Raw genomic sequence first — 57,671 nt, 5'->3', positions numbered from 1 at the left:
GTTCCTCATCTTTGGTATCTCATTTTTGGGAGCATTTGAAATTGCGCTCCCCTCTTCATGGGGTACCAGGGCCGATAGCAGGGCCAACACCCAAAGCCTTTTGGGGATCTTCTTTATGGCGCTTACATTGGTAGTGGTATCATTTTCCTGCACCGGCCCGATCATCGGCAATTTGCTGGTGCTGGCCTCTAAGGGCAGCCGGATGGGCCCGCTGGTAGGAATGTTTGGCTTTTCGCTGGCCCTGGCGCTTCCCTTTGCATTGTTTGCCTTTTTCCCGAGTAAGCTGAATATGCTGGGTAAGGCGGGCGGCTGGTTAAACGCGGTAAAAGTGACCCTTGGGTTCCTGGAACTGGCGCTGGCGCTCAAATTTTTGTCTAATGCAGACCTGACGCAGAACTGGCGCATTCTCGACCGGGAAATTTTCATCGTACTTTGGGTCGTAATATTCTTCCTGCTGGGCTTGTATCTTTTAGGGAAATTGAAGTTCCGGCATGATGACGAGCTGCCCAGGAATGATTTTGGATTACCACATTTATCGGTAACCCGGTTGTTTTTCGCTATTGCCTCTTTCAGCATGGTCATGTACCTGGTTCCGGGATTATGGGGGGCTCCGTTAAAAGGCCTATCTGCCTTCCTGCCACCTATGGGTACCCAGGATTTCAACGCAGATGACCTGCCATCGGGTTTTGACCCGAAATCGATGAGCAGCAGGAGCGGGAGTGAAAAAGATACCGTACATTTCCGGGAAGGATTGCCGGCGCCGGTGAAGTATGTGGCGGTGATGAAAAAACATGAGCCGGATGTGGTCGTTAATAACGGTCTTGTGACTTATTTTGATTACCAGGAAGCCCTCGATGTGGCCCGGAAGGTTAAAAAGCCATTGATGCTGGATTTTACGGGTGTGAATTGTATCAACTGCCGTTTGATGGAAGGACAGGTTTGGAGCGACCCCGCAGTCATGCAGCGGCTGAAAAACGATTTTGTGATCGCTTCTTTATTTACGGATGTACACAATGGTGTTGATATACCGGTGGGAGAGCAATACTATTCTAAAAGTTTGGGCAAGCAGGTTGAAACACTGGGCGAGAAGAACAGCGATCTGCAGGTGAGCCGTTACGGATCGCTCGTTCAACCCTTATATTTCTTTCTTGATGAGGACGAGCAGCTCCTGGCTGCGGAAGGGTACCCCTATATACCCTCCGTGTCTAAATTTGTGGCACACCTGGATCGGGTAATTGCCGAGTACAGGAAGCGGAATCCTTAACAGCTGTTTTAATAAATACGGAGATTCATTATGGATAACAAGGTATTTGATGAAAAGGAGATGCGGTTTCATACCCGTAAATGGGTAAAGCCGGAAGATCTGAACCCCAACCAGTCGCTGTTTGGCGGGCGCCTGCTGCAATGGATCGATGAAGAAGCCGCACTGTACGCTATCATCCAGCTGGAGAATACGCATGTCGTTACCAAATTTATTTCCGAAATTAATTTTATCGCTTCCCCCCGGCAGGGCGATATCATTGAGATCGGCATCGTTGCCACCCGGTTTGGCAATACTTCCTTAACGCTGCGCTGCGAGGTAAGGAATAAAATAACCCATGAACCCATACTGACCATCGACCGTATGGTATTTGTAAACCTGGATAAAGAAGGAAAACCCACGCCCCATGGTAAAACAGCCATTACCTTTGTGGCAGAACGATTGTTGAAATCATCCTAAATAGTCCGGCGCCGGCAACGGGGCCGGTCGGTTTAAAAACAGGAAGTGTATGCAAAAAAAAACATGGCTGCTGGGCCTGATCCTGGTGGCGCTGATTGCGAACGGACAGCAAAAATTTTCAGGAAACCCGTTATTCCCGGGCTGGTATGCAGACCCGGAAGCGGTGATCTTTAATAAAACCTACTGGATCTATCCCACTTATTCCGCTCCCTATCATAAGCAGGTCTTTATGGATGCTTTTTCTTCCCGCGACCTGGTGCATTGGAAAAAGCATGAAAAGATACTGGATACGGCTTCTGTAAAATGGGCAAAGCGTGCACTTTGGGCGCCGGCCATCGTAAAAAAGAAAAACAGGTACTTCTTATTTTTCGGCGCCAATGATATCCAGAACGATCAGCAAACGGGGGGTATCGGCGTAGCTGTGGCATCAAAACCCCAGGGACCTTTTAAGGATTACCTGGGGAGGCCGCTGGTAGACCGGTTCCATAACGGGGCACAACCCATCGATCAGTTTGTGTTTAAGGACAAAGATGGCGCCTGGTACCTCATTTACGGAGGATGGAGGCATTGTAATATTGCCCGGTTAAAAGATGATTTTACCGGCTTTATACCCTTTAAGGATGGCAGCCTGTTCAAAGAGATCACACCGGAAAAATATGTGGAAGGACCGGTAATGTTCATGCGCGGGGGAAAATATTATTTTATGTGGTCTGAGGGAGGATGGACCGGGCCGGACTACAGCGTGTCCTATGCCATAGCCGATAGCCCGCTGGGGCCTTTCAGACGTATCGGAAAGATATTGCAGCAGGATCCGGCGATCGCCACAGGGGCCGGGCACCATTCTGTGGTGCAGGTGCCGGGGCGTGATGAATGGTATATTATTTATCATCGCCGCCCGCTTACCGAAAAAGACGGCAATGCGCGTGAAACCTGCATTGAACATCTTTATTTTAATGAGGATGGTACCATAAAACCGGTAGTGCTCACCAATGCCGGTGTTGCGGCCAGACCGCTGAAATGATCCCGCAGCTTTCTGCCCCTGCTTAAATTGCCCGGGCTAAATTAAGCAGCAGCAATTTTCTATTTCTCTGTATCTTACCCGCTATTATTTTGCGCAATGAGATACAAGGCATTTATCTTCGATTTAAACGGAACCATCATAGATGATATGGCCTTTCATTCAGAAGCCTGGTTCAGGATCCTGAATGAAGAGCTGAACGCCGGGCTGAGCCGGGAGGAGGTAGACCGGCAGATGTATGGCAAGAATGGTGAAGTACTGGACCGGATCTTTGGCAGCGGGAAATTTTCCGGGGAGGAAAAGGAGGCGCTTTCCATCCGGAAGGAGCAGATCTACCAGGAAGCATACCTGCCGCATCTGCAGCTGATACCGGGGCTGGAGCGCTTCCTGGAGCGGGCTGCCGCCCGGCGGATCCCTATGGCCATTGGTACAGCTGCCATTCCGTTTAATGTTGATTTTGTGGTAGACCGGTTACATATCCGGCATTTTTTCCAGGCGATCATAACCGCCAGTGACGTATCCAGGAGCAAGCCGGACCCGGAAACCTTTCTCACCTGTGCCCGCGCGCTCGGCGTGACGCCTTCAGACTGCCTGGTTTTTGAAGATGTGCCAAAGGGGGCCGAGGCTGCTCAAAATGCAGGCATGGACACTGTTATTATTACAACCGGGCACCAGCCGGAAGCATTTCATGCACTGCAGCAGATCCTGTTTTATATACCGGATTTTACCGGTAAGGCACTGGACCTGCTGTTCTGAGGGCTCTTTTGTGAAAAGATAATTGTAATTTTTACAATTATTACAAATAAATTGTATTTTTAACCTTTAAACGATTTTAGTCAATGAAAGAAGCATACGTTATCGGGGTGGATTTTGGTACGGATTCCGTTCGCTCTGTTATTGTAAATGCATACAGCGGAGCCGAAGTGGCCGCTTCCGTATTTCAATACCCCAGGTGGAAACAGGGGTTGTATTGTGTGCCTTCAAAGAACCAGTTCCGGCAGCATCCGTTAGACTATATAGAGGGGCTGGAGGCAACGATTAAAGATTGTATAAAACAATCAGGAGCCTCTGTTGCCGCGCAGATCCGGGGGATCTCTATAGACACTACGGGATCCACCCCGGCAGCCGTTGACCGGCAGGGCAGGCCGCTGGCACTGTCTGCAGCATTTGCCGATAATCCCAATGCCATGTTTGTTTTATGGAAAGATCATACGGCTACGGCCGAAGCGGCGGCGATCAATCAACATGCAACACAGTTTGAAACCAATTATCTCCGGTATGTAGGCGGCATTTATTCCAGTGAATGGTACTGGGCAAAATTGCTGCGCATTTTCAGGACAGATGCTGCCGTTCGGGAGCATGCGGCAAGCTGGGTGGAACATGCAGACTGGCTGCCTTTTTTGCTTACCGGCGGCAACGATATACAGCAGCTCAAGCGGGGTGTTTGTACCGCCGGTCATAAAGCCCTTTGGTCCGAAGCTTTTGGAGGATTTCCTCCCAATACCTTTTTTGCTACGCTGGACCCGCTGCTGGATGGTTTTGTAGCGCATTTGCCCTCCAAGACCTATGCGGCAGATGAAGCGGCCGGAATGCTTTGCCCGGAATGGGCCGAAAGACTGGGGTTAACAACCAGTGTGGTAGTGGGTATCGGTGCCATGGATGCGCATATGGGCGCAGTAGGCGGACAAATAGAACCCTATCATTTGAGCAAGGTAATGGGTACTTCTACCTGCGATATGCTGGTTGTGCCGCAGGAAGACCTGGCCGGCGACAAAACCGTAAAGGGTATTTGCGGACAGGTTACAGGCTCAGTGATCCCCGGAATGTCGGGCCTGGAGGCCGGGCAGAGCGCCTTCGGTGATGTATATGCCTGGTTTAAGCAGGTATTGTCCTGGCCACTGCAACTGGTGAAAGCATCCAATGTATTAACCGCAGCGCAGGCAAAAGCGCTGGTGGAGGAAACGGCAGCGCAGGTAATCCCCGAGCTGGCCAAAGCGGCAGCAGCGCTGCCCCTGGAGGAAGACGACGTGCATGCGATTGACTGGCTGAACGGGCGCAGAACACCGGATGCCAACCAGCTGCTGCATGGCGCACTAACCGGTTTGAGCCTGGGAAGCGATGCCCCCCGTATCTTCAAAGCCCTGGTAGAAGCCACCTGTTTTGGCGCCAAAGCCATTGTGGACCGTTTTGAAGAAGAAGGCGTTCCTATTAAAGGGCTGATCGGTGTGGGAGGTGTGGCAAGAAAATCGGCGTATATCATGCAGGTGATGGCCGATGTAATGAATATGCCGATCCGCATCCACCGGTCAGAGCAGACCTGCGCTATAGGGGCAGCTATGTTTGCAGCAACCGTTGCCGGGATCTATCCGAAAGTAGAGGATGCAATGAGGGCCATGGGGCAGGGATTTGATAAAGAATATTTTCCCGATCCGGAAAGACATGCCTACTATAAAAAGCGCATGGAACAATATAAAAGGATCGGCGCATTTCTGGAACATAATAATCTGTAACAATGAGATACGAAACGATCCGCCAGAAAGCTTATGCGGCAAACATGCAGCTTCCGGAACTGGGGCTGGTGCTTTTTACGTTTGGTAATGCCAGCGAGGCAGACAGGCAGGAAGGTGTTTTTGCCATTAAACCCAGCGGGGTGGCGTATGCAGACCTTTCACCGGAGAAAATGGTGATCGTTGATTTTGATGGTAAAACAGTAGACGGATCGCTGAACCCCAGTTCCGATACGCAAACACATGCCGTGCTGTACAGGCACTGGGAAGGAATCGGCGGCATTGTACATACCCATTCTACCTATGCAACGGCCTGGGCACAATCGCTGAGGGCGATCCCCATCTATGGCACCACCCATGCGGATTACAATATTGTAGACATACCCTGTGCGCTTCCTATGGATGATGCCATGATACAGGGCGACTATGAGATCCAAACGGGTTACCAGGTGCTGGATCATTTTAAGGAGAATGGTTTTGACTACAGGGAAGTAGAAATGATCCTGCTGGGCAATCATGCCCCCTTTACCTGGGGAAAGAACGCAGCCAAAGCCGTGCACAACAGCGCGGTGCTGGAGCAGGTGGCAAAAATGGCGTATCTCACCGAGCAGATCAACCCGCAGGTGCCACTGCTCAAAAAAGCGCTGATGGATAAGCATTACCAGCGCAAGCACGGCCCCAACAGCTATTACGGACAGTAATCAATGATACCGAAAATATAAAATATGATCAATCTGGAGCAATTAGAATTGTGGTTTGTTACCGGCAGTCAGCATCTCTACGGCGCAGATACGTTAAGAGAAGTGGCGGAACATTCCCGGGAAATCGTTCGCTATATCAATGCTACATCAAAAGTACCGGTGAAGCTTGTTTGGAAAGATACCGTAAAAACACCGGAAGAGATCCGGCAGGTTTTTGCAGAGGCTAATTTCAACGCATCCTGTATCGGCGTGATCGCCTGGATGCATACTTTTTCCCCAGCAAAAATGTGGATCAACGGATTAAAGATCTTTCATAAACCCTTGCTGCAGTTCCATACCCAGTTCAACAGGGATATCCCCTGGAATACGATCGACATGGATTTCATGAACACGAACCAATCGGCTCATGGCGACCGGGAGTTTGGTTTTATGCTGAGCCGGATGAACAAGCACCGTAAAGTAGTGGTCGGGCATTGGAAGGATGACCAGGTGCTGGACCGTATTGCAAGCTGGAGCCGGGCGGCGATGGGTTGGCACGACTGGCAGGGTGCACGGTTTGTACGGTTTGGCGATAACATGCGCTATGTGGCCGTAACGGATGGCGATAAAGTAGAAGCCGAAATGAAATTCGGGTATAGTGTAAATACACATGGTATCGGGGACCTTGTAGCAGTGATTGACCAGGTGGGCGAAAGGGAAGCGACAGCGCTGGTACAGGAATATATGGACACATACCAGGTAGCCTCCTCATTAAAGAACGATGGTGCCCAATACCAGTCGCTGCTGGATGCGGCGCGCATTGAACTGGGGTTAAAAGGGTTCCTGGAACAGGGCAATTTCAAAGGGTTCACCGATACATTTGAAGACCTCCACGGAATGATCCAGCTGCCGGGCATTGCGGTGCAGCGGCTGATGGCGCAGGGTTACGGATTTGCGGGAGAGGGAGACTGGAAAACGGCAGCATTGGTGCGGGCCATGAAGACCATGGCCATCGGGCTTGAGGGCGGTAACTCCTTTATGGAAGACTATACCTATCATTTTGATGCGGGTGAGCCAATGGTATTGGGCTCGCATATGCTGGAGATCTGCTCTAGTATTGCAATGGGAAAACCTTCCTGCGAGATCCATCCGCTGGGGATCGGCGGAAAAGCCGACCCGGTGCGCCTGGTATTTAATGTAAAGGGCGGCCCCGCGCTGAATGCTTCCATGATGGACATGGGCAACCGGTTCCGGCTGCTGGTGAACGAGGTGGAAGCGGTGGAACCGCTGCACGATCTGCCCAAACTTCCGGTGGCCCGCGTGCTCTGGAAACCCTATCCCGATATGAATACCGGCTGTGCTGCCTGGATCCTGGCAGGAGGGGCGCATCATACCTGCTATTCGCAAAACCTTACGGCAGCGCATCTCGAAGATTTTGCGGGCATGGCGGGTATTGAGTTTGTATGGATCAACAAAGACACCGACCTGTATCATTTTAAAAACGAGCTACGCTGGAGCGATGTTTATTACCGGTTGAATAAAATTTAAGGATCGATGTGATAAATTAGAGCAGGTTTAGTTATTTTAGCGGACTGTTAAATATCATATTAATATTGCATGCATATGAATAATGAACTAAGCATATCGGACTATATTGTCTTTTTAGTCTACTTTCTGATTGTGGCCTCCTACGGCTATTGGGTATACCGGAAAAAGAAACAGGCTACGGTTTCTGCATCACATGACTATTTCCTGGCGGAAGGTTCGCTTACCTGGTGGGCTATCGGCGCTTCGCTGATCGCTTCCAATATTTCTGCAGAACAGTTTATCGGTATGAGCGGCAGCGGCTTTAAGATCGGGCTGGCTATTTCTACCTACGAGTGGATGGCGGCTGCCACGCTGATCATTGTGGCGGTCTTTTTTATGCCGGTGTACCTGAAAAACAAAATATACACCATGCCGCAATTCCTGAACCAGCGGTATAACGGTACGGTGGCCATGATCATGGCCGTGTTCTGGCTGCTGCTCTATGTGGTGGTGAACCTGACCTCCATTTTGTTCCTGGGGGCGCTTGCGGTAAGCACCATCTCCGGCATCAACTTCTGGGTCTGTATGTCCATGCTGGCGCTTTTTGCACTGATCATTGCGCTGGGCGGTATGAAAGTAATCGGCTATACGGATGTGATCCAGGTGTTCTTCCTGATACTGGGCGGCCTGGCCACTACCTACCTGGCGCTGTCGCTGGTTGCAGACCATTTTAAACTGGATGGCGTGATGAGTGCGCTGGGAACATTGAAAACAAAAGCAGACGATCATTTTCACATGATCCTGAAGAAGGATAATCCCAATTACCTGGACCTGCCGGGGCTCACGGTGCTTTTAGGAGGTATGTGGATCGTGAACCTGAATTACTGGGGATGTAACCAGTATATTACCCAAAGGGCGTTGGGCGCTGATTTAAAAACGGCCCGTTCTGGGTTGTTATTTGCAGGGTTCTTAAAATTATTAATGCCCATCATCGTGGTGATACCCGGTATTGCGGCTTATATCCTGCACCAGGAAGGCGTGGTAGGCGGGGTAGATTTCCAGGCCCAGATGATCGAACATGGGGAGATGAACCCGGACAGGGCCTATCCTGTATTGCTGAACCTGTTGCCGGCCGGTTTAAAAGGATTGGCGTTTGCAGCGCTTACGGCGGCCATTGTGGCTTCCCTGGCGGGCAAGATCAACAGTATCTCCACCATCTTTACACTGGATATTTATAAAAAGCGGCTGAATACTGCGGCAACCGAAACCCAGCAGGTAAATGTGGGCCGGATCGCCATCGTAGTAGCGATGATCCTGGCTATTATCATCTCTCCGTTCCTCGGTATCGACAAAAAAGGCGGTTTCCAGTTCATACAGGAATATACGGGCTTTGTGTCGCCGGGTATCTTTGCCATGTTCCTGTTAGGATTCTTCTGGAAGAAGACGACTTCTTCCGCGGCATTATTTGCCACCATCGGAGGTTTTGCTTTTTCGGTGGCGCTTAAATTCTTACCCGGTGTTATGGATCTGCAATTCCTTTCTTCGATAGGCTTTTCGGTTCCCAACGCCAGCGGTGTTTACGAAATCCCGTTCCTCGACCGGATGGGGATCGTATTTGCAGTATGTATCATCGGCATGTATATTATCTCCAAAATAGAGGTAGCAAGAGGCGTACAGCCCAATGGACTGGAAGTGGATGCAAAAATGTTTAAAGTCAACTCCGGCTTCCTGGTGGGGGCGCTTATTATTTGCGGCATCCTGGCTGCATTGTACACCTTATTCTACTAAACAGGGCACAATACTGGCAAGGCCGGTTGCAGTAAAACTGTGACCGGCTTTTTCTTTTACGGGACAGTAGCCCTGCATACCGTTTTAGAGCCTGTTTAAATTTTATTGTGGAATTTATTATGAAGCTATTTTGGAGCGAAACAAGGAAAATTTTGCAGGCATAGTAGGCCACTATGGCGAAAAATTTAACGCAGTTGCAGCCCAAAACAGCCATAATAAAGCCATTGAATGAATTTTAAACAGGCTCTAAATAGCGGAACCTTTTTAATTTTGGGTTATGAACCATTATGAACAGATCGCTTTTTCGGAGATGCGGCGCTGGCAATTCAATATGCAGCGTCCTCCCGGTATTTTGAACCGGTTCTCAAAAAAGACGCAGGATAAGCTCAATGCGCTGATCCCTGAAAAGGTGCATAAGGGGATCACGGTCGTGATCAAACAGATGATCCATGCCGTTCTGTTCGGAGCCAAACATACCACCGCAAAGCCTTTAACGAATGCTGCATTCATATTGCGGGAGCAGACCGTAAAAGAAAAAATAAAGTTTTACAGGAGCGCTGCAGCCGTGGAGGGCGGTATAACAGGAGCGGGGGGGATTTTAATGGGGTTGGCAGACTTTCCCTTATTGCTGGCGTTGAAGCTGAAGCTGCTCTATGAAATAGCAGCTGCATATGGCTTTGACCTGGATGACTACCGGGAGCGTGTGTACCTGCTGCATATTTTTGAACTGGCGTTCTCGAGCGCAGCACACCGTAACAGGGTATATGAGAAAATGGATCGTTGGGATCTTAAAGTGAAGGAAATGCCTGCCGATGTATCGGCGTTTGACTGGCGCCGCTTCCAGCAGGAGTACCGGGATTACATCGATCTGGCGAAAATGGCACAGCTCTTGCCGGTAATAGGTGCACCGGTTGGTTTTATAGCCAACTATAACCTGGTAAAAAAACTGGGGGTTACAGCCATGAACGCCTACCGGATGCGGATCCTGCCTGCCGGAGCAGGGCTTTGACTATTTCTTAAGATATGTTTGTGATATTTTAACAGCAGGCATACCGGTCGCTGCCGTTTTTGAGACCTATCTTTATCATCTAAGTGAGTGTACTATGACAAAGCGTTTACAAGCGGTTCACATATTGCTGATCTGTTTTTCATTAATGGCGTGCACGGCCTCTGACTCCCAGGAGAAGGCGCCTTCGGTAGCTTCCGGTCCGGCCAAAGCCGCCGCGCCGGACACCAGCGATACAAAAAAGGGGAGTAGGCCTGGTGCTGTTCTCGATACTGCCGGGTACGACAAACGGATGAAGGCAATCGCAAACGGGGATTCCTCCGGCCGTTGGCCGGTAAAAGCGCCCTATCCCTTGCCAGGTGCCATCTTTCCCTTTAACCGGGTGATCGCATATTATGGCAACCTTTTTTCAAAAGGGATGGGCATCCTTGGCGAGCTGCCCAAAAAAGAAATGCTGCGGAAATTAAAAGGGGAAGTGACCAAATGGGAGAAGGCCGATCCTGCTACTCCGGTACGGCCGGCGCTGCACTATATTGCGGTTACCGCACAGGGTACTCCCGGCAGGGATGGCAAATACCGGCTTCGCATGCCGTTTCACCAGATCGATACGATCCTGAAATGGTCAAAGGAGATCGGGGCATTGACCTTTATTGATGTGCAGGTAGGACAAAGCACCCTGCAGGAAGAATTGCCGCGTTTTGAAAAATATTTTAAGCTGCCAGGATTTCACCTGGGGATCGACCCGGAATTTTCAATGAAAAACGGCGAAACGCCGGGCAGCAGGATCGGGACCTTCAGTGCCGGGGATATCAATTACACGATCGATTATCTCGCAAAGATCGTGCGGGAAAATGATCTTCCTCCCAAGATCCTGGTCGTGCATCGCTTTACCAATGATATGGTAACGGGGTATAAGAAGATCAGGAAAGTTCCGGAAGTGCAGGTCGTGATCGATATGGACGGCTGGGGCAGCAAGGCGTTAAAGACGGGGACCTATAATACCTTCGTTTACCGGCAGCCGGTACAGTTCACCGGTTTTAAACTGTTTTACAAAAACGACCTGAAACGTGGCAGCACCGGGCTGTTTGAGCCGAAAGAGCTGCTGCGGTTTACACCCAAACCGGTCTATATACAATACCAGTAAGGAGCCGGGAATGATTCCTGATTTGAAAATTTGAAAATGAGGAAATGTGGATCCCGGCGACGTCTGTCGGGAGTGGGAATGAACCCCGATCCCGTTCCGGCTGCTGCCCTGATAAACCCGTAAGGGTTTTCTTTGATGAACCACGCGTGAAACGCGGGGTTCATGATCCGGATCCTGGTTGAACCCCGGCCGGGGTTCAATACAAATGAATCGCCCATAAACCGACGGCTATCCGGGCATAACCCCATTCAGGGTTTTACCGCTTACCTTCACGCATATGCGACAGATCCGGGAAGGCAATAATCAACAGCCCTTTGGATATAAAACGAAATCTAACGTTGAACTTTGAGCCCGTCTGTGACCTGTGAGAAGTAGAAGGCGCCAACTGAAACTTTAAACCTTCTCTTAAGGAAACGGCATTAAGTCGTCAACAGCCCACCCTCCAGGAACGCGGATCAACTAAAACAAAAGCAGCTATTTCAATTCAAAGGCAACAACACTGTAACTATTGAATGTAGGAACGTACAGGATCTTTGTAGCCGCATCATATCCGAGATCTGCGGTATTCATCCTGCCCTGGACATCCAGCATTTTATGAAAATTGCCGCTGGCAGAAACATAGTAAATGATGCCCGGCCAGCAGGTAACAATAAAATCACCATTCCCTGCAGGCTCAATACCATCACCGCCCTGTTCAAAACCGGAAGCAATGATGGTCTTTTTTTTGTTCCGGTCCAGCTTCCACAATTCTTTACCCGCAAGAACGTAAAGATCGGTGCCGATGGATTTCAGACCGTTGGCGCCGGTAGCGCCTTCCAGGTATACTTCCGGCTGGTCTTTTACGATCTTATAGATCTTATTTAAACGGGTGTCGGATACATAGACGGCCCCGTTTTTGTCGACGGTTATGTCATTCAGGAAAACTGCATCCGGGATAGGAATCGTTTTGATCACCTTTGCCGTTTTCACATCGATCACTACCACATCGGTCAGATCTGCAACATATAAATGCTTTTTATAGAGGCCCAGTCCCTTGGGGGCATTAAGACCTGTAACCCAGTTCAGGTTCTTGACCGTTCCGTTTTTGTTCAGTATACCAACGCCGCCCCGGCCATCCTTTTCATTGCCTTTACCATCGATAAGGGAAACGTACAGTTCGCTTTTTCCCGGTACCGGTAAAACGGATTCCGGAACGGGGATAGAATCATTGGTTTTCCAGAGCTGAACAATGGTATGCTGGCTATGACCGGTTATGAAGCAACCGACGGCCAGCAGGAACAAAAAGAAATGTACCGATTTCATGGCTGATATTGTTCAGGTGAAGATAGACAAAAAAGCCGGTATGGCTTGCATCCCGGGGGCAATGAGCTGTCTTTATCCCTTCCTGTCGCGGGTAAAGATGCGCCCGATGTCTTTTCCCAGGCTTTCCAGGTCTACCGTGGGATTCAGAAAATGCTGATCGCTGATGTAAAAGTCGTCGGTTTCAGCGGGTTTTACCTGTATCGGGTAGATCAGCAGAAAATTGCTGGATCGGAAATACCGGTCGAGGTAGGTAAAGATCCGGTCCATATGCTGATTATACGAGGGATACTGGGGGCGGCTTAATACAAAGATGATCAGGTCATTTTTATCAGCCTCCCTCGACAGGATCAGGATGTCTTCCCAGTTGGTAAATTCAGAAAAACGGTATTGAATGGGATTCTTCTCGTTCAGGCTGCTCAACAGCGGCTCGATATTCTTTGCAGCAAAGAATTTAACACCGCCGCCGCAATGTTTGGCCAGCGTCCAGATGTTCGACAGCCAGTAAAAGAACCCGGTTTCCCGTTCTGCATTCCGGGGGATCACAATAATGTTGTTCTTAATGGTAGAGAGGGGTTGCACCGGGTTGTAAACATAAGTGGTGAGCCTGTCGTTTTCGAGGATCCCGTTGATCAGTGCAAAGCTCTTGACCGAATTGTAGGGCCGGGTGCTGTAACCCAGGATCAGGTCCGTGATCTTATTGGCTTTTACTTCGCCGGTGATCCCGTTGATGATATTATCGTCGTAACGGATGATATCGTGGACTTTGACATCGGCGGCGGCCCCGGTTTGCACGGCCAGCTCCAGCATTTTTTTGCCGGCCCGGTCCGATTCATCGGGGGCATCATGTTTATTAATGATGTTCAGCGCATAAACCTGGTCGGTATTACGGGGCGTTTTGATGGAAAGCGCCAGTTGTACCAGGTGCTCTGTTTTTTCAAGTGCATTGGTTGCGATCAGTATTTTTTCGCCTTCGTCTGTTCCTTCAGCCGTATTACCGGTTTCGGCGCCGGTTTCGCGGGCCAGCGCCTGTCCGCCCTTTTGCGCGGTAACGGAGGCAATGGTGCAGGTAATAAGGATCACCAGGATGGAGCCGTTGAGCACCGCTTCATTTAATAAACGGATAGGTTCCCCGTCTGGTGTTTCAGATATGATAATATTATAGCCTACCATTACAGCGGCCAGTGTTGCGGCGGCCTGGGCCAGGCTCAGCCCAAAGATCACCTGCAGCTGGTGTTTATTCATCCGGAAGGTTTTGGTAGTAGCCCAGGCTGCCAGGTATTTGGCGGTAATAACGCCGATCGTAAGCACAGCAGCTACCTTTATGGTTTCGGTATCCTTTATAAAGGCTTTAAAGTCGATCAGCATGCCCACGCTGATCAGGAAGAACGGGATGAAGAGCGCATTGCCGACAAACTCTACCCGGTTCATTAAGGGGGATGTGGCGGGGATGAGCCGGTTCAATGCCAGTCCCGAAAGGAAGGCCCCGATAATGCCCTCCACACCGGCCAGTTCGGCCAGCACTGCTCCCAGGTAAACCATTACCAGCACAAAAATGAATTGTGAGATCCTGTCGGGCACCTTTTTAAAGAACCATCGGCCAATGACGGGGAAAAGAAATAAAACGATGAGCCCAAACGCGAGGATGGACAGGGTCAAACGCAGCCAGAAGGCGGCATCTACCTGGCCCTTGGTCATTCCTACAATTACGGCCAGCACCAGCAGGGCCAGGGTGTCCGTGATCATGGTACCGCCTACCGCAATATTAACGGACTTATCTTTTGCAATGCCGAGTTTGCTGACAATGGGGTAGGCCAGGAGCGTATGAGAGGAGATGAGGCTGCCCAGGAGGATCGCGGTCATCCAGTTAAAATGCAGCAAGTAGTAGCTGGCCAGTGTGCCGATGAGCATCGGGATGCAAAAAGTATACATCCCAAATGTAATGCTCTTCCATTTATTCTTTTTGAATTCGATCAGGTCTATTTCAAGACCGGCCAAAAACATAATGTAAAGCAGACCCGTTGTACCCGAAACCACAATGCTGCTGTCCCTGTCCAGGATACCGAAACCATTAGGGCCGGTCAGTGCACCGGCAATGATGAGCCCGATGAGGTGCGGGATCTTTAATTTGTTGAGCAGAATAGGGGCCAGCAATACAATGATGATGACGATCAGGTATTTTAAGATAGGATCGGTAACGGGGAGCGTTGCTTCAGCAATATTTAACAGCATATCCGTAATAAATTAAGATGGGCGTTTATTGATTTTTCGGCCGGTCCATATCAGCTTTGAAAATAGTTTCGCATCCATCGGGCTGGGTGATCAGCCTTTGCCCGCTGAGTTTATTTCTCTGCTCAACCTTTAATGCTACTTTCATGGATGCGGAAGGTTGTGCAGTTTCAGATTCGGGCGTGGAAAGCTTTAGATCGGTACCGGTAAAGGTGCCGGTATAAATACGGATCAGTTTATCTCCCTGCATGGCACGGACCGTAACCGTAGTTTCATTGCCAGCAATAAGCCAGGTTTCTTTCCGGATATCCCCCACGGCAAAGCCGGAGCAGTTGGTTTGGGTACAAACCATTGTAACGTTCCAGTTACCTGCCAGTGAATCGGGCAGGGGAACACTTTGCTCTGCGGGGAGGTTGCTGACAGAGTCGATCCGGGCTATATTTAATTTCAGACTGTCTTCCAGCAGCTTTAATGCTTTTTCCTTAAGCATTACCGCCGTTTCGCGTGCCTTCAGTGCCTGCTCCCGCTCATCCAGCTGTTTTCTCCGTTCTTCAAAACCACAGCTGCAAAAGTTCAGTCCCAGCAAAATGATACCAATGATCAAAGGTCGTTTCATAATTAGAAATTTGGTGCTGTTTCGCTAAGATAGAACAAAAAAGCAGAAGTGGAGAGGAGATGAGATACCGGATGTCAGAGAGGAGAGGCCGGGTATTATGTGCGCATATATTTTGTAGCGGAGTTTAACGTTCCGGGACTGATACGTTTAATAGTTGAGATAGGGCCCGTACCACCGGGTCCCTGTATCTTCAAATGCTTAAATCTTCAAATTATGAAGAGGCCCAGTTGTTCCGGTAGCGTTCTTTTAGCTGGGACCGGTATGTTTTCGGGGTAACACCGGTTACTTTATGAAAGATCCTTGTGAAGTAGGAGGCCGACTGGTAGTTGAGTTCATAGGCTACTTCCGAGATCTCCTTGGTCAGGTTTTGCAGCAGGATCTGGCTGTGCAGGATGCTGATTTCCTGGATCCATTGTTTGGGAGGTTTACCTGTCGTTTTTTTGACACATTTGTTGAGGTAAGTTTCGGAGATCTGCATTTTTTTGGCATAGAAGCATACGTCTTTGTGCATTATATGATAATGCTGCACCTCTGTCCGGAACTGGTAGGAGATCTTAAGATCCCTGGTAAGGGCATGTGCGCCCGGGTTACCTGACCGGATCAGTTTTAGCAGGATTGCCGAGAACAGGGCCAGGCAGATGTCTTCAGAACTGTTCAGTGCCATAGCGTCCAGCTCTTCTTTTAGCAGGGAAAACGATTTTTCGAGCCATTTCACTTCTTTGGAGGATAGCTGGATATAGGGCGCTGTAAAAAAGAAATCCAGTTCCCTGTTATTCAGGAAGAGGTTGGTGATAACATTGTTTTCATAGATCAGGTAAAAGCCCTGCAGGTCCGGTGAAAGCTCCAGGGTACGGGTAATGCATCCCTGTTTGATATTAATGACCTGCCCCGCCGTAACCGTGTAGCTCTGGGTTTCGAGCTGTTGCTGGATATACCCCCTGGTTATCAGCATCAGGAAATTAAAAGAAGTTCTGTAGGGGGGAACCGGTATCAGGATATCTTTCAGATAAGACTCGATCCTGTAAAGCTGGAGTTGCGAATGATCGTGCAATACATGGGCAGAGATCTCCGGGAGGAACTGCCGTTTGTACTCATAGTTACTGATCAGTTTTATGGTAGGTGCCATAAGGATCTGCGGATTAATACGGTATTGTAAAGTTAATTATAAAATCGGGTTATTTGTCCGGGGCAATACCTTTTGGCGGAAGCGGGATCCATCTTTTCAGGGTCAGGGTGACCCAGCTGGCGGCAACAAAGGGGAACGTAAGCACGGACCATTGCATACGCAGCATGGCAATGTCGATAATTACGGTCAGCACCACGGAGAATAGTACAAAAATTCCGTCCACGGGCTCGTCCCCGGCAAAGGTAATAGCGCATAACAGGGCATTAAAGCTGAAGAGCCCCATTTCGATATCGAGTGCCGGCTCTGATAAATGAATGGCTATGTAAGCGCTGAGAATGGCCCCGGTAATGCCATACAGGGCGGCAATGGGCTTATTGATGAAGACGCCCAGGAAAAACAGGAGGCCGCCAATGATACTGTCCTGGAAGATGACTTCCCCAAACCCATGGATGCTGGTGGCAAAATCATCCTTTTCGATCATTTCATTGACGACGGCAACGGAATTGGGCTCAATAATAAGGTGATGAAAAACATAAAGCAGGATCCAGGTAACGATGATGAACGGAAAGGTAAAGCCGGGCAGCTTTTTTACAATGAATACATGTTGCAGAATGGTAGCCAGTGCCGATCCGATGATCACTGCAATCCATATCACAGGAACCGGTTGAAAATAAAAGACCATGGCCACGCCTACCAGGGTGGCGCTAAAGCCATACAGACCCTGTTCAATTTCCTGCCGGTCATATTGCAGCAGTTGGGCGGTAAGCACGCCGGTAACGGCCGAAAGCAGGGCGGCAATACCACCCGGAACAGAACCATAGAAGATCCCAACGAGAAATAACAGCCCGGTCAGCGCGTTTTCCTGCAACATGATCTGTCCGATGCTTCTGAATACGGTACGGGCAAAAATGAATGATTTTGATTGCATAGTTTTAAAGTTTACTATAGGATTTCAACGAATAAAAAACAGATTGAAAAACAGGAAGCCGGGTTTTCCCTACCTCCGGGGCCGGAGACCGCTCCAAAGGAGGCCGGGCCGCTTTGGAGGAGAAGGAGGTGCTACCAGCCTAAAAAGACCATGCCAATGCCGCAGACCGTAACCACGCCGCCGCCAATGGCATGCATATACCGCTCCAGCTTGCTGGTATTAAAAAAAGAATAACCGTAAATGCCGATGAGCACCATGGCCAGCATCGTGATCACCGTACTGATGGTGAATACGGAAATGAGTACGACAATTTCCGTTACGGAACGCTGGGTGCCTGAATAAAAAAGCAGGGGCACCAGGGGCTCACTGGGCCCCATTACAAAAATGGCAAAGAGCACCAGGGGCGTCACTTTTATACGGCTTCCGGGCATCACTGTTTGTCCGTGTGTATGCTCGTAAACGTATACGTCGTCGCCCATTACATCAAAATGTTTATGAGGCTTATTGAGCCAGGCCTGCCGCAGGCCGTAAGCCAGGTACAGGACACCGAAGATCAGCAGCGCCCAACCGGATATATTACCTCTTACATCCTGCAGCCAGGCGATCTTTGTAAGCTGCCACCCGAGGAAGACACCCACCAGGCCGATGAGCACCGAGCTCAGGATATGCCCGATGCCGCAAACAATGGTGAGAAAAATGGTTTTGGGAAGACTCCATTTCCGGGAGCGGGAAAGTACCACAAAGGGGAGGTAGTGATCCGGTCCGGATGCCGTGTGCAGACCGCTGATGGTGATGGCCGTAAGCGCCAGTGCAATTAACCGAGAATGTTCCATATCCGTTCCTGTATGTTTTGAAAAAGGGTGAATAATTGTTCGCCGCCATGGCCCAGTACCCGTACCACCAGGCCATTGTGCTGGAGCCGCGAAACGCCGCCAAGAATGTCTGCCTCCTGTTCTAACAGTTCCTGTACCTGGTCAGCAAGCCCGGGAGCAGAGGGTATACCGGCGGTAGCAGAGTAAATAAGGGTGCCCTGGTGCGTATAGGTTTCCAGCATGCCCATGGCCTGCAGATCATTTTCCTTCGGCTGCAGCAGGATATTGTCTTTGAGTACCAGTCGCCCGTTATGAAATACTTCGAAGAAATTGTGGAAGCTGGTAAATTCAAAAACCTCGCCATGATGTTTTCGCCCGCAGGTAATGATCTCGCTCATCAGCAGCTGACAGCCTTCCGCCATATCTATCCGGTTCAGACTGGTAAACCTGGAGTTTTTATGCGGCACTACGGGGTGCGGCACAAAGAAAAAAGAGCTTCCTTTTTCCAGCGTGATCTGCATTTTTTGCGTGGCGCTGGCTTCCATATGGAACAGCCGCTGGTAGGATTGCGATTGCAGCTGGAGCCTTGCATTCTCTTTTACCCGGATCGAATATTCATAGGCATCCCCGCTGAGAATGCCGGGCGATGAGCTCATGATCATCAGGTACGCATGCGCATCTGATTTATGCTGGCCAACGGGTATGATGCGGAAGGGCTGCGTAACATAAGCATCTTTCAGGAACGATCGTTGCCCGTTCATTGCTACCGTGAAGTTTAATGTACTGATCATATCAGCGGATTAATGCAGGCTCCTCTACCTCTTCTAATAATGCATATTTTTTAATCCACCCGATAACGGCATCCAGTCCCTGCTGGGTCATCAGGTTGGTAAACACAAAGGGCGCTCCCTTGCGCATGCGCCGGGCGTCGTTTTCCATTACTTCAAGACTGGCGCCTACATAGGGAGCCAGGTCAATTTTATTGATCATCAGCAGATCCGAACGGGTGATGCCGGGGCCTCCTTTACGGGGGATCTTTTCGCCTTCGGCCACGTCGATGACGAAGATGGTCACGTCGGCCAGGTCCGGGCTAAAGGTTGCGGAAAGATTATCACCGCCACTTTCAATAAGGATCAGCTCAATATCGGGAAAACGCTCCGCCAGCTCATCCACGGCTTCCAGGTTCATGCTGGCATCTTCGCGGATGGCGGTATGTGGGCAACCCCCGGTTTCTACACCAATGATCCGGTCCTGCGGTAATAAACTGTTCCGGGCCATAAACTCGGCATCTTCTTTTGTATAGATGTCGTTGGTAATTACGGCCAGGTCATACTCGCTCATCAGGCGGCGGCTTAACCGTTCCAGTAAGGCGGTCTTCCCCGATCCAACGGGGCCTGCTACGCCTATTTTTACATATTTTCGTTCCATAGTTATTTGTTGATATTTTATTTTTTTATGAACCCAACAAAGGATCTGTATTCAGCTTCCTTGCGTCGCACTCTTGTGCTGTAGTGCGGCTATCGGCCTCACCCCGGTCCGGCTCCAAAAGAGAAGGGGGCTAAGACATATACAACCTCGAATACAGCCGCTCGTGCCGCATACACCGGATGTCGAAGGCTACGGCACAAAGCCCCAGCATTTCATCCGGGATACCGGCGGTTGTCTCGCTTAGCTCTTTTAGCAAGGGCTGGATCTGGAAAAGGATATCCTGTCCTTCCAGCTGCCCCAGCGGTACGAGTTTTACGCTGTTAGTGATCATACCTACCGCGGCGTTGTAGTAAAACGCGAACAGGGCTTCCTCTAAGGGAATATTCAGGAGCCGGGCATACATACCAAATACAATACAGTAATGCGGGTCGGCTTCTTTTTCCTGTACCAATTGTTCAAACAGTTCCATGACTTCGAAGGCTTGCTGCCTGCGGAATATTTTGATCAGCCGCAGTCCCAGCTTTATACTGGCCTGGCGGATCTCCATCGGCGATTTTAATGCCGTACATTCTAAGCTTAGTTGCTGCAACCGGTGGATGTTCTGTGCCTCAGCGGCCTGGTATGCCCTTGCCATAAAGGCGGCGTCATTGTACCGGATGTTCCGTTGCAGCATCTGGGTCACAAATGTTTTTGCTGTTGCTGCATTGTGAACAATGCCTTCCTGAACATAGGTCTCCAGGCCGTTGCTGTGCGTGTACCCGCCAATGGGTAAGGTAGGATCCGAAAGGTGTAGTAAAGCGCCTAAAAAGGATGAATGCATGAACTTGTATTTTTTGTTAACCGGCGGAGCCGGTAAAATAGGAGTATGAAGCGTGGACGCTTCATGCAACGATGCTATTCTTTTGATGCGAGGTTCAGGATCTTTGAAAAAAGTGAATTATTATTGCCATGATTATGTGGTTCTACGTTTGATTTTAAGATATTGAGCAGGCGTACTACCTGTTTCTGGGGTTTATAGCCACTGCCTTCCAGCCAGCGGAACATCGGCATCTCAAAGGGCATCATTACCTTGTTGTCCTGGATAAACAGGGGCATATGCTTGTTGCCGATCTCATAGCATACGGTACCCATTTCCAACAGCGTTTGCGGGGCAATTACAATGGCTTCGCAGGGTTTGATGTTTACGGTTACCAGTGTATCGCCATCCCGTAACAAAACATCACCCTGGCGCAGTCGTTGTCCCTCGCGTAAAAATTTAATGGCGATCTCCCTGCCGGCAAGTGTGCGTTTCCGTTGAATGCGTTTGGTGGTTTCGTACCATTCCAGTTCCAGCAGGTCCTGCGTTAACCCGTTTGCCGCCATGTCGGAAATATTGCCCATGATTTCGTTGATGATCATGATCTGTGTTTATTAAAAGAGATGTTTTTGGATACACCCAGGCCAATCGTGCTGCCATTGATACCGGCAATAAAGAGCTTGTCTTTTGTTTGTGCCGCGTCGTTCCCTTTGGTTTGCCGGTACGACAGTTCACAGAACTTGGCCTTTAATGCCCATCCATGTCCCAGGATAACGCCAATAAGCGGATACAAACGGAACAGGTATCCTTTGTAATCATAAGAAGCAGGTGTGTTCAGGTCTGTTGAGCCCCATACATAATGCGCATCCAGTTGCCCGATAAGTACAAAATGTTCGCCCAGCATTTTTGAATCGCTGTAAAAAAGTCCGGCTTCATGATGCCGTTCTGCAAGATCGTGCAAGGCGTCTTTTTCACGGCTGAAGGCATAGTTGATACCGGTAACCGCATGGCCGTTAAAAAAGTATCCCACGCCAATAGGGTTGGCACCAAATGTTTGTCCTGTTTTATTATGATCCTGGTAATTTAACGAGCCGTAGATCATTACCGACCCCTGCTGGGCAAAGCTGCTGTAAGCTGTTGTAAGACCTGTTATCAGGAGTAATGCGGTTATAAATTTGAATTGCATCAGATAAAAAATTAAATATTGAATGCCGGGTGAATGTTTAACCACATAGATACAGAAGCTTCATAGCCGTTGCAAAAAGCCATGTGCCTATGTGGTTACAGTGTACTGAGTATTGTTTATAATTGCTAAAACAGGAAATACCTTTGCCCCAGGGAAACTTCTGCAATAGGCTCGCAGGTGATCTTTTTGCCGTCCACCCGCACTTCATAATTTTCGGGGTTTACGGTGATCTCCGGTAAGGCATTATTGTGGATCATATCCCGTTTTGAAATGTTGCGGCAGTTGGTTACCGGTAACAATGTTTTTTCCAAACCGTATTCCTGCGCAATATTCTTTTCCAAGGATACTTTTGAAACGAAGGTGAAGGCGGACCGTGTTAATGCTTTACCATAGGCCGCAAACATATTCCGGATGATGATCGGCTGTGGGGTAGGGATGGAGGCATTGGCATCGCCCATTTTGCTGGCAATGATCATACCGCCCTTGATGATCATTTCCGGTTTGGCTCCAAACAATGCGGGTTTCCAAAGTACCAGGTCTGCGATCTTTCCGGTTTCGATGGATCCTACATAGGAAGAAATCCCATGAGCAATGGCCGGGTTGATCGTATATTTGGACACATATCGCTTTGCGCGGAAATTGTCGTTTTCATTTTTTTCATCTTCCGGTAAATGGCCTTTTTGCTTTTTCATTTTATCGGCAGTTTGCCAGGTGCGGGTGATCACTTCCCCTACACGCCCCATCGCCTGCGAGTCGGAGCTCATAATGCTGAATACGCCCATATCCTGCAGGATGTCTTCCGCTGCAATGGTTTCCGGGCGGATCCGGGAGTCGGCGAAGGCCACATCTTCCGGAATGTCTTTACTCAGGTGGTGGCATACCATCAGCATATCCAGGTGCTCATCGATCGTGTTTTTGGTGTAGGGACGGGTTGGGTTCGTAGATGCCGGCAGTACATTGGGGTACATCGCGGCTTTAATGATGTCCGGCGCATGTCCGCCCCCTGCACCTTCGGTATGGAAGGTATGAATGACCCGGCCGTTAATGGCGTTGATGGTATCTTCCAGGTAACCCGCCTCATTCAGGGTGTCGGTATGGATCGCCACCTGCACATCATAGGCATCCGCTACTTTTAGTGAAGCATCGATCACCGCCGGCGTAGCGCCCCAGTCTTCATGGATCTTTACGCCCAGTGCGCCGGCTTCTACCTGTTCGGCAATGGGGGCTTCCGTAGCACAGTTTCCTTTACCAAAAAAGCCAAGGTTCATGGGGAATGCTTCTGCCGCCTGCAGCATGCGCTGGATATTCCATTTACCCGGGGTTACCGTAGTGGCATTGGTGCCATCTGCGGGGCCGGTACCGCCGCCGATCATGGTGGTAACACCACTGTACAACGCGGTTTCTATTTGTGTGGGGCTGATAAAGTGGATATGCGTATCGATGCCGCCGGCAGTGAGGATATAGCCCGCACCTCCATGTACCTCTGTGGAAGCGCCGATGATCATATTAGGCGAAATATTATCGGAAGTGTCCGGGTTGCCGGCACATCCCACGCCTACTATTTTTCCGTCCTTAATGCCCACATCACCTTTTACAATACCCCAGTGGTCAATCACGATCACGTCGGTAACCACCAGGTCCAGTACGCCCTGGTCGCGTACGGCGGTGGACGACTGGCACATGCCATCCCGGATGGTTTTTCCGCCTCCGAATTTGGCCTCATCGCCGGCATGGGTAAAATCCTTTTCGATCTCGATGATGATCTCGGTATCGCCCAGGCGTACTTTATCGCCCTCGGTGGGGCCGAATATATTACTATGCGTTTTTCTGCTTATTTTAAGACTCATGATGCATCAATTTTTAATTGGTAATGGGATGATTATTTTACCTCTTTGTTTTTAAACTGGAACTTTTCTACATTCTGCATGGCCGCTAGTTTGTTTTTGGGCAGGGTGGTGTCGCCGTTTACCAGGTTATTATGGCCATATACCCGGCGCATGCCGCCCAGTTCTACCAGCTCTACTTCTTTGGTTTCACCGGGCTCAAAACGTACGGCTGTGCTGGCAATAATGTTCAGCCGCATACCAAAGGCTTTTTCGCGGTCGAAGGACATGGCTTTATTAACCTCGAAAAAATGAAAATGAGAGCCCACCTGTATGGGGCGGTCGCCGGTATTGGTTACGTTGATCTTTACGGTTTTCCGGTCTTTGTTGGCAATAATGTCGCCTTTTTTTATAAAGTATTCTCCAGGGATCATGGGAGTTGGATTTTAAAATTATCGGATAGGGTCGTGTACGGTTACCAGTTTTGTGCCGTCCGGGAATGTGGCTTCGATCTGTATGTCGTGGATCATTTCGGGTATGCCTTCCATGACATCGCTACGGGTAAGGAGGGTAGCTCCGTACTGCATCAGTTCGGCAACCGTTTTTCCATCCCGGGCCGCTTCCAGCAGTTCGCTGCTGATATAAGCGATGGATTCGGGGTAATTGAGTTTCAGACCACGGGCCTTTCTTTTTGCGGCTAATTCTCCGGCCACGTGGAGCATCAGCTTTTCCGTTTCGCGAGGCGTCAAATGCATAATAAGGGATTTATATAATTGTGATTGAAAAAGTAATTGAGCTACCTGGATGGTAACGATGGTATAGTGGCAGATGGATGCAGGTATCAGCTTTCAGTCATCAGTGTCTGTTCTCCTGAAAACTGTGATCTGTGATTTTATCAATATCCCAATCCCGATCTTAAACTAAAATAAGCGCATTCAGACAGGTATTTGCTGTCGAAAAGGCAGGACATCTGAAAGTTGTGATAAACCCGTTGCTACTGATCAACCGGTTGGGTCGTTGCCGGGGACACATGAATGATAACCAGGGATACCGGATCCGGTTTGCATGTTTTCGCTGGCTTCGTTGCAGAACCAGCCATAAGCCACATTCAGGCCATTATTTAAGTAAAGGGGATAAGGAGGGTATGATGCAGCAGATAGATCGGCAGTTTCCCGGTGATCAATGCGGAACGATTGATCTGTTCTTTATCCGGCTGAATCATTCGCCGCTGAAGCTGGTAATCAGGGTACGCCGTATTCAAAAAGGTAAAAGAAAATGACAGGTATTTGTCGATAGAAAAATCTTCTTCTGCTAAAAAAAGAAGAACATCGTCCTGGGGATTATTGGCCTTGCTGTAGCCAGGATCAATGGGATCTGTGGCGGCGCAGTGCCAGTTGTGCATTTTTGTTAAATGCGGCTTGCCGGCCGCTGTATGGCCTGCGGTATGCCCCGCAATGATGAATGAAAAGACAATGATTAAAATCCGCGATAAACTTTTCATATTGATTTTTGCCATTCAAAAGTACTGCCATCTGCAATTGAAAAATAGCACAAATCACGACAAAATTGTTACGTATCTCGTTTTTACATTTTTATAGGGATTGTTGATGTAAAGCCGGATGCTCCCCGTAGCGGTGCGCTTCACACAACAGCCCCGCTTTACATAGCGGTTTAAAAGAAGTGGCTGAAATGAAGCAGGGCGGCGAATTTTGTGCCCGGTGTAAAAGCAATGCCATCTGCCGGCGCTTCGTTTTTTAAACGGGTGACAGTTTCAAACTGGGTTTCCTTCCATTTAACATTAAAGAGGTTATTGATGGTTAGCCCGATCTCGTATTTTTTTTGCGTATAGTTCAAAACAACATCATTGATGAAATAACCCTCCGCAGTTAACGAGTAGTCTGCATTTGCGGGCCGGTTGCCCAGCCAACGGTACCGCAGGCTGCCGTTGATGCCATTTTTGAAGATGCCGGTAATGCCACCCGTGCTGCTCCATGCGGGCGCCAGGGGAATATAGCGTTGTCCTGCCGGATCATCCAGGGAGCGTCCGTTGGCATAGTTCAGGTCGGCATCTATATAAATGCTTTGACCCGGCTGATACCGTGCCGAAAGATCAAAACCAATGCGCCGGGTACGCCCGCTGAATGCTACGGTACCGCCATCTCCCCCGTAAACAAATTCTTTTTGTAAATAGCTGTACCAGACCGCGGCATTCAACAACAGGTTCTTTACGGGTTTAAACACGGTACCCAGGTCGCTGCCATAAGCTGCGGGAAGTGTTTCCGCTCCATGCTGCGCTACTACTACACGGGCATCATTGGAATGAAAGCCTTTCCCGGTAAATAAGTAAAACTGAAGATGGGGAGCAGCCTGGTAATAGAAATTCAATTTGGGGCTGATGGTATAATTCTGAGCCCGGTAGGTGCCGGTTCCGCTAAAGGCGGAATCCTCCGCTAGTTTATTGTTGTACCGGTAATACAATTGATCGTACCGTAACCCGGCATTTAAGGTAAAGCGGTTGTTGAAATGAAAGGTTTCATTTGCATAGATCCCCGCTGCTGATTCGCCGATATCGCCCAGTTTTAAAGGATTCAACAAGGTATAGCGATCCATTGTATGCAGGAGTGCCGAATTGTATGTTTGATCAACACGGAGGTTGATGCCTGCTTCTGTGATGAGTTGTGTATTTCCCCAATAGCCCTGGTGCAGATAGCTGCCGTTATAACCGGCCATGTTGCGTTTTTCCCGCTGCCTTATTTCATCCCCGTTTATACTGTCTTCCAGGAAAAACGTAAAATTGGTATGCAGGTCAAAGTTATAATAAGTGTAATACACCTGGTTTGTTATAAGATCGTGGTTTGTTAAGGTGGTGGCCAGTTGTGCGTTGATATGGGTTCTTGAGGTAATGCCGCCCTCTTTTGGATCCAATGCCCCATAAAATCCGATCAGCCCGCTGTTCACCGCACTTTCAGGTATCTGGCCGGAAGCATTCCAGGTGCTATACATGGATGCGGCTGAGAGGGAAAGCGTATTATGGGCATTTAATTTTCCATTGTATTTGGTGAAAAAATTAGCCCGCTGAAAATATTGGGGATGGTCAAAATAGCTGTTGCTGTACCGGTATTCGCCGGCAGCATACCAGGTTCGGTCTTTTTGCTGCTGCTGTTGCCCCAGCAGGTTTACAATGGCGAGGGCACGGTAAGTGTTGTACTGTCCGGCTTCCAGTTTTACCAGGTTATCAATATGGTCGGCCGTGTGAAAATCCACAAATCCTGTAACCGCGAGGTCTCCTTTTTCTGCATCATACATGCCCTTTTTATAGGTAGCGGAGGCGATGGTTTCGGGGATGATAAAATGGCTGTCGGCATAGCCCTGGCCGTGTGCATGCGATACCATATTCACGGGCATGCCATCCACGCTGAGCCGGATATCGGTTCCGTGATCATTATCGAAGCCCCTTAAAAAAATCTGTTCCGCTTTGCCACCGCCCTGGTGCTGACCAATGAACAGCCCGGGCACGATGCGCAGTACTTCCTGTGAATTGGATACACCCCGAAGGCGGATATCCGTTTCACTGATGGCTTTATAGGGATTGGTGGTATTGCCGGTGATCACCACATCGGCCAGTTGTACGGCCCGGGGTTGTAAAAAAATGATCTGGCCGTTGCGGATGCTGTTTGCCGGGATGGCCCTGGTCTGAAAACCGACTGCGGATATCAATAGCGTATCAATGGCTCCCGGCGCCCGGAAACTGAATTTTCCACGGGCATCGGAAATGTCCGAAAAACCGGAAGGTTCCCGGATAATGGTGGCCTCGGCGATGGGATGGCGGGTGCTGCTGTCTTTAAGTGTGCCCGAGATGTTTTTTGACTGGGAAAAACAAACCGATGTAACCAACAGGAGAAGGATCATGAAATACTTACACATGTATCACATTTTACGGATGCGAAAGTAAACGGCAACATCAATCATAAAAATAAAATGATTGCAGCAATAGTGCATTCATGCGGTTGGGACGCAGAAAAGTGACAAAAAAAATGAGATTTGTAAACGTTATTTCAGCAGCATGAAGTTTTTCCGGTGCAATTCAACGAAAACCAATAATCGAAGGGCAGGCCGTTTTGAATGCGTCTTCAGTCATTGTATCGCTGTTCCTGATCAGCGTTGCTTTATCTAAACCCAGGTCTCTGTCAACAGATGTTGATGCGCCGGCCAACAGCACGACGAAGCCTTATACAGCGATTTTGAAGTCCTTCTTTGTTTTGCAGAACCCGCGTTGTAATAAAGGAAGAAGGCGGAACGTATCAACCACCCGATCGCCTTCTTCCTGCTCCGCCCTTTATGCATTGCAACTGATGCCGGACGCATTATATTTACCGGGGCATTCGTGAAGCCCGCTTTTCCCTTAGGCAGGAACAACCTGGTCTGGTACAATGGCTTTTCGCCGGGCGGATAATACTTTGGATCTTCAACCCGTTGGCTTTTTTAATATCAACGGGATGGCAGGATTGTTACCCCGTATCTGTATTTTTTTAAAGAATTTGCCATCAGTGGTTTGTCTATAACAGCATTTTGTTCCCTTGTTTTTATAAAGGCACTTCATTTTTTTGCGGCTGCAGGGTTGGGTGCCAGTGATTCAATTTGGGTCAGGGTTATTTTCATAAAATTATCCGAACCGGTAACATTTTTAAAGCTCAATATCAATAAAGATTTCAAGGAACCATAAAATCACTGTTAAATTGTTATGAAATCAACATCATTCCGGCTGAATGCCTACGCTGGTCCAGCCACCGTCTATGACCAGGTGCTGACCATTGATATGGCGCGACCGCTCATGTACGAGGAACAATGCGGCGTTGGCAATATCGGCAACGGTGGCCGGCCGGCCACCCGGTGTGATCTTCTTCCAGGTATCTTCATAGTTTTTATCGGCGGTGGTGCGCTCAGTGAGGGTAGCACCGGGTGCAATGGAATTGATATTGATGCCGTATTGCGAAAGCTCGATGACCAGGTTGCGCGCCAGCATTTCCAGTGCGGCCTTGCTCATACCATAGGCTACCAGCCCTTTATGCGCCAGGTGCCCGGTAACGGAGGACATGAACAGTATGGAACCTCCGTTTCCCTGTTCCTGCATCATGCGTGCAGCTGCCTGTGCCAGGAAAAAGGAACCGCCCAGGTTCACCTGCATTACCTTGTAAAAGTCTTCGGGCTTATAGTCCAGAAAAGCGCCGAACAATGTAATGCCGGCATTGGCGATCACGATGTCCAGCCGGCCAGAGAGCGCCCGGGCTTCCCGTACCAGTTCTTCAATGACGGCCATTTCACTACAGTCTCCATGAACCGCAAGGGCGCTGTTCGGGTATTGCCGGTTAATAGCATCGGTTGCCTTGTGCGCCTGTCCGGCATCAATATCATTCAATATAACGAGGGCACCGCCGGCTGCCAGTTGCCGGCATATCTCAAAACCGATTCCCTGTCCTGCGCCGGTTACGATCGCTGTTTTGTTGGTAAAATCCATTTCGTTTTTTGTATGTTAATGTGAGTCTTTTGTAACGTTTGCGCCGCTGCTGCCGTTTAGAAAATCAAGATCGGCACCGAGGTGCGCCTGCTGCACATGCTGGGTATATAAATGAACATAGCCCCGTGTGGTATGGGGCGGCAGCGGCTGCCATTGTTTTTTACGTTCGGCCAGTTCCGCGTCGCTCAGGTGTACCTGGAGGGTACGGTTGGGCACATCCAGGGTGATCAGGTCCCCGGTTCTTAATACGCTGAAATTGCCGCCTGCTGCTGCTTCTGGGGCAACGTGCAGCACAACGGTTCCAAAGCCGGTCCCGCTCATACGGCCATCAGAAATGCGCACCATATCGGTGATCCCTTTTTGCAGGAGTTTTTTGGGCAAGGTCATATTGCCAACCTCCGGCATACCGGGGTAGCCTTTGGGGCCTACGTTCTTCAGTACCAGGATGCTGTTTTCATCCACTTCCAGGGTATCATCTTGGATCCGTTGTTTATAGTCCTCGATGGATTCAAAGACGAGGGCCGTACCGGTGTGCTGCATCAGGTGCGCACTTGCTGCGGAAGGTTTGATGACGGCACCCTGTTCGCAGATATTCCCGGTCAGAACGGCGAGCCCTGTTCCGGCGCTGACCGGCTGTCGGGTATTGGTAATGATGGCTGTATTATAACATTGGGCATCGCGGTAATTTTCGCTGATGGTCTTGCCGTTGACCGTAAGGGCATCTTTGTGCAGGTGCGTATCCAGCTCTTTCAAAACAGCGGGCAACCCGCCGGCATCGTAGAGGTCTTCCATAAAGAATTGCCCCGATGGTTGCAGGTTTACGATCATCGGAATATCCCGGGAAAGGGTATCAAAGTCGCCCAGTTCCAGTGGTACTCCGATGCGCCCGGCGATGGCCAGCAGGTGAAGCACAAAATTGGTGGAGCCGCCAATGGCCGCATTGGTAATGATGGCATTTTCAAAAGCGGCGCGGGTAAGGATATCGGATGGCTTAAGATCTTCGCGCACCATTTCCACGATCCGGCTGCCGGATTGCCGGGCCAGCACTTTGCGGCGCGCGTCAACAGCCGGAATGGCCGCATTGCCCGGCAATGTGAGTCCCAGCGACTCTGCCATGCAGGCCATGGTAGAAGCCGTGCCCATTACCGCGCAATGCCCCTGGCTATGACAAAGGGCTTCTTCCATTTCGCGTAGCTGTGCTTCATTTACGGTGCCTTCTTCCAGCCCTGCAGCAAGCCGCCATACATCGCTGGTGCCGATGCTGGCGCCTTTATACCTGCCGGTAAGCATCGGGCCTCCGGAAACCACAATGGCCGGCAGGTTTACGCTGCAGGCGCCCATTACGAGCGATGGGGTGGTTTTATCGCATCCGCAAAGCAAAACCACCCCGTCCAGCGGGTTTCCCCGGATGCTTTCTTCCACATCCATACTGGCCAGGTTGCGGAACAGCATGGCGGTCGGTTTCATCAATGTTTCACCCAGCGACATAACGGGAAACTCTACCGGAAAGCCTCCGGCTTCCAGCACCCCGCGTTTTACATGGTCGGCCAGATCCCTCAGGTGAACATTGCAGGGCGTTAGTTCGCTCCAGGTATTACAGATACCGATCACCGGTTTTTTAAAGTCATGATCCGGGATCCCGTTGTTCTTCATCCAGGCGCGGTATATAAAGCCGTCCTTCCCGGTACGGCCAAACCAGTTGCGGCTTCTGAGGTTTTCTTTTTCCATATAAAAGACTTCGTTATGCTGCAAGCTACTATTTTCCTGTTGAAAAAGTTTGTTCCTGATCTCAGATCTCAATTAAGTATAACTGATAGCTGACCGCTAAGCATAACCCGTTATACAAAGATCCCGGCTGCATCCTGATGATGACACAGCCGGGATCTGTTATTTTTTAAGAAGGGTGGGGAACTTACTGGCCCTGTGCCTGGCTGTATGCTTTTTTGCCATCCCATTCGTTGAGCAGCTCCAGCGAACAGATCTTGAAGTCGCCGCTCAGGCTTACGTACAGGCCGATCACATCCTGCTGGGTAAGCGGGTGATTATCGATGCTCTCAAAACGAACATTGTACTGGTTCACAAGATCCGTGTAAACAGAACCGGTAGGCCATACCTGTGTACCGCGGTTGCTCACATTTACGATATTGAATTTTACCCCCGCATGCCGCTGGCATTTTTTTGCGATCACTTCGGGCAGCTCAGAGCTTTCTATAAAAAGGTCGACACCAACGATCTTTTCCTGGCTGGTTTCTTTTGATTCCAGCATTACATTTTTATCCAGGTGCATTACGGTGCAGGTGCTGGCCACATCGGCCAGTTCCGGCTTGGCATTGAGCTGCGGTTTTTTGCCAAGATTGGCAATGATGGCGTCGGCGAACCCGGTAGTATTCACTGCCGGGATGGCTTTATTTCCGAAATCGCCGGTGTGCACACCCTGCTCCAGGGTATACAGCAGGGCATTTTCGATCTGTGCTGCTTTTTCCAGCAGTCCCAGGTGCCGCAGCATGGCAATACCGCTTAGCAGCAGTGCCGTGGGGTTAGCAATGTTTTTCCCCGCGATGTCCGGCGCTGTTCCATGTACCGCTTCAAAAATGCAGATATGATCGCCAATATTTGCAGACGGCGCAAAGCCCAGACCGCCCACAAGCCCGGCGCAGAGATCGGATACGATATCCCCCTGCAGGTTGGTAAGCACCACTACATCAAAATTGTTAGGCTGTACGACCAGCTTCATGCACAGGTCATCAACGATCACGTCGTCGGCCTTCAGTTCGGGGTATTCCTTTGCTACTTCATAAAAGCATTCCAGGAACAGGCCATCCGTAAGCTTCATGATATTGGCCTTGTGGCCACAGGTGATCCTGCGGGCATTTTTTTGCCGCGCCATTTCAAATGCGTACCGGATCACCTGCATGCTGCCGGGGCGGGTAATAAAACGGCGGCTCAGTGCTACATCATGCGTCAGCATGTGTTCGATGCCGCCGTAGGTATCTTCAATGTTTTCTCGTACAATGGTAATGTCAATGGGGATGCCGGCTTTGCTGAAAACGGTATCGACTCCGTGCAATGTCTGGAAAACCCTTTTGTTGGCATAGGTATTCCATGTTTTACGGGCCGTTACGTTGATGCTTTTTACTCCTTTCCCTTTTGGCGTTTCCATTGGGCCTTTAAACAGGATACCCAGTTCTTCAATGGTTTTTTTGGCCTCATCGGTCATGCCGTTGTTAAAGCCTTTGTCGAATACCCATTTACCCATTTCCACATAGTCATATTCAAGGGGTACTTCCGAGGCTTTAAAAATATTGATCACCGCGTCCATGATTTCAGGACCGATCCCGTCACCTTTTGCTACTGCAATTTTCATTCGTATGTATTTTTTTAGTTTGCCGTTTTCACGGCGGTTATTTTTGTCGAATGCCCGCCCGGATGAGCCATCCGGATACCCGGACCAGGGGGAGGAACCAGGTATGCTCATTCCCCCGGGTTAAGAAAATTTTTCGTGCTCCGCTTCACGGGAAAAATGGATTAACGTTCTATGATTGTTGCGGTGATATTAAGCATTGTTGTTCAATAGCACTGGATTTCAGACCTTAGTAATTCCCTACCTGGAAAAATTAAACAGGTCGCACCATTTAACAGGCTCAATAGCGCTGCAAAGGTAAGAGAATCTGCCGCCATAATAAATGGGAAGACCATTAAAAAATACTATATTTACCAAAACTCCCACTCATGAGCAGTTTGATTTCAGCCGGTATTCATGTAAATGTTGAAGTGTTCTTCCAGCCGGAATACAGCAACGCATTGCAGTCTGAATTTATGTTTGCTTATCGGATCACCCTGGAAAATTACAACGCATTTTCAGTAAAGCTGCTGAGGCGCAGCTGGTACATTTTCGACAGCAATGGCAGTTACCGCCAGGTGGAGGGGGAAGGCGTGGTTGGGGTACAGCCGGTGCTGGCACCCGGTGAGAACTACCAGTACATGAGCGGCTGCAACCTGCGTTCCGAAATGGGCAAGATGAAAGGCAGCTATGAGATGGAAAACCAGAACAGCCACCAGCTTTTTTCTGTGGAGATCCCCGAGTTTGAGATGATCGCTCCTTCAAAATACAACTGATCCCCCCGGGGGATTTTTTTTAAATCAATCTACTAAAAATATTAGCTTTTTAAAACTAAATTAATTAGCTTTGTGTAAAACTGTTTTTATGCAAGCTATTGGATCTGTAAAAGCGGTGGCCGTTGCTGAATACCTTTTATTGATAACACCCCACGAAGAATTGTTCAACCGCATCCGGTTGGAAAAACAATCTTTTTTTGAGAAGTACCAGGCCCCGGAGGCGGTCCGGGGCAAACCGCACCTGACGCTGGTACGCTTTTCCCAGTTTGAAAGTGCGGAGGCAAGGATCCGGCAGCGGCTCTGGAACAAGGCTGCGGAGTGGCTGCCTTTTTGCGTGGAGCTGGCCGGCTATGGAAGTTTTCCTTCGCATACCATTTACCTGAATGTGGCCACCAAGACGGGCATTCAAAACCTGGTGAAAAGTATCCGGACAGATAGCCAGGCACTAATGAAGGCCGATAAGGATAATAAGCCGCATTTTATCCTGGAGCCACATATCACTATTGCCCGGAGGCTCCGGCCCTGGCAGTATGAAGCCGGCTGGCTGGAGTACCGGGATAAAAACTTTAGCGGAAAGTTTATGGCCAGTGCGATGACCTTGCTGAAGCGTGCGGATGCAACCGCACCGTACAAAACAGTGGAGCGCTTCGAATTTAAAAGCAAGCCGCTTCTGGCAAAACAGGGGGCGATGTTTGGAATTTGAAGATGTGGGAATGAAAGCAGACATCATGTATGAAACCGGATCAGGCAAATGTCTATGGTCACTGGTCAAAAGTCAATAGTTTCCCGCCCCCCAAAGCTTCGGGGGAAACAAGAAACCGACTCCTTCGGGAGAACTTCGGGTATAAGATGGATTTAACCTGAAACCTGAAACATTAACCCCGGAACAATAAAAAAGCTACCATGGAAAAAAAATTACAGCAGGATCATTTTAAAGTGTCTGTTTCAAAAAAGGAAGAGGCGCAGCAATATTTGCAGGGAAGGGGCGCGCAGATCAACACCCGGAACCGGTTTCTTAAGAATGAAACGGTAAGGGAACATATTGAAGCGATCGATGATTGGGAGGAAGTGAATGTGCCTACCCAATACCAGGAGCAGGAAGCAAAAACCATTGTAAACAAGGTGGAGAGCCCGGATGTGGGCATGGGGTACAGCATGAATGCCTACGCAGGCTGCGAGCATGGCTGTATTTATTGCTATGCCCGTAATGTGCATGAATACTGGGGATACAGCGCCGGTCTTGATTTTGAACGGAAGATCATCGTAAAAACCAATGCGCCGCAGCTGCTGCGCAAACAGCTGATGCATCCCAAATGGGAGCCAGTGCCCATCATGCTGAGCGGTAATACGGATTGCTACCAGCCGGCAGAGAAAAAATACCGGTTAACAAGGGGGCTGCTGGAAGTGTGTAATGAATTCAATCAACCGGTGGGGATCCTTACCAAAAATGCAGGTATCCTGAAGGATAAAGATGTGCTGCAGGAAATGGCGAAAAAGAATATCGTACGGGCCATGGTTTCCATTACATCCTTTAATGAGGACCTGCGCCGGGTGATGGAGCCGCGTACCACTACTGCGCAGCAACGCCTGAAGGTAATTGAGGACCTGAGCAATGCCGGGGTAACCATGGGCATTATGATGGGGCCGATGATCCCGGGTTTGAATGAACATGAAATGCAGCGCATTATGAAAGCCGCATCGGAACGGGGTGCCACTTTTACGGCATATACCTTTATCCGCCTGAATGGCGCGATCAAATTCCTGTTCCACGATTGGTTATATAAGAACTTTCCGGACCGGGCGGATAAGATCTGGCACCTGATCGAACAAAGCCATGACGGTAAGGTCAATGATTCGCGGTGGGGGCTTCGCATGCGGGGCGAAGGGCATATTGCGCAGATGATTGCACAGCAGTATGCCCGGTATGGGAAGCTTTACCATATGAATGAAGGAGAAACCGGGCTGAGCCGCACTGCCTTCCGGAGGCCGGGGCAACAGGGCACCCTGTTCTGACAGCGGCCACCTGGGCCCGCCAGGTCAACTAAAAGTCTTTGGGAAGAAATAGTTTGTATTTTTCAAGGATCTTTCCGTCGGCATAGAGCTCAAAGTTAACATACCCCGCTTTGTAAAAATAAGAGCGGTCAAGTTTGAACCGTTTCTCCTTTACGCCTTTCAGCTCAAAAAGTGGCTGGTAGCTTTCTGTAAAGAATTTGATATCGTATTTCCGGGAGTCCATCGGGAGCTCTACACGTATATAGCGGTCCGGGGTCATAAATATATACCTCGATTGCGTGAAGCCCGCGGGCAGGAAGCTGGCGGTGTTTGGGGGCGGGTTATTATTGGTGTTCACATCTGCAGGGATTTCCACACCCGATGTATCAACCATCGGTCGTTTGGCCTTTGTCATTACATAGCGGGATCCTTCCAGTAATACGTATACCCGGTAATACATGCTGTCATTGGGTGGGTTGGGATCCGAAACACCATTGTCCTTCAGGTTGGGATCCGGAGGGGCGCCAATAGACTGAAAATACCGGCTGCTGTCGTAGGAGCGCTGAACAGAGATCATCTTTACAGAAGGGAAATTATGCGTCCAGGAAACCACGACCCGTTTCCCCACTTTCAGTACGGAAAAATCTTTGGGAAGGTCTTCCTGTCCAAATGAATCATTGCCGATTACAGATCCGATCAAGAGTAACAAAACTATTTTTTTCATATCCAGTGCGATGTCTCTTCTGTATTTGTGATTTAAACAAAGATAGGGCAGCGGTTTTTAAAGTAACCTTAAAAAATTAGCGCTCCCTTTGGCAGGGACCGGTTGCCCTGCAGGCCGCCACTGTGGATCACCAGGATATTACGGTCGGTTTTAAAGTCCTGCTCCAGCATTGCCTTTACGCCGTAAAAAAGCTTGGCCGTGTATACAAAATCCGTAGGGATCCCTGTTTGGGCATAGAGCTCATTCATAAAACGGATCAATGTGGGATTATATTTTGCATAGCCTCCGAAATGAAAATCGTGGTAAATAATACCGGAAGGGGAAGAAGGAGGCAGGAGTGCCGCTACTTCCTGTGTTAAGCTTTTGTGATTTTTTAAAACGCTGAAGCCTGTAACGGCTGTGCCTTTGGCGGCCGAATGCAGGAGCCCTGCCATCATAGTGCCGGTGCCGGTGGCACAGCAGATCCGGTCAAAAGTACCGGAAATAAAGGGCATTGTGGCGGCACCCAACATACCGGGGATGCCATAACCGCCTTCAGGGATCACCAGGCAGCTTGTATCCGCAAGTGCTGCGGGAAGTTGTTTTTGCCGGTATGCCTCACGTGCAATAAAATGAAGTTCCATGCCCAGGGATACCGCATCCCTAAGCGTTTCCGAATATTGCGGAGGCGCTTCGCCACGAATGATGCCGGCACAGGGGATCCCCGCCTGGTTGCAGGCAGCTGCTGTGGCGAGGATATGGTTGGAATAGGCGCCACCAAAGGTGACCACTTTTTTCCCGGAGCTGCGGGCTGTTTCCAGGTAAAAACGCAGCTTGTACCATTTATTGCCACTGATAAGCGGGTGCACCCGGTCCAGCCGGAGCACCTGCACCCTTGTGGCCGGGTTGCTGAGCCAGGGTACGGGCTCCAAAGTTGCCAAATCTTCCTGAATTGCCTCCATTTTACCTATTTTTGAGATCTCGTTAAGTAAATATATCAATCCGATAGAAGACGTAAAAAAAAATTGAATGAAACCTACATTAGTGATTTTAGCTGCCGGTATGGCATCCCGTTATGGAAGTATGAAACAGGTGGAGGCATTTGGCCCTTCAGGAGAAACGATCATGGACTATTCCATTGCAGACGCGATCAGCGCAGGCTTTGGTAAAATAGTTTTTCTGATCCGGAAGCAGTTTGAAGCCAATTTCCGGGAGCTGTTCGCCTCTAAACTGGATGGGAAGGTGAATTATGAATTTGCGTTCCAGGAGCTGGATATGTTCCTGGAGGGGGCGGCAATACCGGAAGAGCGTACCAAGCCCTGGGGAACAGGGCATGCGGTACTGAGCACGCAGCCGGTAGTGAATGAGCCTTTTGCTGTGATCAATGCGGATGATTTTTACGGAGCAGATGCTTTCCGTAAAGCATATACATTTTTAACGACCGCAGCCGATGAAAAAACCTATGCAGTTGTGGGGTATAATTTAATGAATACCCTGTCCGACCATGGTACCGTTAACCGGGGTGTATGCGGGCTCGATGCCAATGACAACCTGGAGAGTGTAGTAGAACGCTATAATATAGCCGAACAGGGTGATACCGTGATCTCTGACGACGGGCAGGAACCCCGGGAGCTTTCAAAAGATACCACGGTATCGATGAATTTCTGGTGCTTTCACCCTTCGGTGTACAGCTGGTATGCAGACCAATTCAAGGTATTTATAAAGGAAAACCTGGCGGTTCCCAAATCCGAGTTCCTGATCCCGGCCGTTGTGGACCATTTTATCAAAGAAGGCGGTATTGTAAAAGTGATCAAAACAGATGCTCCCTGGTTTGGCGTTACCTATAAAGAGGATGCGCCCGCGGTTCAGAAGCAGCTGAACGACCTGATCGAAAAAGGGGCGTACAGCACTAACCTCTGGGGGTAATCACGGCAGGTGACCAAATTGGAGCGGCTGTTTCAAAAAAAATTGAGACAGCCGCTTTTGTTTTCGATATAGAGCATGCCGCATATAACAACGAAGACATAAAGCAGCGCGATGCTGATACCGGCCATTGCTCCTTTGCGTCAGATCAAAACACCGTTGCAGCATGTCACGAATGCCAATTAAACTTTGATCCTTAGTTCAGCAGGATCTCATCTAAAAACACCCAGGCCTTTTGTCCCTTGCCGGCATGCCAGGAGGGCAGGCTGCTCACAGGTTTGGCAATCAGTTTGATAACCTGTACCGGCTGCGCGGCAAAGCGGCATTCATAACCGGTGGTATAGGCCGGCACCATTGCAACCGGCTGCGATGGCTGCACCCTACCCAGTAGTTTTAACGACTGTGGGGTAGGCCCGCCCCAAACCTGCAATTCATGGGCGGGCATAATATAGCTGCCCGCAGACACCAGTGAACCAAAAGTAACCGAACTGAGGGTTGCAGCCTGTTTAAAGAACAGGAGCGCTTCAAACGGTTCCTTGTACCCGACCCATTCTTTTGTACCGAAGTTCTCTTTTCCTAATTGGCCATCAATGAAGGCTTTTCCTTCCTGCGCTCTTGCCTGGTATTCTTTTTCCGGTGCCGTGATCAGTTGAATACTGTCGGGCTGGATGCTGCTTTTATAAAAGCTTGCTGCCACCAGGTCGCTGGTGATCCAGCCCGGCAGATAGGATCTTGCTTTAACAGTCGCGGCTTTATCGATGTTAACGGGTTGCTGGTAGATCGGGGAGGTAAGACTGTCCGGCTCACTGCCGTCAAGCGTGTACCGGGTGACGGCGCTTTTTACAGGATTCTTTATTTCGAGGAAAAGATTGTTTTTAAAAATCCGTTGCTCGGTCTTAAAGACCGGTGTACTTAGTTTGGCCACCACGGTGTCGCCTTTGTACCCGATGTCAAAAGCGGTTTTGGGAAACCGGTTTTTCAGTACCGCCAGGTCTTTTGCGGTAAAGGAGGTATTCCAGATCTGCACGGTACGGAGGGCCTTCAGCGGCGCAAGGGCAACCAGCTGTCCCGGCTGAATGGCGGTTCCCGAAAGGGACAGCTGTTTCAGATGCTGCAGGCCGGCAAGGTACCGGAGGCCTTCGCCTTTTACGGTGGTAAAGGACAGGTTGAGTGTTTTCAGGTTACTGAAGGTTCCGATCGTTTTAAGGTCTTCGTCGGTAACCGGCATCCTGCTCAGCTGGAGGGATATAATGTTGTTTTTGACTTTTTCAAGATCTTTTAACTGACCGGACTTAAACCGGGCAGCTCCATAGAAGTTTACGTCAAGGGCGGGTGAACCCTGCGCCAATGGCGTTATTACCCGGTATTCTGTATTCAGGCCGGTTATGACGCTTTCATCCGCTGCCGCAAAATCATAGGTATCGGTATCATTGCTTTTAAAGAAGGAGGCTGCTAACGTCCGCAGCGAATCGTTGCCGGGCAGGTCTGTAACTTTTTTTGTAAAGCTGGCACCGTCTTTTATCCATAGATAGAGTATCCTGGTTTCGTCCTCTGTAAGCTGGGGCTTTCCTTTGGGGGGCATATGCTCTTTATTGTCGGAGGGTAAATGAATGCGCTGCATCAGGAGACCCAGATCAGCGGCCGTAGTATCCCAGGGTTTTCCGTTCTTGCCGCCTTTGAGCAGGAGCTGGGAGGTTTCCATGACAAGCGCTCCCTTTGCCTTATTGCGGTTGTGACAGCCCATACATTTATTTTCGAGAATGGGTTGTATAAGATGCGCATAAATAACCGCGTCTTCGAGCGGTACCGAGGGCCCGGTATCCTTGTTCATAACCGGCGCCAGAAGAAAATCGTTCCCGTGGGTAATGGTGGCCCCTTTATGACCGGCGATCAGTAATACGATGCAGCAGGAAAGGCCGGTGGCCATGATCGCGCCCCTGTGTTCCCGGATCCGGTTCCGGAATGTGTACCAGCCGAGACTTAAGAATGAGCAGGCTGCGCCCATCCATTTATGCATACTGATGGCATCAGCGTCGTATCCCTCTTCCTTAGATAGAAGCAGCCCCATCAGGGCGGCGATAACCGTTGCAAACGAAGCCGCCAGTAATAACGTATCTGCAAGCGGCTTCAGTGGTTGCTGCCGGGAAGAGCGAAGCAATACCTCCAGTAAAAATGCAGCCAGCAACAGCACAATGGGGAAGTGCAGCGCCAGCGGATGCGCCCTGCCCAGTACCTGTATATAGGCAGGTACCCGGAGATAGTGATCAAAGAATAGTAAAAATAACAACAGGCTGTTCAGGGCAATGCACCCGTTAAAAAGGATCTCCTGCCATTTCAGTTGCTTCATAATTCAATACGGTTTCAAACTTCAACAATTACCGGGGACTGCTGTTAAATGACAGGTTCTAATTTATAAGGATATACTTTGCCGGAATTCCATTGGGCCACATAGAGGTTTTCATCGTTATCCACACATACGTCGTGCGGGTACTGAAAAGCAGGTGTGTCCTGGTACAGCTCCTGCAGCTTCCCGTTGGTGTATTGAGGAGCACATCCTGCAAGGTTGGATACCACCTCGTTGTTTTTATTAAGGATGGTTACAAAACCGGATTTCTGGTTCAGCTTGCTGCTGCTTTGCAATACCGCTGCATAAAGGTAATTGCCCCTTATAACAGGCCGGCATACCCAGGCACCGGGTAATTCCACGGTATCAATATAAACACCGTCCATCGTATATCTTTTAAAAGCGTTCTGTTGTCTTGACGTGATGATGAGGATGGGTTTCTTATGGCGGTGGTCAATACAGATGCCATGCGCATTGAGCAGGTGGCGCGGCTCGGTTCCGCGGCCGCCAAAATGCCGGATATAGCGGCCCTTATGGTCGTACTGGATCACGAAATCCTTCCCGTAACCATCCACCACGTAAATATCCCCGTTGGGGGCTATGGCCGTTTCGGTAGGTACATATTCTTCCGCTTTGGTATAGGCACCGGTCTCCCGGGGATAGTCCAGTACCAGCAATACCTTACCGTCGATCGTGGTTTTGATGACCTGGTGCCGGTTATTATCGCAGATAAACAATACGTCCGCTCCGTTCTCGTTAAAAAGGGTAAGCCCATGGGCACCGGGATATTCAGTACCCCAGGCGTTTAAAAATTTCCCGCTTTTATCATAAATGATCACGTTGTTCCTGGTTTCATTGGTAAGCAGGAGGATCCGGCCTTTACGGTCCTGTACCATTTCGTGGCAGTCGTTTACGGGGTACCGGGCTACATCTGCCTGGCTCCATTGGGTATTTAAGCGGTATCTTTTATTGTTGTGCCCTAAAACTACCTCGTTTTTAATAAGCCAGTGCGGCGTGTACAGGATGCCGGTAACGCCTAATGCTGTATTTTGAAGGAATTGTTTTCTGTTCATGCTTTTTTATTGGAAGTGAAATGTATAGAGTGAAATGTTTGGAAGTGAAATGGTTGGGGTGAAATGTATAGAGTGAAATGTTTGGAGTGAAATGTTTGGAGTGAAATGGTTGAAGTGAAATGTTTGATTTGAGCTGTTTGGATTTTGATTCCTGTTCCTGCTGAAGCCTCCTTGTTTGTTTAAGGGGCTCTCTATCATTGCTGTCTGGCCTGGTTCCGGCGGCGGGCCCGGATACTAAAAATAGAGCTGCTACCATCTGTTGCAGGAACGTAATCTGATAACCGGCAGCTGATTGATCATTTCCCCCATTTCCCGATTGAAGCTACGCCATCAGACCCGTTACAATTTTACCTGCCACATCGGTAAGGCGGTAACGGCGCCCCAGGTGCTTGTACACCAGGCGTTCATGATCGAGCCCCATCAGGTGCAATGCGGTGGCATGAAAATCGTGCACATGCACCGGATCTGCAACGATATTGTAGCCAAACTCATCGGTTTCTCCATATACCCCGGGTTTAACACCGCCCCCCGCCATCCACATGGTAAAGCAGCGGGGATGGTGATCGCGGCCGTAGTTGTCTGTTGAGAGGGCCCCCTGGCAATAATTGGTTCGCCCAAATTCCCCGCCCCATATAACCAGGGTTTCATCCAGCATGCCTCTTTGCTTCAGATCGGTCACCAGCGCTGCAGAAGCCTGGTCCGTATCCCTGCACTGCCCTGCCAGCTCGTTGGGGAGGTTGCCATGACTGTCCCATCCCTGGTGGTATAGCTGTACAAAGCGCACCCCGTTCTCCGACAGCTTACGGGCCAGCAGGCAGTTGGCTGCATAGGTGCCGGGCACCAGGCAATCGGGGCCATATAGTTTAATGATGGATTCCGGCTCCTTGCTGAGGTCGGTCACTTCCGGTACGGCGGTCTGCATCCGGTAGGCCATTTCATATTGCTGTACTTTGGCCTTTATTTCCGGGTCGCCCACAACACCGTAGCTTTCATTATTGAGCTCAGACAAATGATCCAGCATTTTCCTGCGTTCCGTTTTATCCATACCATCCGGGTCATTCAGGTAAAGCACCGGGTTTTCCCCGTTGCTGAATTGCACGCCCTGGTGAATCGAGTCTAAAAAGCCGTTGGTCCATAACTTTGAATACACACCCTGGCCATTGCCTTTCCCTTTGGAAAGCAGCACGCAAAAAGCCGGCAGGTTCTTGTTCTCGCTGCCCAGGCCATAGCTAAGCCAGGCGCCCATACTGGGGCGGTTGCCTACCTGGGCACCGGTTTGAAAAAATGTCAGCGCAGGATCATGATTGATGGCCTCGGTATAAAGACTTTTTACAATACACAGATCATCCACGATCCGCGACGTATAGGGCAGCAGCTCGCTGATCCATGCCCGGTGCTCCCCGTACTGGTTAAATTTGAATACCGTACCGGCTAACGGGAATTTGGACTGGTTGGCCGTCATGCCCGTGAGGCGCTGTCCCTGGCGTATGGACTCCGGCAGATCGAGCCCCTGCATCTCGTTCAACTTTGGTTTGTAGTCGAACAGGTCTAACTGGGAGGGTGCACCATTCTGAAAGAGGTAGATAATACGCTTGGCCTTTGGCGCAAAATGCGGAAGCCCGGAAACAATGGCTTCTTCAACATCCTTGCTGCTGAAGAGCTCCGGAATGAGCAGTGAGCCTAACGCCGCACCACCAATACCCATTCCCAGCTTTGTAAGAAAGCGGCGGCGGTTGTGATGGAGGCCATGCTCCAGTACTTCTTTTTCCATATCATTATTTTTTTAAATGTTCATTGCCAGAAAGCCTCCTAAGCTTTTACAATGGCTTCTTCCATATTATAGATCATATTGATGACCCGCATAAGCGCGGCTGCTTTTGTAATGCCGGCGGGGTTTCCGCTATGGGGGTATTCGCCTACGGCCATTGTTTTTTCTGCTGCTTCATTTTTGTTCCTGAATACAGCAAGCTGGTCGGTATAATATTTTTTCAGGATCTCCATTTCCCGGGCAGCCGGTTTGCGGCAAAGGATGCTTTCAAAGGCAGTGCTAATGGCGGCATCGGCATTGCCTGCTTTTTCCGATAGTTTTTCCGCAAAGACCCTTGAGGCTTCCAGTACTGTTGGATCGTTCATCATGATCAATGCCTGCAGGGGCGTGTTGGTGGTTAACCGGTTTACCTCGCACTGATCCCGGTTGCTGGCGTCAAAAATGATCATGGAGGGTGGCGGAACTGTGAGCTTTATAAAAGTATAGATCCCCCTGCGGTAAAGCTCCTGGCCGTTATCCTGGGCGTAGGCTGTAAGTGCGCCCCGTCCCGATGTGGCCGCTTCCCATAATCCTTTGGGCTGGTAGGGCTTTACGCTGGGGCCGCCGATCTCTTTGTTCAGCAGGCCGCTGCTGCCCAGTACCATGTCGCGGATACTCTCCGCCGGCATCCGGATACGGGGCGCCCGGGCATAATATACATTGTCCGGATCTTTTTCAAGGTTTTCGGTACTGGTCTTTGACGATTGCCGGTAGGTGGCAGACAGGAGCATTTTTTTGATCAGTCCTTTAATGTTCCACCCATGCTCCATAAAATCGGCCGCCAGCCAGTCGAGCAGCTGCGGGTGGGTAGGCAGGTTACCCTGCATACCAAAATCGCCTATTGTTTTTACGATGCCCTTGCCAAACAGCTGCGCCCATAGCTGGTTTACAAATACACGCGCGGTAAGGGGGTTCTTTTTGTTTACGGTCCATTGTGCCAGCCCCAGCCTGTTGGCCGGATAAACGGTCGTGTCAAAATCCATTACCGTCCGCAGAGCCCCGGCTGTTACCACTTCACCGTGCTGGTCATAAACGCCCCGGTTGAGCACGTAGGTGGTCCGCAGCGTGTCCAGTTCACCCATCACCGATACGCGTACACCCGCGGTATCCTTTTTATTGATGAAGCTGAGCAGGGTTTTAGTGTCGTCCGTTGTAAGGGTCAGCACCGGGGTTTTGGCCGGACCGGAGTTGACAAGGCCTTCCAGCCCCTGTTCTTTACTGTTATTGAAAAAGGCAAATAATTTGTAATAATCCTTCTGGGAGATGGGGTCGTATTTATGATCATGACACTGGGCGCATTCAGCTGTCATTGCCAGTATGCCTTTTGAAAAGGTTTTAACCTTATCAATGGCGTATTCCACACGGTACTCCTCTGGTATAACACCGCCTTCCTCGGTTATTTTATGGTTGCGCAGGAAGGCTGTGGCCAGCAGCTGTTCTTTACCGGCATTGGGCAGCAGGTCGCCCGCCAGCTGCCAGGTAAGGAACTGGTCATAGGGCATATTGCTGTTAAAAGCGTGGATCACCCAGTCGCGGTAGGGCCATTGGGTCCGGATATCGTCGTCCTGGTAACCATAGCTGTCGGCGTACCGCGAAATGTCCAGCCAGTGGATGGCCATTTTTTCACCGAACTGCGGACTTGCCAAAAGCCGGTCCACTGCTTTTTCATACGCGGTGGCGCTTTGATCGGACTCAAACTCCTGCTGCATTTCCAGGCTGGGAAGCAAACCGGTAAGGTCCAGCGACATGCGTTTCAGCAGCGTGCTTTTATCAGCTTCTTCATTGGGCCGGAGATGGTGCTCCTCCATCTTTTCCGCGGTAAAATAATCGATCTCGTTTTTTGCCCATTCTTTATGACCGGTTTCCGGCAGGGCTGCCTTCCGGGGGGGAATAAATGCCCAGTGCTTTTCATAGCGGGCACCTTCCTCGATCCACCGGGTAAGAATATCGATCTCGTTCCTGTTCAGTAAGCCCAGGTGCGATTCGGGCGATGGCATCTGGTAGGAGGGATCGGTGGAGGTGATCCTTTTGATCAGCTCGGATGCGCCCGGTTTACCGGGCACGATCGCAAAAGCGCCTTTTGTTTCCCGCAACGGGGCTTTGGCATTGGCTTCAATATCGAGGCGCAGGCCAGCCTCCTGCTTGTTTTTATCAGGACCATGACAGGCAAAACATTTATCGGAAAGAATAGGTCTTACATCATAGTTATAGCTGATCTTGTTTTTTGCAGTGCCTTTTTTATGGCCGCAGCCGGCAGCCAAACAAATAAAGACCACTATCACGAAGATCATGCTGGCAAACGTTGTCGTTATCTTCATCTTTTTAAGATAAAAGTATTCGTTCTGAAAGGAATTCTCAGTCAGTAAATTTAGGCATAATCGACCGTTTAAAAACAGTTTCAGGCGGGCGAAGGCAAATAAAAACCGGGGCCTGTACATGCGCTGTAAACATATGTATAGCGTTGTATACATTGTTTGCGGTGCTGCGTCTCTTTTTTGCCGGGAAATAGCGGCACCGGTGCAGGAGGGGGCGGGAACAGGCGGGCTCTTTACCTGTACGCGCGGTAAAATAATTAACTTATCCATAGGAGCGTGCGGGCATCAACAAGGCGCGGGAACCGTACCAGGAAAATTCTATTTTTAAACGGGTTATAAGACATTGTATTTCTTTATCTTTAAAAATATTAGACCTGTTTTTTTCAATGGACTCTTCTGAACAAAAAAAGCATAATAGTTACCGGTACGAGGCGCTCTTTAACCAGGCTTCTATGGGCATCATCGTGGTAGACAGCCGGGCTGCCATTCAATCGGCCAACCCCTTTGCCCTCAGGCTTTTTGGCTATGTGCTGGAAGAGGTGCTGAACAAGCCGATCGAGATGCTGATCCCCGGCCGTTATCATTCCCGTCATGTTGGCCACCGGGATGTTTACTCGCACAATCCCAAAACCCGGCCCATGGGGGTGGGTATGGATCTGTTCGCTATAAAAAAAGATGGCAGCGAATTCCCGGTGGAAGTAAGCCTGAGCAACTACGAGGACCAGGAAGACCAGTTCGTGATCGCCTTCATCAGCGATATTTCCATCCGGAAGAAAGCAGAGGCCGAGATCGAGGAACTGAACAACAAACTGGAGTATACCGTGGAGCAGCGGACAAAAGAGCTCCGGGTAGCCATGCAGGACCTGGAGCAGTCAAAGGACGAGTTATCCAAACTCCTGGAGCGGGAAAAAGAGCTGGGCGAGTTAAAGTCCCGGTTTGTTACCATTGCTTCGCATGAGTTTCGTACCCCCCTGAGCACGATCCTGTCCTCCACCTACCTGATAGAGCGGTACACTACCACGGAGGAGCAGCACCGGCGGGAAAAGCATCTGCAGCGGATCGTTTCCTCGGTTCAGCTGCTGACGGATATCCTGAATGATTTTTTAAGTGTCGGCAAAATTGAAGAGGGAAAGATCCAGGTCCGGTTTACAAATTTTGATATAGAGCAGCTGGTGGCAGATATTACCCGTGAAATGGAAGTGACCCTGAAGAAGGGCCAGCGGCTTGTATACCGGCACCGGGGCAACCGGGAAGTGGCGCTGGATGCATCGCTGCTGAAACATATCGTGATCAACCTGGTTTCCAATGCCAGCAAATTTTCGCCGGAAAACGGTCCTATCGAGGTGGAAACGCTTTGCCGGGCAGGGGTAGTACGGCTTTCTGTAAAGGACAATGGTATTGGAATTTCCCGGGAGGATCAGAAGCACCTGATGGAGCGTTTTTTCAGGGCAGCGAATGCCGGCAACATCCAGGGTACCGGGCTGGGGCTGCATATTATTTCAAAATATACAGAACTGATGGACGGGCATATTGAATGCGTCAGCGAATTGGAGCAGGGAACAGAGTTTATCATTACATTTGGCAGCGCAGGAGCGCAGCAGCCGGAAGTTCGGGGGCCGAAGGGATAGGAACCATTGCACGAAACGGTTTATTATGAACGCATATTGAAATATACTGATGAAGAAAATATTACTCATTGAGGACAACGACGATATCCGGAATAATACCGCGGAGATACTGGAACTGTCCAGCTATACCGTCATAACGGCGGAAAATGGTAAGGAAGGTGTGGAAAAGGCGATCGCGCATGTTCCGGACCTGATCATCTGCGATATTATGATGCCGGTACTGGATGGCTATGGGGTGCTGCATGCCATTCAGCGGAATGAAGCAATAAGGAATGTGCCGTTTATCTTTCTTACGGCAAAAACAGAACGCAGCGACTTTCGCAAGGGAATGGAGCTGGGTGCAGATGATTATATTACAAAACCCTTTAGCGGAACGGAGCTGCTGAATGCAGTGGATGGAAGGCTGAAGAAAGTGGACCTGCTGAAACAGGAATTTTCCCCGGGCCTGGAGGGCCTGGAACAATTGCTGAAGCTTTCCGATAACAAAACGGCTTTGACGGCATTGACGGAAGACCGGGATGTCAATAAATATAAAAAGAAGCAGCTCATCTATTCGGAAGGCAACCATCCTACCCGGCTCTATTATGTTCAAAAAGGGAAGGTAAAGACCTACCGGACCAATGACGACGGGAAAGAGCTGACGACGGAGCTTTTCAGTGCCGGCGATTTCCTGGGCTATATAGCACTGCTGGAAGGTACTCCCTATAAGGATACGGCAGAAGCGTTGGATGAGGCGGAGCTGGCTATCATACCCAGGGAAGAGTTTACCGAACTGATCAATAATAACCGGATCGTTGCCCAGAAATTCATCCGGCTGCTTGCAAAGAATATAGTGGTAAGAGAAGAGCAGCTGCTGGGGCTGGCCTATAATTCACTGCGGAAAAAAGTGGCGGATGCCCTGATCCTGCTGGAGAATAAATACCGGAATACGGCGGATACAGATATGCCATTTGCCATCAGCATCAGCCGCGAGGGGCTTGCTGCGATTGCGGGCACTGCCACGGAATCGCTGATCCGCACCCTGAGCGATTTCCGGAGTGAAAAGCTGATCGAGATCCGGGAGGGGAATATCGTTATTTTGAACCGGAAGAAGCTGGAGAACCTGCTCAACTGACCGGCCGGCGGTTCCGGGACGGGGCTCTGCCTCCGGGGAAATTCTTTTTCAGCAGGAGGAGGCGGTACCGGATATCGCTGTAGATAATGCCTATGAGCAGGCAGATGACCGCAAGGAAAAGAATGCGGATATGCAGCCAGGTAAAACCGATGCCCCCGGCCACGCAGCCCAGGAAGAAAAAACTGATGATGGCAAAGCGGAGCTTGACCGAAGCCTTTAATTTTTTCCGGTGTTCCGGTTTACGCCAGAAGAACAGCTGCGACAGTTCGATCCCCAGGTCCGTGAACAGGCCCGTGAGGTGCGTGGTACGGACCACTGCATCAGAGATCCTTGTTACCATGGCGTTTTGAAGCCCCATCGCAAACAATAATGTGCAGGCGACCAGCGGCGCAAAATGAAGAATAGTGCCCGGGGCAAGAAGGGCCACGCCGGTCAGCAGCAGGATCTCCGTAAATACCGGTATGGCATTGGCGTATCTTGGATTGATCTTTTGGGTCCATTCTACCAGGGTGCTGGATACAAAGGCGCCGGAGAGATAGGACAGGATATAGAGCAGGAAGTACAGCGCATTTTCAAAATCCTGTTTTACCACCCCGTCTGCAAAATAGGCAAAATGCCCGGTTACATTGGTGGTCAGCACCTGTACGGAAAAGAAACCGGCAACATTTACCACTCCCGCTACAAATGAAAGCAGCGAGGCCAATTTGAGGTTATGGACAAGTCTCCTGGCTTTACCCCTGTGTCTGAACATAGCGCGCGCAAGTTATGCAAAATGGAGGGATTATGATTCTCTTTCCTGGGGTCCGGATCGTTTTATACCTTCGAGCAGATAGTGATTGAATTCGGATTTTAGCTTGGCAAACTGTTTTTCCATCAAAAGAAGATCGTTATGTAAAAGGCGTATCCGTATTTCAAACAGTTTTTCATCCTGTTCGGAGAACTTCCCGGCGCCGGATTCATTCAGCCGGGTAAGGTCGTCGCGAAAGATACCGATCCGTTCGTCGTTCCGGACCAGTTTGTTTTGTAAAAGTTCGATCCCTTCCAGCAGGTTTTTGTTAAAATGTGTTCTTAAAATTTCAGACAGCCTGTTTTTCATGATAATGGATTCCTCTATCATAAAATTTACCGCCCTCCTCCAGGTCTCGCATTCGTACTGTATCTGTTGAAATTTCGGATCGTTCATATGATAACCTTATTTTTAGTAGTAAAGCCATGTTTACAAAGAAACATGGCTTGGTGAAGCAGGAATGACCCACTTACTTATAGGCAATTGGTCTGGCTGCGGATTCCTCTAATTCCGGCAGGAACCGGGAACGCCGTTTATAAAATTTCATAAAACATCTGTCTTTATGGGTTGTTTGTTTTATTAAAGCTGCTAAAATAGAACGATCGGGCGGGCGGCCGTATGAGCAGGGTTAGGGGGGGCACTGATTGATGTCATGACCACAAACCGTGCTAACGGGCAACAAAGACCGGCGCCAGGTGGTGACCGATGATCTTTTGGATGAAGCTGCCTCTCAGGGTGGTGGATAATGCCGACCGGCCAAACGCCCCGGTCACCAGCAGCGGGTTCCGGAAACAGCCAACCCAGGTATTAAAATGTTTATCGGAATCCCAGCGGAGCTTTAAGATCTTTACACTTGTAAAATGCACATGGGCATATTCCGTTAAGAGCTCGAGCTGGGGGATCGAATCACTCGGTTCATCTTTTATATACACGATCTGGGCGGGGATATCCTTACTCCAGGGAAACAGGGTACAGAACGTTTTTAAAGCTTCCATGCTTTGGCTGCTGCCATCATAGGCGGCAATAATATGTTCCGGGGGGGGCGCATCCTCCGGAACCGCAATAACCGGGCAGGTAGCCCAGCGCAGCAGATCCTGCATCCGTTCATTTGGCTGTGCCGTGGCGGCGCCGGCGTATAGCAGGTCCTGGCTGAAAACCAGCAGGTCCGCGTAACGGGTCTCCTGCTCCCAGAAGGTTTTTTGCCATTCCGCGTGACTTTTTTCAACGGTATAGCATTGGATGGCATTGTCCCCGCATTGGCGGATGAAACGACCGGCACCTGCGGCAGGGTCATGTGCCGCTGCAGTAAAGAACAGGCCTTTTATAACACAGGGTTCCTGCTGATGCAGTTGTCGGATCCATTCAAAACCTCCCTGCGGGTAATGGTCTTCGTCGCACACAAAAAGTAGCTTCTTCATAAAATAACGGTTTGGGCAGGGGCAGACACAGCTCCTGTTTCAGCCTGCAAAGTACATCCGGAAATGCTGTGGCCGCAATGACGGTGGTTAATGTTCCGGATGATCCCCGTCAAGGCAGCCGGCGTCTCCCAAACAGGGGAAGAACACGGTTGATTTTTTTAAAAAAAAACTGCTGCATTTATTTCTTTAAATTTCGATTTTTCACCTATATTTGCACCCCGCTTGAGTTTGTTTAAAGAAATACTTTAGACTTTCTGGCCGGAAGTTCTGAATTGAAAAATGCCCGGGTGGCGAAATTGGTAGACGCACTGTCTTCAGGTGGCAGCGTTCGCAAGGATGTGCTGGTTCGAATCCAGTCCCGGGCACAAAATAGCTTTGTAAGTCATTGATTTGCAAAGCTATTTTATTTTGTGCTTGTCGGGTTTTGATACTCAAATGATACGCGGTATAACCTGCAGTTTCCTGATTACATTTAAATAATTGGAGCTCATAAAACGGCACATTGCGTGGCACACGGCCAAAAAATCTTTGCTTTTGTCATCTTAAAATGCTTCATTTTCGAGAAAAAAATCTCAAAAATGAACATACAAATTATAATACGCCGCTATCAAAATTATTAAAACAAATAATTCTTGTCTTTGAGTCCAAAGGAACGATCATGCGAACACTAAAGCTGGAAGGTCATCTGAGTGATGTTCAATTAAAGGAAAGGCTGTCTGCCGCAACAGGTAAACCAGAATTTGGCCGTTGGCAGATTTTGTACTTGATACAGGTGGGAAAGATCGGATCTGCAGCTACTATTTCACCCTTAGTAAATTTATCCAGACCGAGCATTTATAAGATAGTGGAAGGCTATAACAAGTCTGGTGTCATCAGTATAAAGTACAATCCGAGGGGAGGCCGGCGCCGGTCTTTATTAAGCCAGGAAGAAGAAGCCGCACTATTAACGACCATTGAACAAAAAGCGGCAAAAGGGTTAATAAAAGCAGCTAATGATATAAGGGCAATAGTAGAGTCTAAAACGGGCAAAAAAGTTTCTGATGACTATTTATGGGATTTGCTTAAGCGTAATGGCTGGAAAAAGAAAATGCCACGCCCCCATCATCCTAAAAGGAACATTGCTGAGCAGCAGGAGTTTAAAAAAAACTCCCCGGCCGTTTGGCTTTCCTCCGGTGGAAAGTAGCCCAGGTACAGGACAGTAAACCGCTTGTTGTATTTTTTGAAGATGAAGGCCGCTTTGGCAGGATAAGCAGAGAGATGTATTGCCGGGTAAAAAAGGACATGGTTCCTGCTGTTGCCAGCCAAATGGTACGGGAATATATTTATGTCTATAGTGCAATAGCGCCACAAACAGGAGATTGCTTTTCCATGATAGCGCCTTGCTGTAATACGGAAGCCATGAACAGCTTTTTAGTGCAATTATCCAACCAGTACCAACACTACAGAATTGTAATGCTGTTAGATAAAGCAGGGGGGCATATCAGCAAAAATGTTCGGTTGCCTGACAACCTGCCGCCATACTCCCCGGAACTAAATCCTGTAGAATTATTGTGGAGAAAAATCAGACGAAAATACTTCCACAACAAAATATTCAACAGTCCTGATGACGTAGAAGATACTTTGGCGGTTGCTTTAGCTGCCTATCATCAAACCCCAACAAAGGTGCAACAACTTTTCGCTGGTTATTCTTATTTTAATAAAATTGATGGCGGCTAATTATAAGTTGATAAGTATTTGACAGGCAGGGCTTATAACGTGTTGATAATCCGGATTGGTTGGAGCCCGTTTCTGAATCATGGCCTTCCATTACGTTCCAAATTAAATTGCAACACCTATTAAGGTTGATATTTGAGCACCAACTCCTCAAAATCCAGCCTAATCAATTCCCAATATTTTTGCCGATAACATTTAGGATTGAAATCATTGTCTGTTTCTGAGAAGTCAACCAGCTTTTTCAACAATTCATTTTCGGAATAACTAAAAGGGTAACGAGTGGAGTAGAAGCTAAGTAATTCTGTTAATGTGAAACGATCTAGCAACTCATGCAAATCCCAGAAATCCTTTTTCCTACCACCACGTCCAACCACTTCCAGTTTCATAGCAGCTATTTCTTCAGGTGCTGCCAGCCGGATATGATCATATTTCACTAGAGGAAAAACAAAAGGGTCAGTATAAAATAAATCAAGTTTTACAGCATCATTTTCACTATTTCCAATAAAACAAGGTACCCCCATGCCATTGTCTGCCTTAAAATCGCCCTTAACATAAGTGAAATTATTTTTCAGTTCTTTTTCAATTAAAAGAAAATCAATACTCCCGTAAGTTTCATCCGTAAAGAGGTCTATGTCTACAGATTCTCTGTGCCCGAATTGCAGTGAAAGCGATGTACCTCCTACCAGTCTGAAATGCTTGAATGACTCCAAAGTCATTATCTTATTGAGAGATTCCCAAAGTAAAGAGGAAACTGTATTTTGAAATAGTTTCATATCAGGCCGGTTCTGCTATCAGGTGATACTTTCTGGTATTTTCTTGAAAAGAAGGTAAGAAAGAATATTTGATGGAACGTATTTCTTTGGCCACTGCGTCTTTACTGTAGAAGGCGATCATTGTTTCAATTTCCTTCTTGTTGCCACGTTCCAGTATTCTTTTAATGATAGCCCGCCTGTTTTTTTGCCAATTAAGTTTCTGGATATCGGTATCCCAAAAAAGGACTTTTCTGAACCGGGTTAAATCGGGAGTTGCTTTTTTCTCTTCTTCTGCTGCTTTCCTTACTTCGTATCCGGCTTGGAGCATCATAAAATAATCATCAGCTATATTAAACTGTTTTGCCAACTTTATGGATAGGGAAGGGGTAATGCCTCTTCTTTCATTCAAAATCGCGCTGATAGTCTGCTTGTGTTCGTCTATTTTTTCTGCCAGCTCTGTACCCCCTATACCCAGGGTTTTCAACTCTCTTTTCAGAAGCGCGCCTGGGTGAACACCTTTTATTTTTGAGATTTCGGGTAGCATGATTTTTGCTTTTTTCAAAGTTAAGGATAACTATAGAGGTAAACAAATTTGTTTACTTTCATCAGTTTGCTCCAACCATGAATTGTAATCAGGATCTGATGCACTTTGCAAGATGTCTTGTATTAAAGTTGATTTATCTTCGCAATTAGCTGGCAGTAGGCGTTTAGGTTGACAAGTATTTGACAAACAAGGCTTATAACGTATTGATAATCAGGATTGGTTTGAATCCAGTCCCGGGTACAAAATAGCTTTGTAAGTCTTTGATTTGCAAGGTTATTTTATTTTGTGCTTGTCAGATTTTGACACTTTTTTACGCTTTCTACCGCTGTTTTTGACAATCAAATGACAAGCGGTATGACAAGCAGTTTCCATCCATCATCAGCGCCATTTTTGCTGCACTTTTTAGTTCAAAGAATTTTAATAAATCACAGCCAAACCTCAGCTCCCAATACCTACAGGAGCAAATACCCTTTTTGACTCTTTACCCTATCTGGTGAAAAACATAATGGGTAAAGACTACATACCTCAGTGTTGCGCGATTTTACTTTTTTTGAATACAGTAATGAAGGCTTGATGAATTCAGTTTAAAAATTGTGGCGTATGAACTTCATTCAAATTCTCAACAGAAAAGGCGATACAATCTGTCTGTTTTATTGAGTTTAAACTGAACGTCAACATTGTTCCCACTTATCGCATAAAGAAAGAATTTCCCGGTATCAATAACGGTGTTATTTCTTTTTAAGTAAACAGAAATTTGTTTTATTTCGGCCTCCTGCGCATTTTTTATAATGAAGGGAGGAAATTCAGCCAGTAAGACATAAGGCTGTTCTTTTGCCGGCTTGCACTGAGCAAAAAGAGAGATACAAAATATGATAGCAACGAATTCCTTCATTCCTTAATTTTATAGGAATAGGCAATGTTCGCTTTAGATTCTGGTTTGTCGATGCTTGGTTTGATTACAAATTCAAATGTCGGTTCAAGCCCGGATGGCTGAACGGTGAGGCCGCCCAATACAGAAACCGAATACCACCCATTTGCCAGTTTGATTGTTGCCGTTCTGAATTGCTTCAAATCTTCAACCCTGTCCTCCGTAAACTTTCTCAAATAGGGCATGGTAAACAGGTATATGGCTTCATGTTCAACTTTCAGACAATAGCCCTCTTGTTGAACCTGTAATTCATTCTCCTCTTTTAATAATTCCGGTGTGGTACCGGAAAGATTAAAATAGATCGTATAAGGGTAGTTTTCTACCCCGGCAAGCGGAACAATAATGCCATCTTCAACAACTTTATCGCCTGTTTCGTTTGTTGTAAACTCAGTCAGTAAATCATCTGGTAGATTGTTGTCTTGTTTATAACGCAGCAAACAATCCGGGTCGCCCAGAATGAAATAGTCCATCAGGTCATTGAGTATTTCGTGAAATTTGTAAATGTCTTTCATTTTTATCGCACAATGTTTTTATCAGGTATATCACTAATCATAAAGATTTTCAATTTCAGCAAATAAATTTTCGGGCATACCTTCAATAAATTTTTCAGGATACGGAACATTTTCACCCGGAAATTTTTGAAACATCATTGGAGGTATCCGTTTTTTTGATTCAACAGAAACATAAGCCGTCCAATCATCGCCTTCATCGTTTTCGGGATCAAAAGCAAATAATTGTTGCGAATAATATCCTTTGCTATAATTTTCTTCCAACAAGGTTTTGCCGGAAAAATCCGTCCCGGGATTTGACTTCCAGTAAATCATCAGGATAGTGGCTTTATCGGTATTCGGGTTTTCAATTAGCCAATGAATAAACGACATATAATTATCCCAATTCCAATCCATCATCATTTGATGCCAAACTTTGCCGGGTTGCGTTTTGGCAAACTCAATGATTTTGTTTACAGCTATTTTTTCAATCTCCTTTTCTTCCATAAAAGTATTTTAATCTCTTTTTCTTTGCATTAGTCTAATTCTGCCCGTGAAAATAAATCCTGTATCAACGTTTCGTTTTCGCAGGCTTCTTTAAATGCGAGGATAAATGTTTTTAACGCATCGGCATTGGAAGAATAGGCGCAAAACATTCCTGCTTCAGGGTCGAACTTAATGATATCTGTCAATTCAGGTTCTTGCTCTTCTACAAATACTTTTGCCAATGAAGCCCAATCGTATCCATTACCCTCAAATCCTTCTTCCGCTCTTGTCTGAAAAATTTCAGATTTATAATCCCCGGCATTCAAACAAACGGAAAATTGCTTTTGATGCTCGACCCAAAAGAAGGGAAAAATATTGTTCGCAAAATTCATCGTTTCTATTTTAATGATTTTAAAGCTTTAAATAGTTGACTGGCCGATTCTTTAATTCCATCCCGGTATTTGGCCGTTACCTTCTTTTGATTTCGCTCGAACCAATCATTAAAAACGGATTCTATCTGCTGAATATTTAGTTTAGCTGCACGGCGAGATGCTATTTCAGGGTATTTTTTACTCAGGTAAACAAATATATCCAGATGCACCAGTAAAGGCTGCACATTGTCCTGTGAGGTTTTCATCCACTCCGTTATTTTTTCGATCTGTTCGATCGCCAGGTTAAAATATCTGGCCGGCTCCAGTTTGGCCATCTCATTTCCATCCGGTTCACTATTATATATTTTCATTCATTTTTGTTTAATGTCTGCAAAAAATATCCAGGCTGAGGGGTGTCTATACGAACGGCAGCGGTTTACAAAAATTTCATTTCCCTAAAGTGGTAATCAATGTCTTTTCCTCCTAAATATTTTTTATGATATTCCAGTTCTTCCCCTGCATTGGCAAACTCCACATCACCCATTAGTTTCTGCAGCTCTATTATTTCATATTGCAGGTATTGGTTAAAATCTTCAAATACCTTTGCCTTTTTTAAAGGATCGTGACTGAATAGCCAGGCAGAAAAATCATCCTTATTAAAACAAACCGGATCGTTGCCCGGGCTTTCGGCAAAAACAATAAAGGGTTCAGGCTCCTGATCCGTAAAATGCTCTTTCACAAAGCTCCAGGTTGATTGCGATAATTGAATAAACTGTTCCGGCCTGTACAGATTGTACATAAAGTCGCTGCTGTCTATACCTCCAAAATAGGTGTAGTAATCAACGACTGTTTTGGACAGATTAAAATCGTTATCAAACGCATCTAAGCCCAAGACACCTACATCATAATTTTCTAAAAAAGCAGTAAGCTTCTCTATCCAGTTGGATTCGCCAATAGTATGGATTGGCATTGTTATTTTTTCCATATAGTTTTTAAATTTTATAACCTCTTGTATTGCTACCTGACTTTTTCATTTGCGTATTTTCGTATCGTGCCCGCACGAATCATCGTTAGCTATTTCTTTTTTTTCTTCTTTGCTGCTTGCTTTTTCTGCGGTCAATTGCCGTAATAATAGCCGGTTTTTTCTCATACGTGATTCCAATAGGATTTCTAAAAAATAGGCAATAATACTGGCGCCAAGCATTTCCATCGAAATGGAAAATTGTACTTCAGTAAGCAAATTGTCCAGTATATCGTGGTTTGCCAGAACTGCTGTATATTCAATAGTTTTGGCCGCAGCAGCCATGAATACACTGATAAAAAAAGAATCAGTATGTATTTCTTTTTGATGTAATTGGTGTCGGTCAGTTTTGCCAATAATGCCGGGTTTGTTTTTAAAAAATCCAGCTCTTCTTGCGTAAGTGTGCCATCTGTATCAAAAATATCCTCATCAATTAACTTTTCAGTTATTTGTTCAATTTTCTTTTTTTTCATTGCCAGGCATTAATGTTACAGGAATAGATCTAATGCTTCTTTTGTGCGTTTTCATACCTTGAGCTCAGCGCTGCTCTCCATTCCGTACTTGGGCATTGCTGAATTAATAAAAAGTATTCTTCGTTATTGATCTTTCCGTAAAGACTTTCTACAAGTTGCAGCAAATCCCACTGCAAATCATAAAAAGCTGTTTGCGGAAACAACCTAATCAAAACTTCTCCCTCTTCAGGCGTTATCGGCTTTTCAATGCCGGAAAGCAGCTCATCATACTGCTCAACCAGCAGATCTGTCCGCTCGTCATCAGCAAGTGATTCGCCGGGCATTTGGCCGATTTTTTGTAATTTTAAAATAGCTGTTCTCATATATCGAAATGAATTTTACTCAGCACGGGAACCACCAGTGCATATAATAGACTTTACCGTTTTTGAAGAATATTTTGATATGCCCGTCCGATACCCCCTCATTATCTTCTTTTAATTGTATGACCCAAAGTTTACCTTCTTTGCCCAGGTTCATCCTGCCGCTTA

The 57,671-nt window shown here is 48.4% G+C and carries 57 protein-coding genes and 1 tRNA gene (2 of these 58 cut by a window edge); 19 read left to right on the top strand and 39 right to left on the bottom strand.

Annotated features, from left to right (window positions below):
* The 10 genes from BLS44_RS16240 to BLS44_RS16195 all read left to right on the top strand — a co-directional run.
* Positions 1-1,264 carry the 3' portion of a protein-disulfide reductase DsbD family protein gene (locus BLS44_RS16240; RefSeq protein ID WP_090391274.1) on the top strand. The gene continues 773 nt to the left of window position 1, outside the view, so 1,264 of the gene's 2,037 nt are visible here — the last part of the coding sequence; its start codon lies beyond the left edge, outside the window; the stop codon is at positions 1,262-1,264.
* 30 nt (positions 1,265-1,294) lie between these two features.
* Positions 1,295-1,720 carry an acyl-CoA thioesterase gene (locus BLS44_RS16235; RefSeq protein ID WP_245729236.1) on the top strand — a complete coding sequence of 142 codons (426 nt, stop codon included), beginning with the start codon at positions 1,295-1,297 and terminating at the stop codon, positions 1,718-1,720.
* Between the two features lie 49 nt (positions 1,721-1,769).
* Complete coding sequence (locus BLS44_RS16230) at positions 1,770-2,741, top strand: glycoside hydrolase family 43 protein (RefSeq protein ID WP_090391273.1); 972 nt, start codon at positions 1,770-1,772, stop codon at positions 2,739-2,741.
* A 96-nt stretch (positions 2,742-2,837) separates the two neighbouring features.
* Complete coding sequence (locus tag BLS44_RS16225; RefSeq protein ID WP_090391272.1) at positions 2,838-3,494, top strand: HAD family hydrolase; 657 nt, start codon at positions 2,838-2,840, stop codon at positions 3,492-3,494.
* Between the two features lie 83 nt (positions 3,495-3,577).
* Complete coding sequence (locus BLS44_RS16220) at positions 3,578-5,248, top strand: ribulokinase (RefSeq protein ID WP_090391271.1); 1,671 nt, start codon at positions 3,578-3,580, stop codon at positions 5,246-5,248.
* A 2-nt stretch (positions 5,249-5,250) separates the two neighbouring features.
* Complete coding sequence (locus tag BLS44_RS16215; protein WP_090391270.1) at positions 5,251-5,946, top strand: L-ribulose-5-phosphate 4-epimerase; 696 nt, start codon at positions 5,251-5,253, stop codon at positions 5,944-5,946.
* A 24-nt stretch (positions 5,947-5,970) separates the two neighbouring features.
* Positions 5,971-7,473, top strand: a complete 1,503-nt coding sequence (gene araA, locus BLS44_RS16210) for an L-arabinose isomerase (protein ID WP_090391269.1) — start codon at positions 5,971-5,973, stop codon at positions 7,471-7,473.
* Positions 7,474-7,548: 75 nt separating this feature from the next.
* Entirely contained in the window at positions 7,549-9,240 is a 1,692-nt protein-coding gene (locus BLS44_RS16205; protein ID WP_090391367.1) for a sodium/sugar symporter, read from the top strand.
* A 277-nt stretch (positions 9,241-9,517) separates the two neighbouring features.
* Positions 9,518-10,249: an EcsC family protein gene (locus BLS44_RS16200; protein WP_090391268.1), complete on the top strand. Its 732-nt coding sequence runs from the start codon at positions 9,518-9,520 to the stop codon at positions 10,247-10,249.
* A gap of 94 nt (positions 10,250-10,343) precedes the next feature.
* Positions 10,344-11,390 (top strand): hypothetical protein, encoded by a 1,047-nt coding sequence (locus BLS44_RS16195; protein WP_090391267.1) that lies wholly within the window; start codon positions 10,344-10,346, stop codon positions 11,388-11,390.
* 474 nt (positions 11,391-11,864) lie between these two features.
* On the opposite strand, the gene BLS44_RS16190 is transcribed toward BLS44_RS16195, so the two are convergent.
* From BLS44_RS16190 to BLS44_RS16100, 19 genes are all read right to left on the bottom strand, one after another.
* Positions 11,865-12,692: an SMP-30/gluconolactonase/LRE family protein gene (locus tag BLS44_RS16190; RefSeq protein ID WP_090391266.1), complete on the bottom strand. Its 828-nt coding sequence runs from the start codon at positions 12,690-12,692 to the stop codon at positions 11,865-11,867.
* A 72-nt stretch (positions 12,693-12,764) separates the two neighbouring features.
* Complete coding sequence (locus BLS44_RS16185) at positions 12,765-14,921, bottom strand: cation:proton antiporter (protein ID WP_090391265.1); 2,157 nt, start codon at positions 14,919-14,921, stop codon at positions 12,765-12,767.
* A gap of 25 nt (positions 14,922-14,946) precedes the next feature.
* Positions 14,947-15,534: a hypothetical protein gene (locus BLS44_RS16180; RefSeq protein WP_090391264.1), complete on the bottom strand. Its 588-nt coding sequence runs from the start codon at positions 15,532-15,534 to the stop codon at positions 14,947-14,949.
* Positions 15,535-15,745: 211 nt separating this feature from the next.
* Positions 15,746-16,660 (bottom strand): helix-turn-helix domain-containing protein, encoded by a 915-nt coding sequence (locus tag BLS44_RS16175; protein WP_090391263.1) that lies wholly within the window; start codon positions 16,658-16,660, stop codon positions 15,746-15,748.
* A gap of 49 nt (positions 16,661-16,709) precedes the next feature.
* Positions 16,710-17,588, bottom strand: coding sequence for an urea transporter (locus BLS44_RS16170; RefSeq protein ID WP_090391262.1), 879 nt, complete (start codon positions 17,586-17,588; stop codon positions 16,710-16,712).
* A 131-nt stretch (positions 17,589-17,719) separates the two neighbouring features.
* A complete protein-coding gene (locus BLS44_RS16165) occupies positions 17,720-18,421 on the bottom strand; it encodes a sulfite exporter TauE/SafE family protein (RefSeq protein ID WP_090391261.1) in 702 nt (233 codons plus the stop codon).
* Positions 18,403-19,191: an urease accessory protein UreD gene (locus BLS44_RS16160; RefSeq protein WP_090391260.1), complete on the bottom strand. Its 789-nt coding sequence runs from the start codon at positions 19,189-19,191 to the stop codon at positions 18,403-18,405. The genes BLS44_RS16165 and BLS44_RS16160 overlap by 19 nt, the downstream gene beginning before the upstream one ends.
* 1 nt (position 19,192) lies before the next feature.
* Positions 19,193-19,828 carry an urease accessory protein UreG gene (gene ureG, locus BLS44_RS16155; protein WP_090391259.1) on the bottom strand — a complete coding sequence of 212 codons (636 nt, stop codon included), beginning with the start codon at positions 19,826-19,828 and terminating at the stop codon, positions 19,193-19,195.
* 130 nt (positions 19,829-19,958) lie between these two features.
* A complete protein-coding gene (locus BLS44_RS16150) occupies positions 19,959-20,648 on the bottom strand; it encodes an urease accessory protein UreF (RefSeq protein WP_090391258.1) in 690 nt (229 codons plus the stop codon).
* A gap of 74 nt (positions 20,649-20,722) precedes the next feature.
* A complete protein-coding gene (ureE, locus tag BLS44_RS16145) occupies positions 20,723-21,226 on the bottom strand; it encodes an urease accessory protein UreE (RefSeq protein WP_090391257.1) in 504 nt (167 codons plus the stop codon).
* Positions 21,223-21,810 (bottom strand): hypothetical protein, encoded by a 588-nt coding sequence (locus tag BLS44_RS16140; RefSeq protein ID WP_090391256.1) that lies wholly within the window; start codon positions 21,808-21,810, stop codon positions 21,223-21,225. Before BLS44_RS16140 ends, ureE begins: the two co-directional genes overlap by 4 nt.
* A gap of 125 nt (positions 21,811-21,935) precedes the next feature.
* Positions 21,936-23,657 carry an urease subunit alpha gene (gene ureC / locus BLS44_RS16135; protein ID WP_090391255.1) on the bottom strand — a complete coding sequence of 574 codons (1,722 nt, stop codon included), beginning with the start codon at positions 23,655-23,657 and terminating at the stop codon, positions 21,936-21,938.
* A gap of 32 nt (positions 23,658-23,689) precedes the next feature.
* Entirely contained in the window at positions 23,690-24,067 is a 378-nt protein-coding gene (gene ureB, locus BLS44_RS16130) for an urease subunit beta (protein ID WP_090391254.1), read from the bottom strand.
* A gap of 18 nt (positions 24,068-24,085) precedes the next feature.
* Positions 24,086-24,388, bottom strand: a complete 303-nt coding sequence (gene ureA / locus BLS44_RS16125) for an urease subunit gamma (protein ID WP_090391253.1) — start codon at positions 24,386-24,388, stop codon at positions 24,086-24,088.
* A 365-nt stretch (positions 24,389-24,753) separates the two neighbouring features.
* Positions 24,754-25,134, bottom strand: coding sequence for a hypothetical protein (locus BLS44_RS16120; protein ID WP_143019813.1), 381 nt, complete (start codon positions 25,132-25,134; stop codon positions 24,754-24,756).
* A gap of 170 nt (positions 25,135-25,304) precedes the next feature.
* Positions 25,305-27,557 carry a TonB-dependent receptor gene (locus BLS44_RS16115; protein ID WP_090391251.1) on the bottom strand — a complete coding sequence of 751 codons (2,253 nt, stop codon included), beginning with the start codon at positions 27,555-27,557 and terminating at the stop codon, positions 25,305-25,307.
* 829 nt (positions 27,558-28,386) lie between these two features.
* Positions 28,387-29,148, bottom strand: coding sequence for an SDR family NAD(P)-dependent oxidoreductase (locus tag BLS44_RS16110; protein WP_090391250.1), 762 nt, complete (start codon positions 29,146-29,148; stop codon positions 28,387-28,389).
* A 15-nt stretch (positions 29,149-29,163) separates the two neighbouring features.
* Positions 29,164-30,876 (bottom strand): IlvD/Edd family dehydratase, encoded by a 1,713-nt coding sequence (locus BLS44_RS16105; RefSeq protein WP_090391366.1) that lies wholly within the window; start codon positions 30,874-30,876, stop codon positions 29,164-29,166.
* 184 nt (positions 30,877-31,060) lie between these two features.
* Positions 31,061-32,512, bottom strand: coding sequence for an NADP-dependent isocitrate dehydrogenase (locus BLS44_RS16100; protein ID WP_090391365.1), 1,452 nt, complete (start codon positions 32,510-32,512; stop codon positions 31,061-31,063).
* A 365-nt stretch (positions 32,513-32,877) separates the two neighbouring features.
* On the opposite strand from BLS44_RS16100, the gene apaG reads away from it, so the two are divergent.
* From apaG to BLS44_RS16085, 3 genes are all read left to right on the top strand, one after another.
* Positions 32,878-33,264, top strand: a complete 387-nt coding sequence (gene apaG / locus BLS44_RS16095; protein ID WP_090391249.1) for a Co2+/Mg2+ efflux protein ApaG — start codon at positions 32,878-32,880, stop codon at positions 33,262-33,264.
* Between the two features lie 88 nt (positions 33,265-33,352).
* Positions 33,353-33,967, top strand: coding sequence for a 2'-5' RNA ligase family protein (locus tag BLS44_RS16090; protein WP_090391364.1), 615 nt, complete (start codon positions 33,353-33,355; stop codon positions 33,965-33,967).
* 200 nt (positions 33,968-34,167) lie between these two features.
* Complete coding sequence (locus tag BLS44_RS16085) at positions 34,168-35,277, top strand: PA0069 family radical SAM protein (protein WP_090391248.1); 1,110 nt, start codon at positions 34,168-34,170, stop codon at positions 35,275-35,277.
* Between the two features lie 28 nt (positions 35,278-35,305).
* On the opposite strand, the gene BLS44_RS16080 is transcribed toward BLS44_RS16085, so the two are convergent.
* Together BLS44_RS16080 and BLS44_RS16075 are read right to left on the bottom strand one after the other, a co-directional pair.
* On the bottom strand, positions 35,306-35,956 hold the full coding sequence (locus tag BLS44_RS16080) for a hypothetical protein (protein WP_245729235.1): 651 nt from the start codon (positions 35,954-35,956) through the stop codon (positions 35,306-35,308).
* A gap of 92 nt (positions 35,957-36,048) precedes the next feature.
* Positions 36,049-36,921 carry a 1-aminocyclopropane-1-carboxylate deaminase/D-cysteine desulfhydrase gene (locus BLS44_RS16075; RefSeq protein ID WP_090391246.1) on the bottom strand — a complete coding sequence of 291 codons (873 nt, stop codon included), beginning with the start codon at positions 36,919-36,921 and terminating at the stop codon, positions 36,049-36,051.
* A gap of 67 nt (positions 36,922-36,988) precedes the next feature.
* Here BLS44_RS16075 and BLS44_RS16070 point away from each other — a divergent pair, with 67 nt between their 5' ends.
* On the top strand, positions 36,989-37,885 hold the full coding sequence (locus BLS44_RS16070) for a sugar phosphate nucleotidyltransferase (protein ID WP_090391245.1): 897 nt from the start codon (positions 36,989-36,991) through the stop codon (positions 37,883-37,885).
* Between the two features lie 193 nt (positions 37,886-38,078).
* On the opposite strand, the gene BLS44_RS16065 is transcribed toward BLS44_RS16070, so the two are convergent.
* The 4 genes from BLS44_RS16065 to BLS44_RS16050 all read right to left on the bottom strand — a co-directional run bounded on the left by BLS44_RS16065 (position 38,079) and on the right by BLS44_RS16050 (position 45,424).
* Positions 38,079-40,229 (bottom strand): FN3 associated domain-containing protein, encoded by a 2,151-nt coding sequence (locus tag BLS44_RS16065; RefSeq protein ID WP_090391244.1) that lies wholly within the window; start codon positions 40,227-40,229, stop codon positions 38,079-38,081.
* Between the two features lie 44 nt (positions 40,230-40,273).
* Positions 40,274-41,299 carry a 6-bladed beta-propeller gene (locus BLS44_RS16060; protein WP_090391243.1) on the bottom strand — a complete coding sequence of 342 codons (1,026 nt, stop codon included), beginning with the start codon at positions 41,297-41,299 and terminating at the stop codon, positions 40,274-40,276.
* A 322-nt stretch (positions 41,300-41,621) separates the two neighbouring features.
* Positions 41,622-43,070, bottom strand: a complete 1,449-nt coding sequence (locus BLS44_RS16055) for a DUF1501 domain-containing protein (RefSeq protein WP_090391242.1) — start codon at positions 43,068-43,070, stop codon at positions 41,622-41,624.
* 38 nt (positions 43,071-43,108) lie between these two features.
* Positions 43,109-45,424, bottom strand: coding sequence for a PSD1 and planctomycete cytochrome C domain-containing protein (locus BLS44_RS16050; RefSeq protein WP_090391363.1), 2,316 nt, complete (start codon positions 45,422-45,424; stop codon positions 43,109-43,111).
* 383 nt (positions 45,425-45,807) lie between these two features.
* Between BLS44_RS16050 and BLS44_RS16045 the strand changes: the two genes are divergently transcribed.
* Positions 45,808-47,049, top strand: a complete 1,242-nt coding sequence (locus BLS44_RS16045; RefSeq protein WP_090391241.1) for a PAS domain-containing sensor histidine kinase — start codon at positions 45,808-45,810, stop codon at positions 47,047-47,049.
* Positions 47,050-47,098: 49 nt separating this feature from the next.
* Entirely contained in the window at positions 47,099-48,163 is a 1,065-nt protein-coding gene (locus tag BLS44_RS16040) for a response regulator (RefSeq protein ID WP_090391240.1), read from the top strand.
* On the opposite strand, the gene BLS44_RS16035 is transcribed toward BLS44_RS16040, so the two are convergent.
* The 3 genes from BLS44_RS16035 to BLS44_RS16025 form a co-directional block, all read right to left on the bottom strand.
* Positions 48,156-48,914, bottom strand: a complete 759-nt coding sequence (locus BLS44_RS16035; protein ID WP_090391239.1) for a YoaK family protein — start codon at positions 48,912-48,914, stop codon at positions 48,156-48,158. The genes BLS44_RS16040 and BLS44_RS16035 overlap by 8 nt on opposite strands.
* Before the next feature lie 30 nt (positions 48,915-48,944).
* Positions 48,945-49,346 carry a hypothetical protein gene (locus tag BLS44_RS16030; protein WP_090391238.1) on the bottom strand — a complete coding sequence of 134 codons (402 nt, stop codon included), beginning with the start codon at positions 49,344-49,346 and terminating at the stop codon, positions 48,945-48,947.
* A gap of 272 nt (positions 49,347-49,618) precedes the next feature.
* On the bottom strand, positions 49,619-50,368 hold the full coding sequence (locus tag BLS44_RS16025) for a hypothetical protein (protein ID WP_090391237.1): 750 nt from the start codon (positions 50,366-50,368) through the stop codon (positions 49,619-49,621).
* A 281-nt stretch (positions 50,369-50,649) separates the two neighbouring features.
* On the opposite strand from BLS44_RS16025, the gene BLS44_RS16015 reads away from it, so the two are divergent.
* The 3 genes from BLS44_RS16015 (at position 50,650) to BLS44_RS16005 (ending at position 52,084) form a co-directional block, all read left to right on the top strand.
* Positions 50,650-50,733: transfer RNA gene (locus BLS44_RS16015), tRNA-Leu, on the top strand.
* A gap of 182 nt (positions 50,734-50,915) precedes the next feature.
* Positions 50,916-51,551, top strand: coding sequence for a winged helix-turn-helix domain-containing protein (locus BLS44_RS16010; protein WP_090391235.1), 636 nt, complete (start codon positions 50,916-50,918; stop codon positions 51,549-51,551).
* Positions 51,527-52,084, top strand: coding sequence for an IS630 family transposase (locus BLS44_RS16005; RefSeq protein WP_090391234.1), 558 nt, complete (start codon positions 51,527-51,529; stop codon positions 52,082-52,084). The genes BLS44_RS16010 and BLS44_RS16005 overlap by 25 nt, the downstream gene beginning before the upstream one ends.
* Before the next feature lie 119 nt (positions 52,085-52,203).
* Here the strand turns inward: BLS44_RS16005 and BLS44_RS16000 are convergent, their stop codons facing one another.
* The 11 genes from BLS44_RS16000 to BLS44_RS26260 form a co-directional block, all read right to left on the bottom strand.
* Positions 52,204-52,854, bottom strand: a complete 651-nt coding sequence (locus BLS44_RS16000; protein ID WP_090391233.1) for a nucleotidyl transferase AbiEii/AbiGii toxin family protein — start codon at positions 52,852-52,854, stop codon at positions 52,204-52,206.
* Between the two features lies 1 nt (position 52,855).
* Positions 52,856-53,395 carry a HigA family addiction module antitoxin gene (locus tag BLS44_RS15995; protein WP_090391232.1) on the bottom strand — a complete coding sequence of 180 codons (540 nt, stop codon included), beginning with the start codon at positions 53,393-53,395 and terminating at the stop codon, positions 52,856-52,858.
* Between the two features lie 601 nt (positions 53,396-53,996).
* Positions 53,997-54,269: a hypothetical protein gene (locus BLS44_RS15990; RefSeq protein ID WP_090391231.1), complete on the bottom strand. Its 273-nt coding sequence runs from the start codon at positions 54,267-54,269 to the stop codon at positions 53,997-53,999.
* The gene (locus tag BLS44_RS15985) at positions 54,266-54,817 is read right to left on the bottom strand and encodes a hypothetical protein (protein WP_090391230.1); all 552 of its coding nucleotides are present in this window, start codon (positions 54,815-54,817) and stop codon (positions 54,266-54,268) included. The genes BLS44_RS15990 and BLS44_RS15985 overlap by 4 nt, the downstream gene beginning before the upstream one ends.
* 33 nt (positions 54,818-54,850) lie before the next feature.
* Positions 54,851-55,300 (bottom strand): DUF4274 domain-containing protein, encoded by a 450-nt coding sequence (locus tag BLS44_RS15980; RefSeq protein WP_090391229.1) that lies wholly within the window; start codon positions 55,298-55,300, stop codon positions 54,851-54,853.
* A gap of 29 nt (positions 55,301-55,329) precedes the next feature.
* Positions 55,330-55,671, bottom strand: a complete 342-nt coding sequence (locus tag BLS44_RS15975; protein WP_176954454.1) for an immunity 51 family protein — start codon at positions 55,669-55,671, stop codon at positions 55,330-55,332.
* Between the two features lie 5 nt (positions 55,672-55,676).
* Positions 55,677-56,021, bottom strand: a complete 345-nt coding sequence (locus BLS44_RS15970) for a hypothetical protein (protein WP_090391227.1) — start codon at positions 56,019-56,021, stop codon at positions 55,677-55,679.
* A gap of 65 nt (positions 56,022-56,086) precedes the next feature.
* Positions 56,087-56,635, bottom strand: a complete 549-nt coding sequence (locus BLS44_RS15965) for a hypothetical protein (protein WP_090391226.1) — start codon at positions 56,633-56,635, stop codon at positions 56,087-56,089.
* 185 nt (positions 56,636-56,820) lie between these two features.
* Positions 56,821-57,144, bottom strand: a complete 324-nt coding sequence (locus tag BLS44_RS26265) for a hypothetical protein (RefSeq protein WP_143019811.1) — start codon at positions 57,142-57,144, stop codon at positions 56,821-56,823.
* 29 nt (positions 57,145-57,173) lie between these two features.
* Positions 57,174-57,506, bottom strand: coding sequence for a hypothetical protein (locus BLS44_RS15955; protein WP_090391224.1), 333 nt, complete (start codon positions 57,504-57,506; stop codon positions 57,174-57,176).
* Between the two features lie 19 nt (positions 57,507-57,525).
* On the bottom strand, positions 57,526-57,671 hold the 3' end of the coding sequence (locus BLS44_RS26260; RefSeq protein WP_143019810.1) for a hypothetical protein. The gene runs 466 nt beyond the window's last position; only the last 146 of its 612 coding nucleotides appear in the window; the start codon falls outside the window, past its right edge — the gene reads right to left on this strand; the stop codon is at positions 57,526-57,528.

Source organism: Niabella drilacis (assembly GCF_900101395.1).
GTDB lineage: Bacteria > Bacteroidota > Bacteroidia > Chitinophagales > Chitinophagaceae > Niabella > Niabella drilacis.
The sequence above is the reverse complement of the archived record's forward strand: the minus strand, read 5'-3'. Positions and strand labels throughout refer to the sequence as shown.

Excerpts from the sequence above, each read along its gene's own strand:
- BLS44_RS16235 (WP_245729236.1), top strand. The coding sequence starts at position 1,295 with ATGGATAACAAGGTATTTGATGAAAAGGAGATGCGGTTTCATACCCGT.
- BLS44_RS16230 (WP_090391273.1), top strand. The coding sequence starts at position 1,770 with ATGCAAAAAAAAACATGGCTGCTGGGCCTGATCCTGGTGGCGCTGATT.
- BLS44_RS16225 (WP_090391272.1), top strand. The coding sequence starts at position 2,838 with ATGAGATACAAGGCATTTATCTTCGATTTAAACGGAACCATCATAGAT.
- BLS44_RS16220 (WP_090391271.1), top strand. The coding sequence starts at position 3,578 with ATGAAAGAAGCATACGTTATCGGGGTGGATTTTGGTACGGATTCCGTT.
- BLS44_RS16215 (WP_090391270.1), top strand. The coding sequence starts at position 5,251 with ATGAGATACGAAACGATCCGCCAGAAAGCTTATGCGGCAAACATGCAG.
- araA (WP_090391269.1), top strand. The coding sequence starts at position 5,971 with ATGATCAATCTGGAGCAATTAGAATTGTGGTTTGTTACCGGCAGTCAG.
- BLS44_RS16205 (WP_090391367.1), top strand. The coding sequence starts at position 7,549 with ATGAATAATGAACTAAGCATATCGGACTATATTGTCTTTTTAGTCTAC.
- BLS44_RS16200 (WP_090391268.1), top strand. The coding sequence starts at position 9,518 with ATGAACCATTATGAACAGATCGCTTTTTCGGAGATGCGGCGCTGGCAA.
- BLS44_RS16195 (WP_090391267.1), top strand. The coding sequence starts at position 10,344 with ATGACAAAGCGTTTACAAGCGGTTCACATATTGCTGATCTGTTTTTCA.
- BLS44_RS16190 (WP_090391266.1), bottom strand. The coding sequence starts at position 12,692 with ATGAAATCGGTACATTTCTTTTTGTTCCTGCTGGCCGTCGGTTGCTTC.
- BLS44_RS16185 (WP_090391265.1), bottom strand. The coding sequence starts at position 14,921 with ATGCTGTTAAATATTGCTGAAGCAACGCTCCCCGTTACCGATCCTATC.
- BLS44_RS16180 (WP_090391264.1), bottom strand. The coding sequence starts at position 15,534 with ATGAAACGACCTTTGATCATTGGTATCATTTTGCTGGGACTGAACTTT.
- BLS44_RS16175 (WP_090391263.1), bottom strand. The coding sequence starts at position 16,660 with ATGGCACCTACCATAAAACTGATCAGTAACTATGAGTACAAACGGCAG.
- BLS44_RS16170 (WP_090391262.1), bottom strand. The coding sequence starts at position 17,588 with ATGCAATCAAAATCATTCATTTTTGCCCGTACCGTATTCAGAAGCATC.
- BLS44_RS16165 (WP_090391261.1), bottom strand. The coding sequence starts at position 18,421 with ATGGAACATTCTCGGTTAATTGCACTGGCGCTTACGGCCATCACCATC.
- BLS44_RS16160 (WP_090391260.1), bottom strand. The coding sequence starts at position 19,191 with ATGATCAGTACATTAAACTTCACGGTAGCAATGAACGGGCAACGATCG.
- ureG (WP_090391259.1), bottom strand. The coding sequence starts at position 19,828 with ATGGAACGAAAATATGTAAAAATAGGCGTAGCAGGCCCCGTTGGATCG.
- BLS44_RS16150 (WP_090391258.1), bottom strand. The coding sequence starts at position 20,648 with ATGCATTCATCCTTTTTAGGCGCTTTACTACACCTTTCGGATCCTACC.
- ureE (WP_090391257.1), bottom strand. The coding sequence starts at position 21,226 with ATGATCATCAACGAAATCATGGGCAATATTTCCGACATGGCGGCAAAC.
- BLS44_RS16140 (WP_090391256.1), bottom strand. The coding sequence starts at position 21,810 with ATGCAATTCAAATTTATAACCGCATTACTCCTGATAACAGGTCTTACA.
- ureC (WP_090391255.1), bottom strand. The coding sequence starts at position 23,657 with ATGAGTCTTAAAATAAGCAGAAAAACGCATAGTAATATATTCGGCCCC.
- ureB (WP_090391254.1), bottom strand. The coding sequence starts at position 24,067 with ATGATCCCTGGAGAATACTTTATAAAAAAAGGCGACATTATTGCCAAC.
- ureA (WP_090391253.1), bottom strand. The coding sequence starts at position 24,388 with ATGCATTTGACGCCTCGCGAAACGGAAAAGCTGATGCTCCACGTGGCC.
- BLS44_RS16120 (WP_143019813.1), bottom strand. The coding sequence starts at position 25,134 with ATGAAAAGTTTATCGCGGATTTTAATCATTGTCTTTTCATTCATCATT.
- BLS44_RS16115 (WP_090391251.1), bottom strand. The coding sequence starts at position 27,557 with ATGTGTAAGTATTTCATGATCCTTCTCCTGTTGGTTACATCGGTTTGT.
- BLS44_RS16110 (WP_090391250.1), bottom strand. The coding sequence starts at position 29,148 with ATGGATTTTACCAACAAAACAGCGATCGTAACCGGCGCAGGACAGGGA.
- BLS44_RS16105 (WP_090391366.1), bottom strand. The coding sequence starts at position 30,876 with ATGGAAAAAGAAAACCTCAGAAGCCGCAACTGGTTTGGCCGTACCGGG.
- BLS44_RS16100 (WP_090391365.1), bottom strand. The coding sequence starts at position 32,512 with ATGAAAATTGCAGTAGCAAAAGGTGACGGGATCGGTCCTGAAATCATG.
- apaG (WP_090391249.1), top strand. The coding sequence starts at position 32,878 with ATGAGCAGTTTGATTTCAGCCGGTATTCATGTAAATGTTGAAGTGTTC.
- BLS44_RS16090 (WP_090391364.1), top strand. The coding sequence starts at position 33,353 with ATGCAAGCTATTGGATCTGTAAAAGCGGTGGCCGTTGCTGAATACCTT.
- BLS44_RS16085 (WP_090391248.1), top strand. The coding sequence starts at position 34,168 with ATGGAAAAAAAATTACAGCAGGATCATTTTAAAGTGTCTGTTTCAAAA.
- BLS44_RS16075 (WP_090391246.1), bottom strand. The coding sequence starts at position 36,921 with ATGGAGGCAATTCAGGAAGATTTGGCAACTTTGGAGCCCGTACCCTGG.
- BLS44_RS16070 (WP_090391245.1), top strand. The coding sequence starts at position 36,989 with ATGAAACCTACATTAGTGATTTTAGCTGCCGGTATGGCATCCCGTTAT.
- BLS44_RS16065 (WP_090391244.1), bottom strand. The coding sequence starts at position 40,229 with ATGAAGCAACTGAAATGGCAGGAGATCCTTTTTAACGGGTGCATTGCC.
- BLS44_RS16060 (WP_090391243.1), bottom strand. The coding sequence starts at position 41,299 with ATGAACAGAAAACAATTCCTTCAAAATACAGCATTAGGCGTTACCGGC.
- BLS44_RS16055 (WP_090391242.1), bottom strand. The coding sequence starts at position 43,070 with ATGGAAAAAGAAGTACTGGAGCATGGCCTCCATCACAACCGCCGCCGC.
- BLS44_RS16050 (WP_090391363.1), bottom strand. The coding sequence starts at position 45,424 with ATGAAGATAACGACAACGTTTGCCAGCATGATCTTCGTGATAGTGGTC.
- BLS44_RS16045 (WP_090391241.1), top strand. The coding sequence starts at position 45,808 with ATGGACTCTTCTGAACAAAAAAAGCATAATAGTTACCGGTACGAGGCG.
- BLS44_RS16040 (WP_090391240.1), top strand. The coding sequence starts at position 47,099 with ATGAAGAAAATATTACTCATTGAGGACAACGACGATATCCGGAATAAT.
- BLS44_RS16035 (WP_090391239.1), bottom strand. The coding sequence starts at position 48,914 with ATGTTCAGACACAGGGGTAAAGCCAGGAGACTTGTCCATAACCTCAAA.
- BLS44_RS16030 (WP_090391238.1), bottom strand. The coding sequence starts at position 49,346 with ATGAACGATCCGAAATTTCAACAGATACAGTACGAATGCGAGACCTGG.
- BLS44_RS16025 (WP_090391237.1), bottom strand. The coding sequence starts at position 50,368 with ATGAAGAAGCTACTTTTTGTGTGCGACGAAGACCATTACCCGCAGGGA.
- BLS44_RS16010 (WP_090391235.1), top strand. The coding sequence starts at position 50,916 with ATGCTTCATTTTCGAGAAAAAAATCTCAAAAATGAACATACAAATTAT.
- BLS44_RS16000 (WP_090391233.1), bottom strand. The coding sequence starts at position 52,854 with ATGAAACTATTTCAAAATACAGTTTCCTCTTTACTTTGGGAATCTCTC.
- BLS44_RS15990 (WP_090391231.1), bottom strand. The coding sequence starts at position 54,269 with ATGAAGGAATTCGTTGCTATCATATTTTGTATCTCTCTTTTTGCTCAG.
- BLS44_RS15985 (WP_090391230.1), bottom strand. The coding sequence starts at position 54,817 with ATGAAAGACATTTACAAATTTCACGAAATACTCAATGACCTGATGGAC.
- BLS44_RS15980 (WP_090391229.1), bottom strand. The coding sequence starts at position 55,300 with ATGGAAGAAAAGGAGATTGAAAAAATAGCTGTAAACAAAATCATTGAG.
- BLS44_RS15975 (WP_176954454.1), bottom strand. The coding sequence starts at position 55,671 with ATGAATTTTGCGAACAATATTTTTCCCTTCTTTTGGGTCGAGCATCAA.
- BLS44_RS15970 (WP_090391227.1), bottom strand. The coding sequence starts at position 56,021 with ATGAAAATATATAATAGTGAACCGGATGGAAATGAGATGGCCAAACTG.
- BLS44_RS15965 (WP_090391226.1), bottom strand. The coding sequence starts at position 56,635 with ATGGAAAAAATAACAATGCCAATCCATACTATTGGCGAATCCAACTGG.
- BLS44_RS26265 (WP_143019811.1), bottom strand. The coding sequence starts at position 57,144 with ATGAAAAAAAAGAAAATTGAACAAATAACTGAAAAGTTAATTGATGAG.
- BLS44_RS15955 (WP_090391224.1), bottom strand. The coding sequence starts at position 57,506 with ATGAGAACAGCTATTTTAAAATTACAAAAAATCGGCCAAATGCCCGGC.